General features: G+C 64.7%; 56 protein-coding genes, 1 pseudogene and 1 riboswitch (1 of these 58 only partly in view). Of the genes and pseudogenes, 19 read left to right on the top strand and 38 right to left on the bottom strand.

From position 1 onward, the window contains the following. Positions 1–44 precede the first annotated feature (44 nt). The 3 genes from COW1_RS12415 (at position 45) to rd (ending at position 2485) form a co-directional block, all read left to right on the top strand. Positions 45–1085 (top strand): GGDEF domain-containing protein, encoded by a 1041-nt coding sequence (locus COW1_RS12415; protein WP_201344371.1) that lies wholly within the window; start codon positions 45–47, stop codon positions 1083–1085. A 227-nt stretch (positions 1086–1312) separates the two neighbouring features. Beyond that, on the top strand, positions 1313–2227 hold the full coding sequence (gene hemF, locus COW1_RS12420) for an oxygen-dependent coproporphyrinogen oxidase (protein ID WP_201344372.1): 915 nt from the start codon (positions 1313–1315) through the stop codon (positions 2225–2227). A 90-nt stretch (positions 2228–2317) separates the two neighbouring features. Next, on the top strand, positions 2318–2485 hold the full coding sequence (gene rd / locus COW1_RS12425) for a rubredoxin (RefSeq protein WP_096363979.1): 168 nt from the start codon (positions 2318–2320) through the stop codon (positions 2483–2485). 503 nt (positions 2486–2988) lie between these two features. Here the strand turns inward: rd and COW1_RS12430 are convergent. Both COW1_RS12430 and COW1_RS12435 read right to left on the bottom strand, forming a co-directional pair. Further along, complete coding sequence (locus COW1_RS12430; RefSeq protein ID WP_201344373.1) at positions 2989–3624, bottom strand: phospholipid-binding protein MlaC; 636 nt, start codon at positions 3622–3624, stop codon at positions 2989–2991. 102 nt (positions 3625–3726) lie between these two features. Continuing rightward, the gene (locus tag COW1_RS12435; protein ID WP_096363975.1) at positions 3727–4281 is read right to left on the bottom strand and encodes a hypothetical protein; all 555 of its coding nucleotides are present in this window, start codon (positions 4279–4281) and stop codon (positions 3727–3729) included. 97 nt (positions 4282–4378) lie between these two features. Here COW1_RS12435 and hemB point away from each other — a divergent pair, with 97 nt between their 5' ends. Together hemB and aroE are read left to right on the top strand one after the other, a co-directional pair. Beyond that, on the top strand, positions 4379–5404 hold the full coding sequence (gene hemB / locus COW1_RS12440) for a porphobilinogen synthase (protein ID WP_201344374.1): 1026 nt from the start codon (positions 4379–4381) through the stop codon (positions 5402–5404). Between the two features lie 8 nt (positions 5405–5412). After that, positions 5413–6258 carry a shikimate dehydrogenase gene (aroE, locus tag COW1_RS12445; RefSeq protein ID WP_242466433.1) on the top strand — a complete coding sequence of 282 codons (846 nt, stop codon included), beginning with the start codon at positions 5413–5415 and terminating at the stop codon, positions 6256–6258. A gap of 121 nt (positions 6259–6379) precedes the next feature. Here the strand turns inward: aroE and COW1_RS12450 are convergent, their stop codons facing one another. From COW1_RS12450 to COW1_RS12470, 5 genes are all read right to left on the bottom strand, one after another. After that, positions 6380–7204, bottom strand: coding sequence for a DUF4465 domain-containing protein (locus COW1_RS12450; RefSeq protein ID WP_096363973.1), 825 nt, complete (start codon positions 7202–7204; stop codon positions 6380–6382). 24 nt (positions 7205–7228) lie between these two features. Further along, the gene (locus COW1_RS12455; RefSeq protein ID WP_096363971.1) at positions 7229–8041 is read right to left on the bottom strand and encodes a VPLPA-CTERM sorting domain-containing protein; all 813 of its coding nucleotides are present in this window, start codon (positions 8039–8041) and stop codon (positions 7229–7231) included. A 24-nt stretch (positions 8042–8065) separates the two neighbouring features. Further along, positions 8066–10042: a TonB-dependent receptor gene (locus COW1_RS12460; protein WP_201344375.1), complete on the bottom strand. Its 1977-nt coding sequence runs from the start codon at positions 10040–10042 to the stop codon at positions 8066–8068. Positions 10043–10294: 252 nt separating this feature from the next. Then, a riboswitch (cobalamin riboswitch) is annotated at positions 10295–10501 on the bottom strand. 121 nt (positions 10502–10622) lie between these two features. Beyond that, a complete protein-coding gene (locus COW1_RS12465; RefSeq protein WP_096363967.1) occupies positions 10623–10979 on the bottom strand; it encodes an RNA-binding protein in 357 nt (118 codons plus the stop codon). Between the two features lie 175 nt (positions 10980–11154). Next, positions 11155–11691: a gamma carbonic anhydrase family protein gene (locus COW1_RS12470; RefSeq protein WP_096363965.1), complete on the bottom strand. Its 537-nt coding sequence runs from the start codon at positions 11689–11691 to the stop codon at positions 11155–11157. 128 nt (positions 11692–11819) lie between these two features. Here COW1_RS12470 and COW1_RS12475 point away from each other — a divergent pair, with 128 nt between their 5' ends. Both COW1_RS12475 and COW1_RS12480 read left to right on the top strand, forming a co-directional pair. Next, the gene (locus tag COW1_RS12475) at positions 11820–13715 is read left to right on the top strand and encodes an ATP-binding cassette domain-containing protein (RefSeq protein WP_201344376.1); all 1896 of its coding nucleotides are present in this window, start codon (positions 11820–11822) and stop codon (positions 13713–13715) included. 79 nt (positions 13716–13794) lie between these two features. Next, positions 13795–13974, top strand: a complete 180-nt coding sequence (locus COW1_RS12480) for a hypothetical protein (protein WP_096363961.1) — start codon at positions 13795–13797, stop codon at positions 13972–13974. Between the two features lie 184 nt (positions 13975–14158). On the opposite strand, the gene COW1_RS12485 is transcribed toward COW1_RS12480, so the two are convergent. Together COW1_RS12485 and COW1_RS12490 are read right to left on the bottom strand one after the other, a co-directional pair. Next, complete coding sequence (locus tag COW1_RS12485) at positions 14159–14383, bottom strand: RND transporter (protein ID WP_096363959.1); 225 nt, start codon at positions 14381–14383, stop codon at positions 14159–14161. Positions 14384–14385: 2 nt separating this feature from the next. Beyond that, a complete protein-coding gene (locus tag COW1_RS12490) occupies positions 14386–15000 on the bottom strand; it encodes an NADPH-dependent FMN reductase (protein ID WP_096363957.1) in 615 nt (204 codons plus the stop codon). A gap of 182 nt (positions 15001–15182) precedes the next feature. On the opposite strand from COW1_RS12490, the gene COW1_RS12495 reads away from it, so the two are divergent. Next, positions 15183–15458, top strand: coding sequence for a hypothetical protein (locus COW1_RS12495; RefSeq protein ID WP_096363955.1), 276 nt, complete (start codon positions 15183–15185; stop codon positions 15456–15458). 146 nt (positions 15459–15604) lie between these two features. Here the strand turns inward: COW1_RS12495 and COW1_RS12500 are convergent, their stop codons facing one another. From COW1_RS12500 to COW1_RS12525, 6 genes are all read right to left on the bottom strand, one after another. After that, entirely contained in the window at positions 15605–17992 is a 2388-nt protein-coding gene (locus COW1_RS12500) for a sucrose synthase (RefSeq protein WP_096363953.1), read from the bottom strand. After that, positions 17992–20172 carry an HAD-IIB family hydrolase gene (locus COW1_RS12505; RefSeq protein WP_201344377.1) on the bottom strand — a complete coding sequence of 727 codons (2181 nt, stop codon included), beginning with the start codon at positions 20170–20172 and terminating at the stop codon, positions 17992–17994. Before COW1_RS12505 ends, COW1_RS12500 begins: the two co-directional genes overlap by 1 nt. A gap of 2 nt (positions 20173–20174) precedes the next feature. Beyond that, the gene (locus COW1_RS12510; protein ID WP_096363949.1) at positions 20175–21098 is read right to left on the bottom strand and encodes a carbohydrate kinase; all 924 of its coding nucleotides are present in this window, start codon (positions 21096–21098) and stop codon (positions 20175–20177) included. 170 nt (positions 21099–21268) lie between these two features. Beyond that, positions 21269–22645, bottom strand: a complete 1377-nt coding sequence (locus COW1_RS12515) for a KamA family radical SAM protein (RefSeq protein ID WP_096363947.1) — start codon at positions 22643–22645, stop codon at positions 21269–21271. Between the two features lie 181 nt (positions 22646–22826). Beyond that, a complete protein-coding gene (locus COW1_RS12520; protein WP_157745226.1) occupies positions 22827–23063 on the bottom strand; it encodes a hypothetical protein in 237 nt (78 codons plus the stop codon). A 37-nt stretch (positions 23064–23100) separates the two neighbouring features. Next, entirely contained in the window at positions 23101–23640 is a 540-nt protein-coding gene (locus COW1_RS12525; protein ID WP_096363943.1) for a MarR family winged helix-turn-helix transcriptional regulator, read from the bottom strand. A gap of 185 nt (positions 23641–23825) precedes the next feature. Here COW1_RS12525 and COW1_RS12530 point away from each other — a divergent pair, with 185 nt between their 5' ends. Beyond that, positions 23826–24323, top strand: coding sequence for a Crp/Fnr family transcriptional regulator (locus COW1_RS12530; RefSeq protein WP_201344378.1), 498 nt, complete (start codon positions 23826–23828; stop codon positions 24321–24323). Positions 24324–24555: 232 nt separating this feature from the next. On the opposite strand, the gene COW1_RS12535 is transcribed toward COW1_RS12530, so the two are convergent. After that, the gene (locus tag COW1_RS12535) at positions 24556–24849 is read right to left on the bottom strand and encodes a hypothetical protein (RefSeq protein WP_096363939.1); all 294 of its coding nucleotides are present in this window, start codon (positions 24847–24849) and stop codon (positions 24556–24558) included. A gap of 190 nt (positions 24850–25039) precedes the next feature. On the opposite strand from COW1_RS12535, the gene COW1_RS12540 reads away from it, so the two are divergent. The 3 genes from COW1_RS12540 (at position 25040) to COW1_RS12550 (ending at position 27012) form a co-directional block, all read left to right on the top strand. Then, positions 25040–25450, top strand: coding sequence for an MbcA/ParS/Xre antitoxin family protein (locus COW1_RS12540; RefSeq protein ID WP_096363937.1), 411 nt, complete (start codon positions 25040–25042; stop codon positions 25448–25450). Further along, on the top strand, positions 25447–26133 hold the full coding sequence (locus COW1_RS12545; protein ID WP_096363935.1) for an RES family NAD+ phosphorylase: 687 nt from the start codon (positions 25447–25449) through the stop codon (positions 26131–26133). Before COW1_RS12540 ends, COW1_RS12545 begins: the two co-directional genes overlap by 4 nt. Positions 26134–26241: 108 nt before the next feature. After that, entirely contained in the window at positions 26242–27012 is a 771-nt protein-coding gene (locus tag COW1_RS12550) for an HNH endonuclease (RefSeq protein WP_096363933.1), read from the top strand. Positions 27013–27022: 10 nt separating this feature from the next. Here COW1_RS12550 and COW1_RS12555 read toward each other — a convergent pair. Further along, positions 27023–27262: pseudogene (locus COW1_RS12555) on the bottom strand (glutamine--fructose-6-phosphate aminotransferase); the annotation flags it as partial. A gap of 103 nt (positions 27263–27365) precedes the next feature. Between COW1_RS12555 and COW1_RS12560 the strand changes: the two are divergent. Then, the gene (locus COW1_RS12560) at positions 27366–28019 is read left to right on the top strand and encodes a hypothetical protein (RefSeq protein WP_096363931.1); all 654 of its coding nucleotides are present in this window, start codon (positions 27366–27368) and stop codon (positions 28017–28019) included. After that, the gene (locus COW1_RS12565) at positions 28012–28860 is read left to right on the top strand and encodes a nucleotidyl transferase AbiEii/AbiGii toxin family protein (RefSeq protein ID WP_201344379.1); all 849 of its coding nucleotides are present in this window, start codon (positions 28012–28014) and stop codon (positions 28858–28860) included. The genes COW1_RS12560 and COW1_RS12565 overlap by 8 nt, the downstream gene beginning before the upstream one ends. Here COW1_RS12565 and glmS read toward each other — a convergent pair whose 3' ends face one another. From glmS to COW1_RS12650, 17 genes are all read right to left on the bottom strand, one after another. Then, positions 28861–30693, bottom strand: coding sequence for a glutamine--fructose-6-phosphate transaminase (isomerizing) (gene glmS / locus COW1_RS12570; RefSeq protein WP_096363913.1), 1833 nt, complete (start codon positions 30691–30693; stop codon positions 28861–28863). It abuts the gene before it with no gap. A gap of 244 nt (positions 30694–30937) precedes the next feature. Beyond that, complete coding sequence (glmU, locus tag COW1_RS12575) at positions 30938–32308, bottom strand: bifunctional UDP-N-acetylglucosamine diphosphorylase/glucosamine-1-phosphate N-acetyltransferase GlmU (RefSeq protein WP_096363911.1); 1371 nt, start codon at positions 32306–32308, stop codon at positions 30938–30940. A 188-nt stretch (positions 32309–32496) separates the two neighbouring features. Beyond that, positions 32497–32982, bottom strand: a complete 486-nt coding sequence (locus COW1_RS12580) for a peptidylprolyl isomerase (RefSeq protein ID WP_096363909.1) — start codon at positions 32980–32982, stop codon at positions 32497–32499. Between the two features lie 191 nt (positions 32983–33173). After that, positions 33174–33593 carry a F0F1 ATP synthase subunit epsilon gene (locus COW1_RS12585; RefSeq protein WP_096363907.1) on the bottom strand — a complete coding sequence of 140 codons (420 nt, stop codon included), beginning with the start codon at positions 33591–33593 and terminating at the stop codon, positions 33174–33176. Between the two features lie 87 nt (positions 33594–33680). Next, on the bottom strand, positions 33681–35057 hold the full coding sequence (gene atpD / locus COW1_RS12590; protein WP_201344380.1) for a F0F1 ATP synthase subunit beta: 1377 nt from the start codon (positions 35055–35057) through the stop codon (positions 33681–33683). 105 nt (positions 35058–35162) lie between these two features. Continuing rightward, the gene (gene atpG, locus COW1_RS12595; RefSeq protein WP_201344381.1) at positions 35163–36023 is read right to left on the bottom strand and encodes a F0F1 ATP synthase subunit gamma; all 861 of its coding nucleotides are present in this window, start codon (positions 36021–36023) and stop codon (positions 35163–35165) included. Between the two features lie 56 nt (positions 36024–36079). Further along, positions 36080–37621, bottom strand: a complete 1542-nt coding sequence (atpA, locus tag COW1_RS12600; protein WP_201344382.1) for a F0F1 ATP synthase subunit alpha — start codon at positions 37619–37621, stop codon at positions 36080–36082. Between the two features lie 13 nt (positions 37622–37634). Further along, on the bottom strand, positions 37635–38171 hold the full coding sequence (locus tag COW1_RS12605; protein WP_096363901.1) for a F0F1 ATP synthase subunit delta: 537 nt from the start codon (positions 38169–38171) through the stop codon (positions 37635–37637). Between the two features lie 11 nt (positions 38172–38182). Beyond that, entirely contained in the window at positions 38183–38653 is a 471-nt protein-coding gene (locus COW1_RS12610; protein ID WP_096363899.1) for a F0F1 ATP synthase subunit B, read from the bottom strand. A 61-nt stretch (positions 38654–38714) separates the two neighbouring features. After that, positions 38715–38951 carry a F0F1 ATP synthase subunit C gene (atpE, locus tag COW1_RS12615; RefSeq protein WP_096363897.1) on the bottom strand — a complete coding sequence of 79 codons (237 nt, stop codon included), beginning with the start codon at positions 38949–38951 and terminating at the stop codon, positions 38715–38717. 50 nt (positions 38952–39001) lie between these two features. Continuing rightward, the gene (atpB, locus tag COW1_RS12620) at positions 39002–39871 is read right to left on the bottom strand and encodes a F0F1 ATP synthase subunit A (protein WP_096363895.1); all 870 of its coding nucleotides are present in this window, start codon (positions 39869–39871) and stop codon (positions 39002–39004) included. Beyond that, a complete protein-coding gene (locus COW1_RS12625; RefSeq protein WP_096363893.1) occupies positions 39861–40226 on the bottom strand; it encodes an ATP synthase subunit I in 366 nt (121 codons plus the stop codon). The genes atpB and COW1_RS12625 overlap by 11 nt, the downstream gene beginning before the upstream one ends. A gap of 296 nt (positions 40227–40522) precedes the next feature. After that, complete coding sequence (locus COW1_RS12630; protein ID WP_201344383.1) at positions 40523–41452, bottom strand: ParB/RepB/Spo0J family partition protein; 930 nt, start codon at positions 41450–41452, stop codon at positions 40523–40525. A gap of 17 nt (positions 41453–41469) precedes the next feature. Further along, entirely contained in the window at positions 41470–42282 is an 813-nt protein-coding gene (locus COW1_RS12635) for a ParA family protein (protein WP_096363889.1), read from the bottom strand. 160 nt (positions 42283–42442) lie between these two features. After that, the gene (rsmG, locus tag COW1_RS12640) at positions 42443–43120 is read right to left on the bottom strand and encodes a 16S rRNA (guanine(527)-N(7))-methyltransferase RsmG (protein ID WP_231971542.1); all 678 of its coding nucleotides are present in this window, start codon (positions 43118–43120) and stop codon (positions 42443–42445) included. A gap of 13 nt (positions 43121–43133) precedes the next feature. Continuing rightward, positions 43134–45029: a tRNA uridine-5-carboxymethylaminomethyl(34) synthesis enzyme MnmG gene (gene mnmG, locus COW1_RS12645; protein WP_201344384.1), complete on the bottom strand. Its 1896-nt coding sequence runs from the start codon at positions 45027–45029 to the stop codon at positions 43134–43136. Between the two features lie 85 nt (positions 45030–45114). After that, positions 45115–46149, bottom strand: a complete 1035-nt coding sequence (locus tag COW1_RS12650; protein ID WP_201344385.1) for a GlxA family transcriptional regulator — start codon at positions 46147–46149, stop codon at positions 45115–45117. 139 nt (positions 46150–46288) lie between these two features. On the opposite strand from COW1_RS12650, the gene COW1_RS12655 reads away from it, so the two are divergent. The 5 genes from COW1_RS12655 (at position 46289) to COW1_RS12675 (ending at position 52008) form a co-directional block, all read left to right on the top strand. Beyond that, positions 46289–47227 (top strand): homocysteine S-methyltransferase family protein, encoded by a 939-nt coding sequence (locus COW1_RS12655; protein ID WP_201344386.1) that lies wholly within the window; start codon positions 46289–46291, stop codon positions 47225–47227. Between the two features lie 74 nt (positions 47228–47301). After that, a complete protein-coding gene (locus COW1_RS12660; protein WP_096363881.1) occupies positions 47302–48213 on the top strand; it encodes a MoxR family ATPase in 912 nt (303 codons plus the stop codon). A 223-nt stretch (positions 48214–48436) separates the two neighbouring features. Continuing rightward, on the top strand, positions 48437–49405 hold the full coding sequence (locus COW1_RS12665; protein WP_201344387.1) for a DUF58 domain-containing protein: 969 nt from the start codon (positions 48437–48439) through the stop codon (positions 49403–49405). Further along, complete coding sequence (locus COW1_RS12670; protein ID WP_201344388.1) at positions 49405–51399, top strand: DUF3488 and transglutaminase-like domain-containing protein; 1995 nt, start codon at positions 49405–49407, stop codon at positions 51397–51399. The genes COW1_RS12665 and COW1_RS12670 overlap by 1 nt, the downstream gene beginning before the upstream one ends. A gap of 129 nt (positions 51400–51528) precedes the next feature. Next, positions 51529–52008, top strand: coding sequence for a peptidylprolyl isomerase (locus COW1_RS12675; protein ID WP_096363875.1), 480 nt, complete (start codon positions 51529–51531; stop codon positions 52006–52008). Between the two features lie 31 nt (positions 52009–52039). On the opposite strand, the gene COW1_RS12680 is transcribed toward COW1_RS12675, so the two are convergent. The 4 genes from COW1_RS12680 to yidC form a co-directional block, all read right to left on the bottom strand. Then, positions 52040–53632: a thioredoxin family protein gene (locus tag COW1_RS12680; RefSeq protein WP_096363873.1), complete on the bottom strand. Its 1593-nt coding sequence runs from the start codon at positions 53630–53632 to the stop codon at positions 52040–52042. 46 nt (positions 53633–53678) lie between these two features. After that, positions 53679–54200, bottom strand: a complete 522-nt coding sequence (locus COW1_RS12685; RefSeq protein ID WP_096363871.1) for a cytochrome b — start codon at positions 54198–54200, stop codon at positions 53679–53681. A 126-nt stretch (positions 54201–54326) separates the two neighbouring features. Then, the gene (mnmE, locus tag COW1_RS12690) at positions 54327–55664 is read right to left on the bottom strand and encodes a tRNA uridine-5-carboxymethylaminomethyl(34) synthesis GTPase MnmE (RefSeq protein ID WP_201344389.1); all 1338 of its coding nucleotides are present in this window, start codon (positions 55662–55664) and stop codon (positions 54327–54329) included. A gap of 177 nt (positions 55665–55841) precedes the next feature. Then, a protein-coding gene (gene yidC, locus COW1_RS12695; RefSeq protein WP_201344390.1) for a membrane protein insertase YidC crosses the window boundary here: on the bottom strand, positions 55842–56200 show its 3' portion. Its footprint extends 1279 nt past the window's final position; 359 of the gene's 1638 nt are visible here — the last part of the coding sequence; its start codon lies beyond the right edge, outside the window; it ends in the stop codon at positions 55842–55844.

A 56200-nucleotide genomic window follows, 5' to 3' on the forward strand; every position in this document is an offset into this window, starting at 1 on the left:
ATAACAAAGGAAGTCCCTATCCACCGCAGGGAGACATCGCACCAATGCAATACAATGAAAGCTTCGATCAGGCCGCGGAGTATGTCCGCCTGGCCCTGCCGCTGATGGCCAAGCACGCCATCCCCGCCACGCCCCAGCACTACACGGTCTGGTATGAATACGTAGCCGGCCGCAACCCGGTGTTGCAGGAAAGCATTGAACAGGCCATCCATGATCCACGCCAGCCGGTGTCGGTGGACTTCAGCACCGCACTGTTCGAGGAGCATTTCCGCCAGGCCGAGATGCAGCTGGCCGAATCGCTGCGCAACGAGGTACGCGCGCGCCTGGCCCAGATCCTGGAGCAGGTCAGTCTGTCGGGCGACCAGACCCTGCACTACGGCGAGTTGCTGGGCCGTTACGAGAACAGCCTGGCACAGGACATGAGCACCGAGGAATTCCGCGGCCTGCTCAACGAATTCATCCGCGAGACCCAGACCATGCAGGAGACCAACCGGGCGCTGCAGGACCAGCTGGACCAGACCCGGGGCGAGCTTGACCGCATGCGTGAACAACTTGAGGAGGCGCGCATGGCCGCCTCCACCGATGCCCTGACCGGCCTGCACAACCGCATGACCCTGGATGAGAAGCTGCGCGACTATACCCGCCGGGCCCGGGAAGACGGCGAGAGCCTGTGCCTGATCATGGCCGACATCGATCACTTCAAGCGTTTCAATGATACCCACGGCCACATCGTGGGCGACCGGCTGCTGCAGCTGGTCGCGGGCATCCTCAGGGAAAACGTCAAGGGCCAGGATATCGTGGCCCGTTTCGGCGGCGAGGAATTCGCCATCCTGCTGCCCAATACGCCTCTGCACGGGGCACTGGCCGTGGCCGAGCACCTGCGCGCCACCGTCCAGCAGCAGCGGCTGCGGCGCAAGGATACCCAGGACCCGATCGGCAGCGTGACTATGTCACTGGGCCTGGCCCGCTACCAGTTCGGGGAGCCGGTGCACGCCTTCGTCGAGCGCGCCGACATGGCGCTCTACCAGGCCAAGCACTCCGGCCGCAACCGGGTCGCGGTGGAAAGCCAGGCCCCGGCGGCCTGAGGAATCCCCGACACCCCGCAGCACACGCGCAAACCGACCCGTTTGCACAACGGGTAGGATGGGTGGAGGCGCTTGCGCCGTAACCCATCTTACGACCCGCCGCGATGGGTTGCGCTTCGCTGCACCCATCCTACAAGGATCGCAGCCTGGCGGCGCCCGTCCCGTGGTGTGGATCGTCGCAACCGGCACTAGTATCATGCCGTCTCTGCCCGAGACCGGAATCACCCATGCAGCCCGACCTGAACGCCGTCCAGGCCTACCTGACCGACCTGCAGACCCGTATCTGCGACGCCCTCGGCGAACTCGACGGCCGGCCCTTCATCGAGGACAGCTGGACCCGCGAGGCCGGCGGCGGCGGCTGCAGCCGGGTGCTGGAGGACGGCGCGGTGTTCGAGAAGGCGGGGGTGAACTACTCCCATGTCCACGGCACCGAACTGCCGGGCTCGGCCACCGCCCACCGCCCGGAACTGGCCGGGCGCAGCTTCCACGCCACCGGGGTGTCGCTGGTCATCCATCCGCGCAATCCCTATGTACCGACCTCGCATGCCAATGTGCGCTTCTTCATTGCCGAGAAACCCGGCGAGGCCCCGGTGTGGTGGTTCGGCGGCGGCTTCGACCTCACCCCCTACTACGGCTTCGAGGCGGATGCGGCCCACTGGCATCGCACCGCAGCGGCGGCCTGTGCGCCCTTCGGCGAGGACGTCTATCCGCGCTACAAACAGTGGTGCGACGAATATTTCCATCTCAGGCACCGGGACGAACCGCGCGGCGTGGGCGGGCTGTTCTTCGATGACCTGAATACCGGCGGTTTCGACCACTGCTTCGGCTTCATGCGCTCGGTCGGAGACCACTTTCTGTCTGCCTACCGGCCGATCGTGGAACGGCGCATGGGAACCGAGTGGGGCGAGCGCGAGCGTGAGTTCCAACTCTACCGCCGCGGCCGCTACGTGGAGTTCAACTTGATCTATGACCGCGGCACCCTGTTCGGGCTGCAGTCGGGCGGGCGCACCGAGTCCATCCTGATGTCGCTGCCGCCGCGGGTCAGCTGGCGCTATGACTGGCACCCCGAACCCGGCAGCGAGGAAGCGCGGCTGTACCGGGATTTCCTGCGCCCGCGCGACTGGCTGGCCGAACAGGACTGAACCGCGCTGGCCGTAGGGTTGTATCCCGGCAGCGCACCCTCAAGAATACGTTTCAATTTTCCCCATCATCCCGGACTTACAGGTAAGGCAATGAAGAAATGGCAGTGCATTGTATGTGGTTTCATCTATGACGAGGCCGAGGGCCTGCCCGATGAGGGCATCGCACCCGGCACCCGCTGGGAGGATATCCCGGAGGACTGGGTCTGCCCCGACTGCGGCGTGGGCAAATCCGACTTCGAAATGATCGAGATGGATTGACCGGCGTCGGCAGGACAAAAAAAACCCCGCAGAAAAGGTGCGGGGTATAAAAACGCTTTTCAGCGTCGGAGGAGTCGATCCGGGACTATGCTGCTGATGGTCAACTGTGGCATGGGCCCGTGGAATCGGAACCGGCCTGTTCACTTTCGGGCGGCGCGACGCTTCAGGCTTTCCGTCGTGCGGACCTGCTCACCACGTCGGCGGCCGCCCAGCGGGTTCGGTGTGTTCGGGTTCAGACCCTGACCGGACCCATGCCACAGTTGACTGTGTCCCTCAGGCAGCTTAGCGGCCGGTCCGAAGTGAACTTTAAATCCGGCGTCAGCTGCCTGCACGACAACTGTTGCATTCCCCGTGCCAGGTTATGCTGGATTCCTGTTAGCCTATGAATATCGGATGGTTATGAATGCCGCACCGAACGAGTGGCGGTTCGAGCCGGGTATCCGGGAAGAAGATTTGACGCCATGGCGACGGATTCACGCCGCCTGGGCGGCGGGATCCGGAGCTCAGAAGCCCTGCCCCTGCGTCTGCTGCGCCTGCAGCGACTCGATCAGCTGCTCGATGCCGCCGCGGCGGATCTCGGCCGCGAAGCTGGTGCGGTAACTGGCCAGCATGCTCACCCCGTCGATGGCGATGTCGTAGGCCTTCCAGGCCCCGTCACGATTGTGCAGGCTGAAATGGATGGGAATGGCAGGCCCGGCCGGCTGTTCGATCACCGTGCGCACCGTGACCCGGTCCTCGGCATCCTGACGCACCGGCAGAAAGCGCATGGCCTGGCCGTTGTACTCGGTCAGTGCCGTGGCATAGGTGCGCACCAGCAGGCCGCGGAAGGCCGCGCTGAAGCGGGCCAGCTGGTCTTCATCGACGCGCCGCGAGTACTTGCCCAGCACCCAGCGCGCCATGCGATCCATGTCCATGTGGTCGATCAGTACCTCATCGACCAGGGCATGCAGGCGCTCGGTCTGGGTCTGCATCGCCGGCTCGGCCTCGAGCCGCGCCAGCACCTGCTCCGAGGCCTGGCGCACCACTTCCTCGGGGGGCGTCGGAGTCGAGGCCAGCCCGGCGCCGGCCCACAGCAGCCCACCGAGCAGCAGGGCGCAGAGGCGGCGTGATGGAGGGGTTGGGTATGAGGTGGGTCGCATGGGCAGGTCTCCCGCGTGTTTTTGTTGTTCGTGGCTGACGCAATCACCGTGGCTATCGGCGTGTCCGCCCGCCGGCTTGAGGCCGGTCGGCGCGGCGCGGGATCAGCCCAGGGTGTCAGCGGGATCGGCGCGGCCGCCCCGGGCCTGGCGGCCCTGCAACCGCCGGATCACCGCGGCCTCGGTCAGCAGCTCGTCCAGGCCGCAGGCCGGCGCCGGCCTGCTCCCCAGCGGCAATGCCTCGAGCAGGGCATGGCGCTTCAGCACCCGAAAGTAGTCCTGCGCCGGCAGCAGCGGCGCGGCCAGCGCGAAGCCGCGCTTGAGACAGGCATGTGCGCCGTCCAGCCGGCGGCTGATCAGCAGCTGTCCCGTGACCAGTTCCAGCAGTGCCTGTTCCTGCGGCGCGCTGCATTCCGCCCCCAGCGAGGCATGATGCATGGCCAGATCCTGGCCGCACCACCCGCCTGCGATCAGTTCGATGAGCCGCGCGGTGAACGCCGGCTGTCCCGCCCTGAGCGCGGTCTGCCGCCGCCGCCTGGCCTGCTCCAGCAACGCGCGGGCCGGCGCCTGCACCAGCGGTTCGGCATACCAGTCCGCCAGCCGCAGCATCGAACTCGGCGGGCACTCCTGCAGCAGGGCTTCGAGATCAGGGGTCTGCATGACTTCAGACTAGCAGGATCTGCGGCGCCGGTGCATGGCCGGGGGCGAGCAGGTACACTTGCCGATTATCGACCTTGTGATCTGCCTGGGAGTTCCGATGTCCGAATTTCACACCGCCCGCGGCCCTTTCAGCCACACCCGAATGCGCCGCATGCGCCGCGACGATTTCTCGCGCCGCCTGATGCGCGAGCATCGATTGAGCGTGGATGACCTGATCTGGCCGGTGTTCGTTATCGAGGGCGAGAACCAGCGCGAGGCCGTGTCGTCCATGCCGGGGGTGGAACGCCTGAGTATCGACCAGCTGCTGGTCGAGGCCGAAACCGCTCACCGGCTCGGCATCCCCGCCATCGCCCTGTTCCCGGTCACGCCGGCCGAACGCAAGAGCGAGGATGCCGCCGAGGCATTCAATCCCGAGGGCCTGGCCCAGCGGGCGGTGCGGGCGCTCAAGGCCGCCCTGCCGACGCTGGGCGTCATCACCGACGTGGCACTGGACCCCTTCACCACCCACGGCCAGGACGGACTGCTCGACGCCTCCGGCTATGTGCTGAACGACGAGACAGTGGAGGTGCTGGTCCGCCAGGCCCTGTCGCACGCCGAGGCCGGCGCCGACGTGGTTGCGCCCTCGGACATGATGGACGGGCGCATCGGCCGGATCCGCGCGGCGCTGGAGGCCGACGGCCATATCCATACCCGCATCCTGGCCTACTCCGCCAAGTATGCCTCCAGCTTCTACGGCCCCTTCCGCGACGCGGTCGGTTCGGCGGCCAACCTGGGCGCCGGCAACAAGTACACCTACCAGATGGATCCGGCCAACGGCGACGAGGCCATGCATGAGGTGGCACTGGATCTGGCCGAGGGCGCGGACATGGTCATGGTCAAGCCGGGCATGCCCTATCTCGACATCGTGTACCGGGTAAAACACGACTTCGGCGTGCCCACCTATGTCTATCAGGTCAGTGGCGAGTACGCCATGCTGGAGGCGGCCGCGGGCCACGGCTGGCTGGACGGTCGCGCGGTGATTCTGGAGTCTCTGCTGGGCATGAAGCGCGCCGGCGCCGATGGCATCCTCACCTATTTCGCCTGCCGGGTTGCGCACTGGTTGCGCGAAGCCGAACAGGGCTGAACTCCGTCATGAGCATGGCAGATACCGCAGCGCCGCCCGATCGCTACGCCGTGATGGGCAACCCCATCGACCACAGCAAATCGCCGCAGATCCATACACTGTTCGCACGCCAGACCCACCAGCATCTGGTCTACGAGGCCATCCGGGTCGAGCCGGGACATCTGGCCACCGCCATCGCCCTGTTCCGCCAGGCTGGCGGCCAGGGGCTGAACATCACCGTGCCCTTCAAGCAGGATGCCTGGCGCCTGGCGGAGGTGCTCAATCCGCGGGCCGAGCGGGCAGGGGCGGTCAACACCCTGCTGTGGGGCAACGACGGCCGGCTGATCGGCGACAACACCGACGGCATCGGCCTGGTACGCGACCTGACCCAGAACCTGCAGCAGGTGCTCACCGATCGCCGGATCCTGCTGCTGGGTGCGGGCGGGGCCGCGCGCGGGGTGATCGGGCCGCTGCTGGAGACGCACCCGGCCGGAGTGCGGGTGGCCAACCGCACGGCAGACAAGGCCCGGGAACTGGCGCGGCTGTTCGAGGACGCCGGCAACATCGAGGGCAGCGGGTTCGAGGACCTGGCGGATAGCCGCTTCGATCTGATCATCAATGCCACCGCGGCCGGGTTGGACAGCGAGGTGCCGGCGATTCCGACTTCCATCATCGGGGAGCACTGCTGCTGTTATGACCTGATGTACGCCAGCCAGCCGACGGCCTTCGTGCAATGGGCGCGCAACCACGGGGCCGCGCTGGCCATGGACGGTCTGGGCATGCTGGTGGAACAGGCGGCGGAGTCGTTCTATCTGTGGCGGGGACTGCGGCCGGACACACCGCCGGTAATCGCGGCGCTGCGCAGCGGGCTCTGACGCGGCAGCAAACATGGCGCCGGCCCCCGGCACGGCTTCGATTTGAACAGGGCTCCCAACCGGCCGCGCCTCCCTGCGCGACACAGCATTCCTGCCGGCCCGGAGTTCTGTGGGGACCGGGTCAGGCCGGTGGTGCTGCCCGGCGCACCCGACGCCCCAGCAGCAACAGGCCGCTGGCGAACAGCCACAGCGCCGGCGGCAACGGCACGGCGCTGACCTGCAGATCGTCCATCGCGAAATAGGCCGGCGTGTTCATGCCGTAGTCGCCCACATCCGAGGAACTCAGCGTGAACTCCAGACTGCTCACCGTGCCCAGTGCCCCCAAGTCCTGCCAGGTCCAGGCATCCAGGATGTAGTCCTGGCTGTTGTCGCTGAAGCGATAATCGGCCAGATACATGTCCAGGGTGCCGGTCACCGCATCAGTGCTGTCCTTGCCGGTGATCGTCATCCTGAACCAGTCTTCGTCGTCGCCGCTGGCTCCCCCGAACTGCTTGGCGAACTGATCGCCATTGAGCATCGACAGGGCGGCGTATGTGGTGTTGGTGAAGTAGGCGCCGGTCAGTTGTGACGGCTGGGCGAAACTGACCACGCTGGCCGCGCCCGTACTGGTGAAGGCGACACCGTAATTCGACGAATTGTACCCACCGCCCGTATAGGCGCTGTACTGATTCAGGTAGCCGGGCGTGCTCGTGTCGGTGGTGTTGGAGTAGGCCCAACCCTGCCAGGAGGTGCTACCCCCCCAGTCGGTGGCCTCGTTGTAATAGGTGGCCGGGCCGCTGGTGAAGCTGGTGGTATTGGGCGTGTACAGGGCGCCGGTCACGCCGGCGTGATAGGACTCGGGCGCCAGTGCCAGGTCATCGAAGCCGCTGACGGTGGCGGCGCCGGCAGCGCCGCTGGCCAGGAGCATGATTCCGGCCGTGAGTGCTGTTTTCTGTTCCAATTGCATGTTATCGACTCCTCTTGTGTTATCTTATTCTGTCCGGGCACGTGTGCGCCGGCGTCCGATGACGCCCAGCCCGGCCATTCCGCTCAGGAACAGCCATGCCGCGGCTGGCAGCGGGACCGGCGAGGTCGCGACGCCGGCATTGATCGTGCCGATGGCATCGAGGTCGAAGCCGGCGCTCTGGACGGTGGGATAGGGGTCGTACACCGGGCGCGGGCCGCCTGCAGCGGCCGGCGTGTCGTCCATGAAGCTACCGTCTCCGACGATGTCGACCAGCCGCACATACTGGATGTTGTTCAGATCCAGCATGCTGGCCGCCACCAGATCGCCCAGATCGAACGGCGTGCCGTAGCCCTGGCGGTACTTGCCGGCATAACCGTGGATATTGGTGGGATCGACCGCGCCGAAGCCGCCGACCGGCGACGCGGTCAGGGAGTAGCCGCTGAACCGGCTGAAGTTGATTCCGTCGGAGGACACCTCCACCGTGGCCAATTCCAGGAAGGTGTCACTGAAGCTGTTCTCGAACACGGCAAAGTCGGCGCCGGGGCCGTCGACGATGGGGGCGTCGAAGGTCAGGGTGATCGATCCGCCTCGTCCCAGCGAGACGATGTCGTAGGAATCTCCCACCGCCTTGCCCAGGGCCTTCTGCGGCGTCTGCCATTGCGCATCGACATTGCTGCCCGGCAGGTAGTCCTGCCACCCGCTGGCCCAGCCGGCAAAGATCGGATCGTTCATATGTATGGCGGTGCTGCCGCTCTGACCGGCGGCGGGCGCGAAGGGACCCGCAACCGCCACACCGGGCAGGCAGGCGGATAACATAACGGGAAGCAGTTTTTTCATTTCCTTCTCCTTTTTGCTTGTCGTTCAGTTGAGGGTGACTGCCAGCCCGGCATGGAAATTCCGCTCGGGCATGGGGTAGTAGTTCTCGCTGTAACCGACTGTGCTGTAGACCTCGTCGAACAGGTTGTTCGCGCCGGCAAACAGCCGAACCGCCCGATGCTCCCAACTCAGCTTCAGATCGGCGACCTGGTAGGCATCGAGCTTTGCATACAGGTCATTGTTCAGGTCGTTGCCATCGAAACGCGAGCCGGTGTAGCTGGAACTCAGCACCACTGAGACCTCCGGCACCGGCACCCATTCCAGCCCGACATTGGCCTGCAGCTGCGGGACATGCGGGATGGCGTTGCCGCTGTCCTCGAAACGCGCATCGGTATAGGACAGATTGCCCCAGAGATAGAGATCGGGAAGCGTGCGCAATTTCAGTTCCAGTTCGGCGCCGGTGCGCAGCGTGGTGTCCTGGTAGTTGCGATTGACCCGCGCGCCGGTGGACGGCTCCTCGCCGTAATAGATCTCGTCGTCGATGGCAATGTGAAACACCGACACCGCCGCCTCCAGCCAGCGCCGGCGATAGCGCAGGCCGGCCTCCGCCTGCCAGCCGGACTGGGGCGCGAGCTCGGGGGCGGACAGGGCCAGTTCGTCGATGTTGGGATTGCGGAAGCTGCGGGCATAGTTGAGATAGGCGGCAAGGCTGTTGGTGGGCAGCCAGCTCAGGCCGATCTCGCCGGCGTTATTGTGCCAGGTGGTGGTTTCATCCAGCGTGTTCTGCCACTGCGCACCCGCCGGAATGAAAAAGGGAAAGGTGCCGGTATAGAGCTGTACCAGCCTTTCATCCAGCCGCTCGACCCGGAAGCGATCGAGGCGATAGCCGGCACTGAGCAGCCAGGCATCGGCCGGCGCGGCGTCGATAATGATGTGGGCGGCCGCCTCCTCAATGTCTCCGGCGGTGCGCTTACTCTGGTCCGGTACATCGGTGCCGTTCTCGCGCCGGACATAGTCGCTGAAAAAGCCGGTCGCGCCCCAGGCGATGTCCAGCGGCAGCCCGGCCGCTGTGACGGCGACGGTATGCTCGAGGCCGACATGCTGTGAGCGTTCGGAAATCTCGCCCTGCTGATCCTCGATGCTGAGTAGCGGGGTGTAGCCCAGCACATAGGGGTTGTCCCGGTCGCGCACATTGGCGTGCAGGGTGAGGCGCCCGTAGCGGTTCAGGTCGGCGCCCAGCCGTGCCTGATAGCGATGATCGGTGGTTTCGCTGAAGTCGTTCGGCGAGTTGGAGCCTTCGCGGCCCTCCCGTGTCTGGAACGCCGTCTGGCTCACCGGCCCGGGAAAACCGAACCGGTCGTCGTGGTAGCTCGCGCGCAGATCAAGCTCCAGCGCCGGCAGTGGATACAGATTCAGCCGCAGCGCGGCATCGCGTTCGCGGCTGGCGCTGTTGACCCGGTGGCCGTCGCTGTCGGCATGCGCCAGGCTCAGGCGTGCGCGGGCATGGCGTCCGCCCACACTGATATCCGCCGTGGTCGCGTCACTGTCAAATGAACCCCGGGTATATTCAGCATGACCCTGCACTCCGGCCTGCGGCTGGCCGGTGATGATATTGACCACACCGCCGACCGCACCGTCGCCATAGCGCACCCCGTTGGCGCCGCGCAGGATTTCGATACGCTCGATCTGCGACAGCGGAATGCTCGACAGATCCGCACCCGACAGATCGGGCGCATTCAGACGGAAGCCGTCAACCTGGAAAATGACATTGCTGACACTGGTCTCGCCCATGCCGCGGATGTCGATATTGGAATACTTGTTGCCGCCGAAAAAGCTGCGCAGATTGACATTGGCCTCGCGCGACAGCAGTTCGGCCAGATCGGTGGTGGTGGCATTGTCAAGGTCGCGCGCCGTGATGACCGAAACGCTGCGCGGCGTGGCCAGTACAGGTGTATCCGGGGAGGCCGCAGTGACCACGATATCGTCCAGTTCGAACGGCTCGTCCGCGCTGACGGACAGCACCGTCAGGCCGAGACAGAACGCACCGAGTCGGGCCAGGACCGATGCATCATGGACGCTGCATAGTAGTGGAATTATCGACCGCCCGGCATGCCGGGGTCGTCCGGGATTACACATTTGGCCCTCCGCCAGTACACGCATACACGCGCCGCGGAGGACAAATCGGGAGAAAGGCGAAACGCCAGTGCGATTGGCGGGTAGCCTGCCCCTGGCGATACCCTCCGTAGCGCCGAGTGCCGCCGCCTCCGTCATGCGGATGCAGCGTAGTAGGCAGGCCGGTCTCCGGACTTATGGGTAGAGCCGTACGGCTCGACGCTTCGCCTTCCCATGCTTGCGCACAGTGGCCTGGATGAAGCGCCTTGACCCAATTACCGTTGCGGGGGCAGTGCCGGTTTCTCACCGGCTTCCCGTTTCACTGGCAACACTGAACAGCTTGCCAGCACCTGTCTACGGTGTGCACACCTTAGTCATGAATCTGCATGAAGTCAAATCGGGATGGCGTAAAGGACGGGGCAACGCGCATGCACACGCCGCGGTTGCGGCGGCACCGATGGCTGTCCACCCCGGCGCGGCCGGGGGGCTGTCAGGCGGCCTGTCGTTCGCCTGCGGTGCAGCGACGTTCGTTGCAGCGACGCTCGGCATGCGGCCAGGTCTTGCTGCGCCAGTTCAGCGCGCGGCGTTCGTTGTTGGCAATGCGCTTGCAGAACTCGCGCAACTCCAGCGGCTGACCGTTGAGCTTGATCTTGTTGCTGCGCCCCAGCAACCGGTTGGCCGCGGCCGGGGTGCGCACCTGCAGCACAGCATAGCGCTGCACTCCGCCGTGACGGCCGGGCTTGCGGATAATGCGCAGGCGGTGAGCATCCTCATGCCCCAGGCGCAGAGCATCGGCGAGCCGCGCCGTGGTGGCCGACTGGGGCAGATTACCGATGAATAGCATCATGGCTTTCTCCTGAAACCAGGGCCTGTGTTGTTCTTCGACATCCCTGGTAGAGAAAGATTCCTGTCGGGGCTCTGCGGCAGGGCCCATGCTGCCGCCCGCGGGCCTGATGTTGGCCAGGCATCACATTGATCGCCTTCCCGGTTTGATTGTAGGGCCTTTTTCCCGTCCCCGCCAGTCAGTCGCTGCCCGCCAGGTGGCGATCCTTGAGCCGGGCATAATGCCGCGCAGAGTATTCCAGAAACAGGGTTTCCTGTTCGGTCAGCTCCCGCACCGCTTTGGCCGGTCGGCCTACCCACAGCCAGCCCCCGTCCAGCACCTTGCCGGGTGGAACCAGGCTGCCTGCCCCCAGCATGGCCCCGGTCTGGACACGCGCCCCGTCCATGATCATGGAACCCATTCCAATCAGACAGTTATCTTCGATTGTACAGCCGTGCAGCACCACCATGTGGCCCACTGTGACGGCGTGACCGATCTCCAGTGGATGCCCGCCGGGCGCGAACTCGCTGTCGTGGGTGACATGAAGAACAGAGCCATCTTGAATATTGGTGCTGGCCCCTATTTTAATGTGATGAATATCGCCGCGGGCCACCACGTTGGGCCAGAGCGAACTGTCCGCCCCGATCTCCACCTGACCGATGACCAGCGCGGTGGGATCGACGTAGGCGGAGCCATCGATGACAGGGGTGTGGGTCTCGAATGTGCGGATGGGCATGGGTGGGGCAATCCTTCGTAGGCTGTGCTGGCAGACAGTCTATGCAAGCAGGGGGAGTAATGCGACACCCGGCCATCCCGGGGTACTTCGATGCCGGTGCGGTTGCATTGGAGTAGAATGCCGCCTCCATGCTGGAACTGAAGAATCTCGCCCTGCAGCGCGGCGACCGGATGCTGCTGCAGGATGTCTCGCTGCGCGTTCATCCCGGCCAGAAGGTCGGGATCACCGGCGCCAATGGCTGCGGCAAGACCAGTCTGTTCAATCTCATCCAGGGCGTGCTGCCGCCCGACGGCGGCGAACTCACACTGCCGCCCGACTGGGTGATCGCCGGTGTGGCGCAGGAAATGCCGTCCACCGATGCCAGCGCCATCGAGCATGTCCTGCAGGGCGACGCCCGCTGGTGGGAACTTCACCAGGCCATCGCCGCTGCCGAACGCGACCCTATTCCGGACCGGCTGCCCGCCCTGCATGCCGAGTTCGAGGCCATCGACGGCTACCGCGCCCGCCATCGCGCCGCCCGCCTGTTGCACGGCCTCGGCTTTGCCGATGCCAGTCATGATCGGCCGGTCACCGAGTTTTCCGGCGGCTGGCGCATGCGCCTGAATCTGGCCCGCGCGTTGATGAGCCCCTCCGATCTGCTGCTGCTGGACGAGCCGACCAACCACCTGGATCTGGATGCGGTCATGTGGCTGGAGGACTGGCTGCGCGCCTATCCCGGTACCCTGCTGCTGATCTCGCACGACCGCGACTTTCTCGATGCCATCGTCGATACCGTGGCTCACTTCGAACGGGGTTCGATCACCCTCTACAGCGGCAACTACAGCAGCTTCGAGCGCCAGCATGCCGAACAACTGGCGCAGCAGCAGAGCGCCTTTGAACGCCAGCAGCGCGAGGTCGCCCACATCGAGCGTTTCGTCGCGCGCTTCCGTGCCAAGGCCAGCAAGGCACGCCAGGCCCAGAGCCGCCTGAAAACGCTGGAGCGCATGCAGCTGATCGCCCCGGCGCATGTGGACTCGCCCTTCCGTTTCCGTTTTCCGGCGCCACGCAAGCTGCCCAACCCGCTGCTGCAGCTGAAGGACTGCAGCATCGGCTATGACCGCCGGCCACTGCTGGAACAGGTGAAACTGTCGCTCACCCCGGAGGCACGCATCGGCCTGCTCGGCCCGAACGGTGCCGGCAAATCCACCCTGATCAAGTGCCTGGTCGGTGAACTGCCGGTGCTTGCCGGGGAGGCGCTGCCGGCCAGGGACCTGGCGGTCGGTTATTTCGCTCAGCACCAGCTGGAGCAGCTGCGGCCTGACCGTTCCCCGCTGCAGCACCTGCAGGCACTCGATCCCCGGACGCGGGAGCAGGAGCTGCGCGACTTCCTCGGCGGCTTCGGCTTTCACGGCGACCAGGCGCTGGCTGAGGTCGCCCCCTTCTCCGGCGGGGAGAAGGCACGCCTGGCACTGGCCTTGATCGTTTATCAGCGACCCAACCTTCTGTTACTGGATGAACCCACCAATCACCTGGATCTGGAAATGCGCCTGGCACTGGAACTGGCGCTGCAGGAATACACCGGCGGCCTGGTGGTGGTCTCGCACGACCGTCACCTGCTGCGCAGCATCGCCGACGAGTTGTGGCTGATCGACAGCGGCCGGCTATCCCGCTTCGACGGCGATCTGGAAGACTACCGGCGCTGGCTGCTGCAGCGCGAGGCGGGTACTGCAGAGGAAAAACCGGCGCAGGCGGGCAGCACCAGGCCCGCGGATCGCAAGCAGCAGCGCCGCGACCAGGCCGAGCAGCGGCGCCAGCTCGCCCCGCTGCGCAAGGAGCTCAAATCCCTGGAAACCCGGCTGGAACGACTGACCGACCGGCAACAGGAACTGGAACACCGCCTGGCAGACAGCACGCTGTACCAGGAGAACGCCAAACCCGAACTGCAACAGGTCCTGCAGGACAAGGCCGAGATCGACCGGGAACTGGAGACGGTGGAGACGCGCTGGCTGGAACTGTCCGAGCAGCTCGAGGCAGAACAATTGTAGGGTGCGGCTGGGCTTTTGCGTTTCACTCGACCCGCGCAACCTCGCTTGCACCTCGTTTGATCCGACCTACACTCGGGTCATGAACGACGAAACGACAGAGCGGAAGGAAAAGCGCCGCAGCCTCAGCATGCACGATGGCATCGCGCCCTGGTGCGACTGCTGCAGCTGCGAGGCCGAGCCCTACTGGCAGGCGGTGGCCGAGGAACTGGGCATCGACCTGGGCAGTGACTACGCGGATACGGACAATCACGACACGTAGGTCGGGTAAGCGCAGCGTAACCCGACGGGGGCGCGGCCCGAGTCGGATTACGCCCTGCGGGCTAATCCGACCTACTACGCTGCGAAGATGCGGTAGACACCCACACGTAGGCCGGGATAAGCACAGCGTTCCCGGCGATGCCGCCGGTGACCGTGTCCATCGCCGGAAACGGGGCACACGGCCCTTATTCCGGCCTACGCACCACCAGCGCGGCCTTGCCCAGCAGCAGCGCCGGAAAGGCGCCGTGCATCACCAGATCGAAGATATCGATCGGCCGGCTCAACTGCCCCTGAAACAGCATTCGCAGTTTCTCGACCAGGTGCGGCTCGGGCACGAAGGGCGCCAGACCGAGGGTGAGAGTGCCGATGATCAGGACAGCCCAGGGCAGGCGCTGCAGCCACTGCATCATGTTCACATCCCGTTCTTGAATTTGTCCGTGTCGGTTGCGCCGCTGGCGCGCACCTGACGCAGCGCCAGCGCGTATTCGCGCAGGATGCCCAGGCTCCACTCGAAGCGTTCGCGGAAGTATTGATCGGCATCCGGGTTGTTGTCGTCCGGGTTGTCGTTGAGCACGCTCTCCACATTGCGCACGATCACCTGCTCAGGAATGTAGCAGATGCGGTTGTTCTTGTAGCTGCTCATGCGCAGTTCGGCCACCGGATAGGCGCCGCCGTCGGCACTGGACACGGTGACGATCAGCGCCGGCTTGTGCCCGACCTCGAAGCGGCTGCACATGAGAAAGAAATTCTTCAGCCCGGCCGGGACCTGGCCATGCCACTCGGGCGAGACCACCACGAAACCATCGCTCGCGGACAGTTCGGCGCGGATGGGATTGAGGTGCGCCTCCCAGGCCGGATCCTTGTCCCAGATGCCCTGGTCCCACAGGGGCAGCGGATTGCCCGAGAGGCTGATCAAGGCGGTCTCCTCGCACAGCTGTTTTTCCTGAAGTGTGCGTTCAACATATCCGGCCACCTTCAGGCTCTGGGCCTCTTCCCGGTGGCTGCCACTGATGATGGTGAGCTTCATGTCTTCCCCTGTCCTCTGTTGTCCGCGCCAGTGTATCAAGGCTGGATACCATTCTGTAAATCCCTGAATGGAAATGGGTATTTGTCCGCGCCCGTGATCCGGCTCAAGGCCCCGGCCACAGCGGACGACACAGTTTCACGGGCCGGTTCGTGTCCGACCACCAGACAGAGAAGGATACACAGATGCAGTTTACCGAGGTGAACGCGGAGGATTTCACCCGCATCACCCTGGAGCGCCTGCCGCACCAGGAGATCGAGACCGCGCTGATTGCCATCGGCGGCAACGGGGTCGAGGGTACGCAGTTCAAGACCCGGGTGCTGAAGGCGGCCGGCTGGAAATACGAACGCCTGACCACCTATGCCGCCCATCCCGAGACCGCGGCCGAGGCCTTCAACCGGGTGCGCGGCATCCTGCAGCAGACCCAGGAGCCGGAGCAGATTCTGCAACAGCTGGCCTAGTCCATGGAACGGGATGAGGGACGCTGAGCCTCTCTATATTGCTGATACTTTCGTCATTGCGAGGCGCGTAGCGCCGTGGCAATCTCCAACCCAAAAATACTGCCTTACGAGATTGCCACGCTGCGCTCGCAATGACGTAATCGTCCTCACCCCTGCAGCACCCGCTGCGCCAGCGGCCGGTACTGCAGGGCGTAGAACATCTCCAGATAGCGGCGGGTCTCGTCACGCTCCAGATTGGTGACGAACTTCCAGAAGCCGTAGATGCGCGACAGGGTCATCATGCGCTCGGCATACAACCGCCAGGTGTAGCAGGCCTCCACCCGGTTGATTCCGCCCTCGGAGATGCCCTCCCAGTAACCGGCATCCTTCCCGCAACGGCGGAAGAACTGCAGCAACCGCTCGGCGGCGGCGTCGCCGTGGTTGGGATCGATATGAAAGCCGGACTCGCCGTCGATGATGATCTCCAGCGGACCACCGTAGCGGGTGGCGAAGGTGGGCAGGCCCGAGCTCATGGCCTCGATCACAGTCAGACCGAAGGCCTCGAACAGCGCCGGCTGCACGAATACGCCACGCCGGTCGGCGATCACCCGGTACAACTCGCCGGCCATGGGCTTGTTCAGGTGTGACCCGAGCCAGCGCACCTGGCCGTCCAGCCCGTATTCGTCCATCAGCTGGTGCATACGCGCGATCTGGGCCTGCTCCTCGCGGTCATTGGATCTGGCCGCATCGACGTGACCGGCCACCACCAGCAGGTTGGCGGTCTCGCGCAGCGGCGCGCATTCGGCGTACCACTGCACCAGGCCGGTAATGTTCTTGATGTGATCCAGCCGCGCCATGCTGAAGATCAGAGGCTTGTCGGGATCGCTGAACTCGCCGCGGGCGTTTTCTCCAGGCCCGCCGCAGATCAACTCTTCCAACGACGCCTGCAGATCATGCTTTCGCCGCTCACTTTTGTGATAGGGAAAGTAGGTGTCGACATCGGCCCCGGGCGACACGATATTGAACTTGGGATCGAACACGTTGATGCCGTTCACCACCCGGTACAGATCGGGCATGGTGAAGTTGCCGTAGCTCTCGTATTGGCCCACGCTCTTGCCGTCGCCGGCGATCTCCTGGTAGGTGGAGGTGATGATGAAGTCGGCCGAGTTCATGGCGATCAGATCGGCGGTGAACTGAGCGGCGAAGTGATATTCGGATTCGTTGTCATGCCAGTACAGATCGGAGTACAGGTACTTGGCCTTCTCCAGCGCGTGGGCGATGTTGCACTGAGTCACGTGCAGGCGTTGGGAGAGCAGGGTGGCGACCAGGTTGCCGTCGGAGTAGTTGCCGATGATCAGATCGGGACGCGAACCCAGTTCGGCCAGCAGTTCGCGTTCGGCGTCCTGGGCGAAGGTCTCCAGATAGGGCCAGACCTCGAAGCGCGAGATCCAGTGGGCAATGACCTCGCCCTGGGGATTGCGGAAGGGCACACGCAGGATATAGGCGTTCTGAGTGCCGACAATATGTTCCTTGCGTTCGTCGCAGGTCGTACCCTGGGCCTCGGGGATCAGCCGGCTGATGACCAGGATCTGCGGCTCGATGTCCAGACCCTGTTCCTGCAGGCGCTGGCGCATCTCGTGCTCCAGCGCCCGCACCTGATCCAGGATGTAGACCACCTGGCCGCCGGTATCCGGCTTGCCCAGCACGTTGGCCTGACCGAAGAAACCGTGCGGGGACAGGATCACCAGGCTGAAGATCATCGGGATCAGGCCCAGGAAGCGCTCCAGGTTCTGCGGCTCCGGCGCCTCCAGGATGTCGGAAAGCAGGTGCAGGGTGTAGCGCATGCGCGTGACGGTGCGGCCCCAGCCGATCTCCAGACCCAGTGCCTGCAGCTGATGGCCGACCTGGTCCCAGCCGGCTTCGGGCGGCTGCCCGGACAGGTACTCCTCGGCCCGGCGCAGGGCCTGCTGCAGTTCCTCCACATCGGTGATGCGTTCGTTGACCATCAACTGAACGCCGTGGCACTGATGCATGCGCAGGAATTCCAGCAGCCGCTTGTCGCCGCGGCCCAGTTCCTGGAACAGCTGGCTGGACAGGCGCCGGTTGAGGAATTCCACCCCGCGACCGATGGAACGCGATTCCTTGAGCTTGGGAAATTCGCGGTTGAAGGGGCCGAGGTCGACCTCCAGCACGAAGTCCGACAGGGCTGCGCCGTCGCGCACCTGACGTTCCTTGAAGGCCAGAAACTCCTGGCCGCTGATCGTTTCGTAATCGCCGGCCTCAAGATGGAAGCGCAGATAGCTCCAGCGGGCAATGCTCGGGCGCACTGACAGATACACCCAGGGGTGCTCCACCACCGCTTCCTGCGCAACCCCGATCAGCTCGGCGATGGCGTTGTCGCAACTGGCGCTGTTCTCGGCCCGGTCACAGAAAACCTGATACTCGTCCCACAGGTCCGACTGCAGCAGGAAGGCGCGCTCCAGCGAGGCATAGTGACGCAGCAGCATGAACAGCTTGTCCCGGTGATGCCGCAGGTGCTCCTCGAGCGCTTGCATCAGGCCTCCTCGTATTCATCGTTGGGGATGTGGATCACGCCCAGAAAGTCGTAGTAGTTGATGCCTTCGAGGATACCCCAGGCGTGCTCTCCCTCGGCGAAGTAAACTCGCGGCCATCCGCGCAGCCGTTCGATCTCGTCACTGTGATTACCCACCACCACGCCCAGGGTGTTGCCGCTGAGCACATCGGCGTCGTTGCCACAGCTGCCGGCGATCAGGATCTTCTCCGGCGGGATGTTCCAGCGCACGCTGACATGGCGCAGGGCAGTGCCCTTGGAGGCACGTATGGGCAGCAGGTCGACGAACATGTTGCGCGAGAAGAGCACATTGGCGTGCAGATCCAGCTTGCGCAGATGGCGCACCACTTCGCGCCGGCTGGGGCCTTTCTTGCTGTCGATGAAATAGCTGATCTTGTAGGGGTGCTGTTCAGTCTTAGGCTGCAGTTTCATGCCCTTGAACTGCTTCATCGCATCCCTGAGCTTGTCCGGCTCCCAGCGGAAGTCGATGTGCCGTAGCCAGGCCTGATCGTGCACCATGCGGTGGCCGTAGTGGATCTCGGAGCCGACCGAGGTGATGAGCACATCCGGCATGGGCAGGGCCGAGGCCTTGATCAGCTTCATGGCGCTGTCCAGGGTACGGCCGGTGGCCACCCCGAAGCCGATGTGTTCGCCCGATTTCTCCAGGCGTGACACCAGTTCCTGCTGCGCCTCTTCGTCGCCCATCAGGACATTGTCCAGGGCGCAGACGATCAGCCGGTCGATGGTCGGCATGCGGCTGCTCGGCCCCCACGCATGCTGCGGCCGGTACTTGCCCTTCGAGGTGCGCCTGACGGCCTTGAGATACTTCTCCACATGGCTGTCCCAGGAGTAGTGCTTGTGCACGCCCTTGAGCCCGTTCTGCGACCACTGCCCCCACTGCTCGGGGTCGATCAGCATCTGCTCCAGCCGGCGCGCCATGCGCTTGGGTTTGAGCGGGTCGATCAGATAGCCGTTCCTGCAGTGGCGGATGATGTCGCGCGGTCCGCCGTCGTGGGTGGCCAGGATGGGCACACCGCTGGCGGCGGCCTCGATCAGGGTCAGGCCGAAGGGCTCGGTCAGCGCCGGGTTGACGAACACGCCCTTCAGCCGCGCGGCGAGGCGGTACAGGTCCGGCACGTCGGTATCATCGTGATGCTTGGGATAGGCGATGTGGCCGTACAGATCATGGCGATCGATGCACATGAGCAGGTTGGTCAGCACTGTCTTCGGGCCACGCTCCATGTGGCTGATGTCATCGCGGTTGCCGGCCACGATCACCAGATTGGCCAGGTCACGCAGGGTGGGGTGCATGGCGTAGGCCTCGACCAGGGTGAGGATGTTCTTGCGCTCGTCCGGGCGCGACAGCGCCAGGATCATGGGTTTTTTCGGATGGCGCAGGAAGCGCTGCAGTTCCTCCCAGATCGGCGGCCAGCGCTCGCGCTGCTTCGGCGGCCGGAATCGGGTCAGGTCGGTGCCCGGCGGGATCACCTCCATGCGCTTGGGCTGGTAGTTGTCGTAGCGCGCGTACTGCTGCTCGACCTCCTGGCGGGTGCTGGCCACCACCAGCTGGGCGTTCTCCAGCGCCATCTCCTCGGCCTCGATGCGCTGGGACAGGTTGTAGTGCTGTTCGATCTGCTCCTCGCGCACGCCCTGTTCCAGCAGCCGCTCGCGCTTGGGCCAGCCCAGCGAATGTCCGGTGTGCACCATGGGCACGCCGAGGAGCGCGGTCAGGCGCGAGGCGACGAAGCCGGCATCGGCGTAGTGACTGTGGACGAAATCCGGCAGCCGCCCGATCCTGCGCACATGCTGCAGCGCGGCGTCGGTGAAGCCGTCCAGATAGGGCCAGAGTACCTCCTTGCGCAGGTAGCGACGCGGGCCGCAAGGCAGGCGCACGATATAGGCCTTGTCGCCCAGCGGCTCCAGCGGCTGGGCATAGTCGTCGTCGACCTTGGGATCGATGACCTGGCGGGTGAGCAGATCCACGCGCCACACATCGGGGTGGCGGGCCAGGGCGCGGGCCAGTTCCACCACGTACAGGGTCTGGCCGCCGGTGTCGGAATCACGCCCCAGCTCCAGGTGCTCGCCCCGGATCAGGCCGTGGATGCTGATGAGGATGATGTAGCGACCCTTTTCGCTGCTGCTCCCTGTCGCCTTGCCCTGCATGCTCAGAGCCCCCATCGCTCGCGGTAATGTTGATACAGTGCCGGATCGGCCGCGGTCGCGCCACGCTGCTCAGTGACGCGCGCGGCGAAGGTCAGGGCCCGTTCCAGGATCTGCTCCAGCGTCCAGCCCCGCAACAGGCCGAGAATGGTCACCGCGCTGAAGGCATCACCCGCCCCGACCGTGTCGACCAGCCGCTCCAATTCCGGTGGCCGCCCCTCGAACTGCGCATCGCGGCTGAGCAGCAGCGCGCCGGCCGCTCCGCGGGTGAGAATCAGCAGTTCCAGGCCGTTCTGTTCCAGCAGGGCGCGTGCGGCCCCGGTCTCGTTGGTCGTGGCGGCGGGCGGCTCCAGCAGCCGGAGCTCTTCGTCATTGAGTTTGAACCAGCGCGCCTGCCGCAGCAGCGCCCGCACGCCGGCCTCGTCCCACCAGGGCGCGCGCAGATTGATGTCGACGAAGGCGGGATGACCCTGTGCCTGCAGCGACTCCATCGCCCGGCACGAGACCGGGTGGCGGCGCGCCAGGCTGCCGATGTAGAGCAGTGCGACATTGATCTCCAGCAGCAGTTCGCAGGCGGTGTCGGCGTCGATGTGGTCGTAGGCCTGGTCGGGAAGGATATCGAAACTGTGGCGGCTGCCGTCCTGGACGATCTCGACCCGGCCGGTGGGATGATCGGGATCGCGCTGCACGCCGCGGGTATCCATGCCCCAGGACTGCATCTGCGCCAGCAGCGCGTCGCCGTGCGCATCCTCGCCGACACGGCTGATCAGCAGCGGCTGCTGACCGAAGCCCTGCAGGTGCCAGGCGACATTGAAGGGCGCGCCGCCGAGCACCTCCGGACCACCGGCGAAGCAGTCGTAGAGCACTTCGCCGAAGATCACCGGGCGGTCGGGGGCGGTTCCGGACTGGGCATCAGGTGTCGTGGCCATGGTGGACGGCGGTCAATGAACACTCAAATCAGCCGTCATTGCGAGGCACGACGTGCCGCGGCAATCTCCGACCGGCTTCTGCCGCATTATGAGATTGTCACGCCCTGCCCGCAATGACAGGCACCAGGTAACAGGATGCCGTCAAAACCGCTCCGCGGCAACGCCGGGCGTCAGGCGATCCGACGCACCGTCACCGGCTTGTCCTGCATGGCGTTGAACTCGTCCTCGAAGAAGAACTTGTTCTCGCCGAAGGCGGGCTCGAGCTGATCCAGCCAGGTGGCCTCGGGATCGTATTTCGCGAAGAAGGGCTGCTGCACCCAGTCGGGGTTGCGGCCCTGGATGAACCGCAGCACGAACACCTTCTCGCCCTGGATCTCGGCAACGCCCTGGATCTCCACCTTGCCGGGGGCCGCGCTCATGCTCGGACCGCGCGCGGTGCGCCCCAGGCCGGAGACCCGCTGCATCGCCTCGCGGTAGACCTCCCAGGCACGCACCAGCGGCACCTCGAAATACTGCCGGGCACCGGTGTCGCGCTCGACGAACATATAGTACGGGATCAGACCAAGGTGCACCTGGGTGCGCCACATCCGGGCCCAGACTCCGGCGTCATCGTTGATGTGACGCAGCAATGGCGCCTGGGTGCGGATCTGGGCGCCGGTGGCACGGATGCGGCGGATGGCCTCGCGCACGACCGGTGTGTCCATTTCGCGCCAGTGATTGAAGTGCGCCATCAGGGCCACATGCTTGCCCCCGGCGACCAGCTTCTCCAGCAGACGCAGCAGATCATCCGCATCCTCGTCGGTGACAAAGCGCTGCGGCCAGAAGGTCAGCGACTTGGTGCCGATGCGCACCGTCTGCACATGTTCCAGCTCCGGACGCAGCAACGGTTCCAGGTAGGCCTTGAGATGCGCGGTCTTCATCACCATCGGGTCGCCGCCGGTCACCAGCAGATCACTGATTGCCGGATGCTGCGCCAGGTACTGATGCAGGTTGGAGGCCTCGTTGGCCGCGAAGCGCAATGACTTGTCGCCCACGAACTGCGCCCAGCGGAAACAGAAGGTGCAGTAACTGTGGCAGACCTGACCCTGGCTGGGGAAGAACAGCACCGTCTCGCGGTACTTGTGCTGTACGCCGGGCAGGGGTTCGCCATTGAGCTGCGGCACGTTCATTTCCTGCTGCCCGGCCGGGTGCGGGTTCAGTCCGGCCTGGATCTCGCGCGCCACTGCCCTGACCTCGGCGCGCTCGCCTCCCTTGCGCAGGACGGCGGCCATGCGGTTGAAATCGGCCTCATCCAGCATGCCCGGCTGCGGGAAGGTGAGCTGGAACACCGGATCCTCCGGTACCCGCTCCCAGTCGATCAGTTCGTCGATGACGTACCGGTTGACCCGGAAGGGCAGCACATTGGCAACCACGCGCATGGCGAAACGCTGCTCCTCGGGCAGGCGCTGCAGTGGACTGATGCGATCGAACTGGCGCTCGGTATAGACCTCGAAACGCGTGTTCCGGGTCAGCGTCGCGCTCGGCGCGGTTTTGCGATTCAGGTTCATGACTTGGGACATAGGAGTCTCTCCTCATATCTCAAGGCCGTTACCCCATCCGTTGCCTGATGGATGATTGAATGATGAGGCGCTGTCCGGCAGCGGATTGTGCCGGCCGACCCTGGTTGTCTTGGCTGGGCCGCCTGGCGGCGGACCCGGGGGATTTCGTTGCAGATGTGCCGAAAAGCGGCTAGCCGGCCTCTTTCAGGTGGGCCTGGATCAGCTTCTTGTTGGTCGCCGAGTGCAGATTCGCGATCTCCGGTTTCTGGCCGCCGAGATATTCGGTCAGGGTGACGGTCGGTACCTTGTCCTTGTCCACCAGCGGATACATGGTGCAGCCCTCGCAGGCACGCAGCTTGGGCTGGGCGCCGGCGGGCACCTTGCCGGTCGGCCGCTTGCGCAGCTTCTGGCAGTTGTCCGTACGCATGTAGGCCTGCTGCGGGAGGCAATAAAACATCCGGTCCTTATTCAAAACGTTTCTCCTGTCTGTCATCGGTGTCAGACATGTGCCTGAGCGCCGCCTCACTGTCCTTGATTACCATTGCCGCGACCATGGCCTGCAGGCCCTGGTCGAGTTGTGCCAGTCGCTGTTCCGGCAGACGCAGCAGGGCGTCGCTGATGGTGCCCTGGGCCGGCTGCGGCGCCTGCTTGACGATGGCGGCGCCGGCAGCGGTCAGGTAGACCTTGACCACACGCTGGTCGGGGCCGCCGCGGCGGCGCTCGATCAGGCCTTTTTTCTCCAGCTTATCCAGCATGTTGCTGGTCGTGGACTGATGCAGCGACAGGCTCCTCGAGAGCTCCGAGACCCGCATGCCGGGCCGCTTGTGCATCTCCCACAGCGCCCAGAGTTGGGCCGCGGAGACCCCGCACTGACGCTCCACCCAGCGCGAATGCTCCTGCATGGCGCGATAGACAATGCGCAGCTGCTGGATGATGCTGCGGATTTCTCTGTCTTGGCCCGCCTCCGGCGTAGAGCCGGGGGCAGCGTTGGGATCAGCCGTCATTGCACCAGAAAATATTTGCGCGAAAAACTTTTGCACAATATCATTTTTTTTCGCATCTGTCCATTCAGAATAAAATTCAATAGGTTATACTTACCCATGCCAAGGCTGAACGGACGCCCTCCCGGCGGCCGGCACTCACGGACACTGGCAATGTCCAACGGGACAGGAAACCTGGCTGACCACCCATGCGACGCGCCACCTCACAGACACGCCCCACCTCCGAGCGCATCCGGCTGCTGCAGTCCATGGCCGCCTTCGGCGGGCTCAACGACGCCACGCTGGAATACCTGCTTGGCCTCACCCATGTGGTACAGCGGCAGAAGGGGGAGTATTTCTATCATGAGGGCGAGCCGGCGCAGTCCATGTTCGTGCTGGAGTCCGGCAAGGTCGCCATGTACAAGCGCTGGGAGGGGCGCGATTACCGCATCCACAGCCTGGAGCGGGGCGAGAGCTTCGTTCAGGTGGCGCTGATCGACCTGGGGCCGCGCAACACCTCGACCCTGGCCCTGACCGGCAGTTCGGCCATCGAACTGACCAGCCGACACCTGCATGATCTGTATAGAAAATTTCCTGATCAGTACCTGGTACTGTACATAAACATGGCCCGCGACGTCTGCCGCCGGCTGCGGGCCGCCGATCAGCGCGCCTTCGAGATGCGTGTGAAGGACAGCGATGATTCCTGATCCCGGTCGGGCCTGGGTGCAAACCCGGGCTGAATCAGGGCTCAACTCCGAATGGTACTCAGTTAAGCCGAATAACACCTGTCATTGCGCGGAACCGAAGTGACATGGCAATCTCCAACCGACTGATTCTGCAGTATGAGATTGCCACGCTGGACTCGCCATGACGTAAAATAACTGCCATTCGGCTCAACACCGTTTCCGCCAGCCCAGCGTTCAGACGATATCGCCCGGGTTACACCGCCGGCGTCGGCAGCATGCTCTCCACCTCGAACAGCGCCTGCGGAAATCGGCAGGCCGCCCCGTATTCCCTGCTGTAGAAGGCGACGCCCTCCGCGCGGGTATCGCACAGCCAGGCCTGCTGCCATACCGGGCCCGACCCTGCCAGCGCCCCGGGATGGAACAGGGCAAGGTTGATACCGCGCTGCGGGTCCCGGGCCGAGACGTCTTCGAAGCCGTCTATTCCCGCGGCGCAGACTGGTCCGGTCGCGGCGGCATCGGGCTGTCGGGCTGTATTGAGAGAGCTCATTGCGGATCACCCATAATAATGTAAATACATCTTAATAGTGCTGCCTTGATGTAAACCCAACAAAATATGGGCAATTACAAGAGGTCACCAAGGCTTGCTTTTAGTATGAAATAATACTAAATATAATATTAAGTATTAAATAATACCCGCCGAACCATTGATCAGAGCGGACAGGCAACAGGAGGCAACCATGCCCACCGCCGCTGAACAGCAACTCGCCCGCGACCCCGCCCGGACCGCAGGTGCCGCGCTGCGGACCTATTTCAATATTGTCCGGGACTGGAACCTGAACACCGAACAGGCCATGACGCTGCTCGGCTTCGATGAGCGCACCCGCAGCACCTTCTTCAAATGGAAACGCGAGCCGGAAAGCGCCCGGTTGAGCCGGGAAAAGCTGGAACGGCTGTCATACATCTTCGGGATCTACAAGGACCTGCAGATCCTGCTACCGAAGGCGGAATCCGCCGATCAGTGGATTCACCGACCGAACGACGCCACCCTGTTCGGCGACCGCTCCGCACTGGATCGCATGCTCTCCGGCAACGTCGCCGACCTGTATGTGGTCCGCCAGTACCTGGATGCTCAGCGCGGCTGGTCATGACCCCGGAACTGCGCCGGGTGTGCTGGTGCCCGTCCTGGCGCCTGGTCTCCAGCCGCTTTCCTCCCGTTGACCTGTTCGACCGGGTGACGCGTGACGAGGACCTGGAGATTATCCTGGAGATCGAGGGCCTGACCAACGACCGCCTGCGCGACGAGATCGGCGACATCCACCTGGTACCGGAAGCCGACCGCATCCACGGCCCCGGCACCACCCCCATCATGGCCGCCTTCACCCATATCAACCCGACAGGCAGCCGCTTCAGCGACGGCACCTATGGCGTGTACTACGCCGCCGACAGCCTTGAGACCGCGGTCGCGGAGACCGCCTTCCACCGCGCCCGCTTCCTCGCCGCCACTCGGGAGCCCCCGCTCGAGATCGACATGCGCAGTTATGCCTCAGACATCGATGCCGAACTGCACGATATCGCCGACTGCCAGGACAGGCTACCGGAACTGTACGATCCCGACCCGACCCGGTACGCCGCCGCCCAGCGCTTCGCCCGCAGCCTGCGTGACGCCGGCTCGAACGGCATCGTCTACAGCAGCGTGCGTGGCCCGGGCGGTGAGTGTGTCGCCGTGTTCAGGCCGAAGGTCCTGCAGCCGGCAGTGCAGGGGCCGCATCTGTGTTATGTCTGGGATGGGGAGCGCATCAGCAATGTCTACAGGAAAAGCGACTTCCCCTGAGGCTGAATATGACTTCACAATATGTGGCCGACGATTCGGATTGCGATGTACGGCGCAGCATACACACACATCATAACTATATAACCCAGACATATCTCAGGGCCGCCCATGAACGGTAATAAAGGATGGACACGTTGGCAATTACTGGTTGCATTCGGTCTTTATTGTCAAATGCCTTTTGGCAAGCTCCACTCGAGAAATCCTGAGATCATCAAATTCGCTGAAAGTATCGGAAGAACGCCTTCGGCATTGGCAATGAAATTGACGAACATTGCAAGCCTCGATCCTGCAATAACTTCCACAGGGCGCAAGGGACTCTCCGGCGCATCCGCTTCCGACAAGAGAATGTGGGATGAAATGCAAAGTGACTGGGAAAGCTTTGCAATAGAATCAGAATCGGCGCTGATTGTCGCCATGAATAATGATCAGCCTATCGCGAGGGAAAACGATTTAACAGGAATGGAAGACTATTCCGGGACCGAAAAGGAAATAAAATCAAAGGCAAGGATTAAGCAGAATTTCTTCAGGCGCGCTGTATTAAGTGCATATAATTACAGATGCTGTATTACAGGACTCGCCATTCCTGAACTTTTAGTTGCCAGCCACATAATCCCATGGCGAACAGATGAGAGAAACAGATTAAACCCCAGTAACGGATTAGCATTATCGATGCTGCATGACAAAGCATTCGACATTGGATTAATCACGATAAATGACGATATGACCCTGCGGGTATCGGATGTGGAACATTCTGGAGAGGACTCGTTTTACAAAATCGCGATCAAATACTATGAAAACAAGCCTATAGACTTGCCAGAAAAGTTTCCTCCTCTAAAGGAATTTCTTTATCACCACAGACAGCATGTCTTTAGAGGCTGAAGCGCATAATTCACTCGACCGTAACCGACTTCGCCAGATTCCTCGGCTGATCCACATCCGTCACCTTCAGCACCGCCACGTGATACGACAGCAGCTGCAGCGGGATGGTGAAGATGCTGGGCGCGATGCAATCGTCGGTGGGCGCGACGGGGAGCACGGCCATGTTCTCGCTCTCGACCACGCCGGCATGTTCATCGGCAAAGACGATCAGCTTGCCGCCGCGGACGCTGGCAGGTTTGGTTCGAGTTCTCCAGCGGCTGTTGGAGCGTGGAGGCGGGAAACCTGCTGGATCAGTTGCAATTCAAATAAAATTCTCTAAACTTCCTAAATATGGAAGTTTGTAGAATTTTTATGTGCAGACACTGACTGAACAACTCATTGATTCAGAACTGAAAAATCGTATTCTTAACGAGAAGCAGCTGGATCGGATTATTACGGGCAGCAGGCAAAGGCGCTATCACCTGGTCAATCGCGCCATGAAGGCCGGGGAGTTGTTGCGTCTGCGGCGGGGCAGCTATGTCCTCGATAGCCGCTTCCGCGATTATCCTGTCCACCCATTTGCGCTGGCCCAGGCCTATGTGCCGGGCAGCTATGTCTCGTTCGAGACCGCCCTGGCGCATCACGGATGGATTCCCGAGGCGGTCCGGGTCACGGCCAGCGTGACACCGGGGCGGAAATCGCTTTCCTACTCTCACTCCGAATTCGGCGAATTCACCTTCCATCCGCTGGCGATCCAGACCGGCCGGTTTCTTGAGTTGGTCGACCGGGAACAGCGGCTGCACCAGACCATGCTGGTCGCGCGCCCCATGCGCGCGATGATGGACCTGGTGTGTCTGCGCAAGGTGGAGTGGCAGGGTCTGGACTGGCTGACCCGGGGCCTGCGCATCGAGTATGAGCTTCTGCGCGGGATCACCAGCGCTGAAATCCGTACGCTGGAGGCGGTCTATAAGCAGAAACGGGTCAGGGCATTCCTCAAATCACTGGCCAGGGAATTAGGCAATGATTGATCTTATCCAGCAACGGCTCGACAGCTACCAGATCTCTAATCCGATTGAGGAGGAACAGGCGCTCAAGGAGATTCTCCAGGAAGTCGCACTGTACTCGCTATGGCGTGCCGATTTCTTTGAAGTTGCCGCCTTTCAGGGTGGCACCAGTCTGCGCATCCTGCATAAGCTGCCCAGATTCTCAGAAGACCTCGATTTCATTCTCAAGCAACCCGATGCCGATTTTGCATGGGAACCTTTTCTGGGGAAGCTCCTGAAAGGTTTGGAGGAGTTTGGACTCAGATCCGAAGTGCTGGATAAACAGCAGATGGAGAGGCCCGTCAGAACAGCACTGCTGAAGGATGATTCAGTTGCCCAACAGCTGAACCTGTCCTTCTATCAAGGTCAGCGCGATCAGAAGTTGAAAATCAAGCTGGAGATTGATGCTCATCCCCCGGCCGGATCAGAGTTTGATTATAGTTATCTGGATTTTCCGCTCGATTTCGAGGTCTGCCATCAGGATTTGAGCAGTAATTTTTCGCTTAAACTTCATGCCTTGTTATGTCGTCCTTACATTAAAGGCCGGGACTGGTACGATTTTAACTGGTATGTGAAACAGGGCATTACCCCAAACCTGCCGCATCTTGAAGCTGCTCTTGATCAGTTCGGCCCCTGGAAAGGCGAACACATTACTGTGGATATGGATTGGCTCGCCGGCACGTTATCCGACAGGATTGCCCGGATCGACTGGAATGAGGCACGCCGGGATGTCGAGCGCTTCCTCGGCCCTGCAGAGAAGGAAAGCCTGAAGCTCTGGACTGAGCGATTCTTTGCCGGAAAGGTCGACCGCCTCAAAGCCCTGTGATTATTCAACCGTAACCGACTTCGCCAGATTCCTCGGCTGATCCACATCCGTCCCCTTCAGCACCGCCACGTGATACGACAGCAGCTGCAGCGGGATGGTGAATATGATGGGAGCAATGCAGTCATCGGTTGGCGCGACGGGCAATACGGTCATGTTCTCGCTTTCGACCACGCCGGCGTGTTCATCGGCGAAGACGATCAACTCGCCGCCCCTGGCGCTGACTTCCTGCAGGTTGGACTTGAGCTTTTCCAATAGCTCGTTGTTGGGTGCGACGGCGATGACGGGCATCTCGGCATCGACCAGGGCCAGGGGGCCGTGCTTGAGTTCGCCGGCGGGGTAGGCCTCGGCGTGGATGTAGGAGATCTCTTTCAACTTCAGCGCCCCTTCCATCGCCACCGGGTACTGGGCACCGCGGCCGAGGAACAGGGTGTGGTGCTTGTCGGCGAAGCCCTCCGCGATTTCCCGGATGCGGTCGTCGAGTTGCAGCACATGATCGATCTTGCCGGGCAGGTGCTCCAGCTGCTGGATCATCTTGGCCTCGACGAACGGGTCCAGGCCATTGCGTCGGCCCAGTGCGATGACCAGCATCAAGAGTGAGACCAGCTGGGTGGTGAAGGCCTTGGTGGAGGCCACGCCGATCTCGGGACCGGCGCGCGTCATCAGGGTGAGATCGGATTCACGCACCAGCGAGCTTTCGGGCACATTGCAGATGGCCAGCGAATGACCGAACCCGAGACGCTTGGCCTCCTGCAGACCGGCCAGGGTGTCGGCGGTCTCGCCCGACTGCGACAGGGTCACGATGAGCGAGTTGTTGCGCACCACCGGCTTGCGATAGCGGAACTCGCTGGCCACCTCCACGCTGCAGGGGATGCCGGCGATGGACTCCAGCCAGTAGCGCCCGACCATGCCGGCATGGTAGCTGGTGCCACAGGCGATGATGTGCACGCCCTGAACCTGGTCGAATATTTCAGAGGCCTCATGGCCGAAAGCGGCCTCCAGCAGCTTGTCACCGCTGATGCGGCCTTCGAGGCAGTCGGCCACGGCACGTGGCTGCTCGAAGATTTCCTTCAGCATGTAATGGCGGTACTGGCCGCGCTCGACGGCGTCAGCGGTCAGTTCCGACTGGCGCACGGGGCGCGTGACCTCATGGCCTTCGTGGTCGTAGATGGTGATGGCGTCGCGCTTGATCTCCGCGATATCACCGTCTTCCAGAAAGATGAACTGCTGGGTTACCGGCACCAGGGCAGCGACGTCGGAGGCGATGAAGTTCTCGCCCACGCCCAGGCCGATGACCAGTGGGCTGCCGCGGCGGGCAACGATGATGCGCTCCGGATCGCTGTTGGTGACCACGCCCAGGGCATAGGCACCGTCGAGATCGCCCACGGCGGCCTGTACCGCGGCGAGCAGATCGTGCGACTGCGAGTAGTGATGATGCAGCTGATGGGCGATGACCTCGGTGTCGGTCTCAGAGGTGAAGCGGTAGCCGAGTTCCTTCTGCTGTGCGCGCAGGGCATCGTGGTTCTCGATGATGCCGTTATGCACCACGGCGATGGTCTCGTTGCACACATGCGGATGGGCATTGCCTTCACTGGGCCGGCCGTGGGTGGCCCAGCGGGTGTGGGCGATGCCGGTGTGGCCGGGCAGCGGATCACTGCTCAGGGCATCACCCAGGACGGCCACCTTGCCCATGGCGCGCTTGCGGCTGAACTTGTGCTCGGGCGTGACCACCAGCATGCCGGCCGAGTCATAGCCGCGGTATTCCAGTCGCTTCAGGCCCTCGAGCAGGATGGGCGCGACATCACGCTGGGCTACGGCTCCGACGATTCCGCACATTTTTGATTACCCTCAGATCAAAGGATTCAACGCAGAGGCGCTAAGGCGCGAAGAAGCGAGAACATTTAACACCATGCAACCTACAGCTGCATCCCTAGCATCATCGTCATCCCGGCGCAGGCCGGGATCTACAGACCGCAGCGGTTTCTGGATCCCGGCCTGCGCCGGGATGACGGTATACTTTAGCATTCGCAATTATATTATTTGCGTTCTTTGCGCCTTAGCGCCTCTGCGTTGAGATTGTTCAGCCCTTTTTCTTCACCGGCCGCTTCCAGCCCTCGCGGGTCTGCTGCCTGCTACGGCTCAGGGTCAGTTCGCCGGCGGGTGCATCGCGGGTGAGCGTGGTGCCGGCGCCGATGGTCGCGCCTCTGCCCACGGTCACCGGGGCCACCAGCTGAGTATCGGAGCCGATGAAGGCCTCGTCCTCGATCACGGTGCGGTGCTTGTTGGCGCCGTCGTAGTTGCAGGTGATGGTACCGGCGCCGACATTGACCTTCGCGCCGATGTCGGTGTCGCCGATGTAGCTCAGATGGTTCACCTTGGAGCCCTGGCCGATGACGGATTTCTTCACCTCGACGAAGTTGCCGACATGCACGCCGTCGGCCAGGCGGGTCTCGGGGCGGATGCGGGCGAACGGGCCGATGCGCGCGCCGGCACCGATGACGGCATTCTCGATCACGCTGTTGGCCAGCACCTCGGTGCCGGCGCCGATGGTGACGTTCTTCAGCACGCAGTTGGGGCCGATGCTGACTTCGTCCTCGAGCTGCACATCGCCCTCGATCACTACATTGATGTCGATGGTGACATCGCGGCCGTGCCGCAAGCGGCCGCGCAGGTCGAAGCGTTGTGGATCCAGCAAGGTGACGCCGCCCAGCAGCAGGGCCTCGGCATGCCGGCGCTGCCAGGCACGCTCCAGTTCGGCCAGCTGCTTGCGGTTGTTCACGCCCAGGATCTCTTCCGGAGACTGCGGCTGCACCACGTTGATCGCCATGCCATCCTGTGCCGCCATGCCGATGACATCGGTCAGGTAATACTCGCCCTGGGCATTGTCGTTGCCCAGCCGACCGATCCAGTCCTTGAGCGGGCTGGCCGGCGCCGCCATGAAGCCAGTGTTGATTTCGCAGATCTGCAGTTCGGCCTCGCTGGCATCCTTCTGTTCGACAATGCCGATGACGCGGTGATGGTTGTCACGGACGATGCGGCCATAGCCGGTGGGGTCGGCCAGGGTGGCGGTGAGCAGGCCCAGACTGTCATCGCCTGCCGCCTCGCCCAGTGCGGTCAGCGTCTCACGGCCGATCAGAGGCACATCACCATATAGAATAAGAATCCGGGCGTCGTCGGGAACATTCGGGCTGGCCTGGGCGACGGCGTGGCCGGTGCCCAGCTGATCGGACTGCTCCACCCAGCTGATGTCATCGTGCCCGGCGAAGGCGGCGCGCACCTGCCCGCCGCCGTGGCCATAGACCACATGGATGCCGGCTGCGCCCAGGGCGGCGGCGGTCTCGATCACGTGGCCGAGCATGGGCCGGCCGGCGATCGGGTGCAGCACCTTGGGCAGGGCGGAGCGCATGCGCGTGCCCTGGCCGGCGGCGAGAATGATGACGTGCAGTTCCATGAAGGTGATTCCGGACTCCGCTGGCGGTCAATTCAGCCCCTCTCCCTCCGGGAGAGGGGTTGGGGTGAGGGGATCATGGCGGCTGACCTGACCCCTCACCCTGGCCCTCTCCCCAAAGGGGGAGGGGGATTATGTAAGTTACGCTTATCCGATACTTTTTGTCATAGCGGTCATCGGCCGTACCCGCTTTAGTGCAACTGCTCCCCGGCACCTTCGCCGGCCGCCGCGATATCTTCGGCGGTGGCGTCGCGAACGTCCTTGACCTCGACGGTGAAGGTCAGTGTCTTGCCGGCGAAGGGATGATTGCCGTCCACGGTCAGTTTGCCGTTCCCGATATTGGTGACATGGAACACCCGGCTCTCACCCTGATCGCTGCGCATCTCGACCTCGGCGCCGAGCTGGCGATACTGCTCCGGGACATTGTCGAGGTCGTCGGTGAAGGTCAGGCTGGGATCGTACTCGCCGAATGCCTCCTCAGGCGCCAGACTGACCTCGACGATCTCGCCCACCTGCCTGCCTTCCAGCGCGGCCTCGATCTTCTCGAACAGGTCGGAGCGCCCGCCGTGGATGTAGCTGATGGGCATGTCGCTGTGCTCCAGCAATTCGCCCGCCTCATCCTTGATGCTGTAGGTGATGGCGACGAGCTTGTTGGGGGCGATGCGTTGCTCGGACATTCGACCGTTCCTGGTTGCGGGTATGACTTCCCATTCTATCGTATCCGGGTGGCGCAAACGAACAGGGGGCAGCCGTTGGCTGCCCCCTGTCTGCTTTGCCGTCATTGCGAGCGAAGCGTGGCAATCTCGTGACAAGGCAGCAGCCGGTTGGAGATTGCCGCGGCGCTTCGCGCCTCGCAATGACAGTGGAATTACTTGGATTTCTTCAGCTTCTGGATGGTGCGCAGCTGGGCCACCGCCTCGGCCAGTTCGGCCTGGGCCTTGGCGTAGTCGATATCGGCCTTGTTCTCGGCCAGGGTCTTTTCCGCCTCCTGCTTGGCCTGCAGCGCGGCGGCCTCATCCAGGTCCTTCGCGCGCAGGGCGGAATCAGACAGGATGGTGACCACGTGCGGCTGCACCTCCAGCATGCCGCCGTTGACGAAGAAGGTGTGCTCCTCGCCATGCTCGTCCTGGACCCGCACCTCGCCGGGCTTGAGTCGGCTGAGCAGCGGGGTGTGGCGGGGCGCGATGCCAACCTCGCCCATCTCCGCCGGGGCGAAGACCATCGTGGCGGTGCCGGAGAAGATCGCCGCCTCGGCACTCACGATGTCCACATGAAGGGTCATAGCCATGATTCTAGTCCCACTTGGCGTGCCCGCCAGCGGACCGCGGCCGCCCGGGGTGAGGGCGGGCTGCGGCGGCCGGCGCGCGGCACGCGATTAAAGCGATTTGGCCTTCTCGACCGCCTCGTCGATGGTGCCGACCATGTAGAAGGCCTGCTCGGGCAGGTGGTCGTACTCGCCGTTGACGATCGCCTTGAAGCCGTTGATGGTGTCCTTCAGGCTGACGTACTTGCCGGGCGCGCCGGTGAAGGTCTCGGCCACGAAGAAGGGCTGCGACAGGAAGCGCTGGATCTTGCGCGCGCGGGCCACGACCAGCTTGTCCTCCTCGGACAGCTCATCCATGCCCAGGATGGCGATGATGTCACGCAGTTCCTTGTAGCGCTGCAGGGTGCCCTGCACGGCGCGCGCGGTGTCGTAGTGATCCTGGCCGATGACCAGCGGGTCCAGCAGGCGCGAGGTGGAGTCCAGCGGATCCACGGCCGGGTAGATGCCGAGCTCGGCGACCTGACGCGACAGCACCAGTGTTGCGTCCAGGTGGGCGAAGGTGGTGGCAGGGGACGGGTCGGTGAGGTCGTCCGCGGGCACGTACACGGCCTGGAAGGAGGTGATGGAGCCGGTGCGGGTGGAGGTGATGCGTTCCTGCAGCACGCCCATTTCCTCGGCCAGGGTCGGCTGGTAACCCACCGCGGAGGGCATGCGGCCCAGCAGTGCCGAGACCTCGGTGCCGGCCAGGGTGTAGCGGTAGATGTTGTCGATGAACATCAGCACGTCACGGCCCTCGTCGCGGAAGAACTCGGCCATGGTCAGGCCGGTCAGGGCCACGCGCAGGCGGTTGCCGGGCGGCTCGTTCATCTGGCCGTACACCAGGGCCACCTTGTCGAGCACGTTGGCTTCCTTCATCTCGTGATAGAAGTCGTTGCCTTCACGGGTACGCTCGCCGACGCCGGCGAACACCGAGTAGCCGGAGTGCTCGATGGCGATGTTGCGGATCAGTTCCATCAGGGTCACGGTCTTGCCCACGCCGGCGCCGCCGAACAGGCCGACCTTGCCGCCCTTGGCGATGGGCATGATCAGATCGATCACCTTGACGCCGGTCTCGAGGATCTCGACGCTGGCCGCCTGATCGGCATAGGCCGGGGCGGTGCGGTGGATCGGGAGCTTCTCGTCGGTCTCGACCGGGCCGGCCTCGTCGACCGGATTGCCCAGCACGTCCATGACGCGGCCCAGGGTGCCCTTGCCGACCGGCACCGAGATGGGCGCACCGGTGTTGTCCACGTCCAGTCCGCGACGCAGGCCGTCGGTACTGCCCATGCCGATGGTGCGCACCACGCCGTCACCGAGCTGCTGCTGCACTTCCAGGGTGATGTCGAGGTCCTTCACCTTGAGCGCGTCGTAGACCTTGGGCACCGAATCGCGCGGGAATTCCACGTCGACAACGGCGCCGATGATTTCAACGATGTTGCCCGAACTCATGTTGATGTCCTCTCGTAAGTCTGAATCTTTGTCGTTCGAATCGCTTGATTCGGCTGAAAACATGTCCAGCTGCATGGCGCGATCCGGTCTCGGAATCCGTGTGCCTTATACCGCCGCGGCGCCGCTGACGATCTCGGACAACTCCTGGGTGATGGCGGCCTGGCGGGCCTTGTTGTAGACCAGCTGCAACTCGTCGATCAGGTTCCCGGCGTTGTCGGAGGCGGCCTTCATGGCGACCATGCGCGCGGCCATCTCGCAGGCGACGTTCTCCACCGCGCCCTGGTAGACCAGCGACTCGATGTAGCGCATCAACAGGTTGTCCATGACCGGTTTGGAGTCCGGTTCGTAGATGTAGTCCCAGTGATGGACCAGCTCCTTTTCCTCGCTCGGCGCGACCGGCAGCAGCTGCTCGACCGTCGGCGTCTGGGTCATGGTGTTGACGAATTCGTTGGAGGCGATGTACAGGCGGTCGATCCGGCCTTCGTCATAGGCATCCAGCATCACCTTCACGCTGCCGATCATATCGCTCATGGAGGGTGCATCCCCCATGTGGGTGGCCTGGGCAACGATGTTACCGCCGATGCGCTTGAAGAACTGCAGCGCCTTGTTGCCCAGCACGGCCAGATCGATCTCGTAGCCGGCCTGATCCCATTCCTTCATGCGGCCGATGACCTGTTTGAACAGGTTGATGTTCAGGCCGCCGCACAGACCGCGGTCGGTGGAGATGATGATCAGTCCCACCCGCCTGACTTCGCGCTCGATCAGGTAAGGGTGCTTGTACTCGGGATGCGCATGCCCGACGTGCGCGACCACACTGCGGATCTTCTCGGCATAGGGGCGCGAGGCGACCATGCGCTCCTGCGCCTTGCGCATCTTGCTCGCCGCCACCATTTCCATGGCCTTGGTGATCTTGCGCGTGTTCTGGATGCTCTTGATCTGGGTGCGTATCTCTTTCGCGCCAGCCATATCTATAATTCCAGCTCGTTATGCAGGAGCGGATACATCCGCTCCTGCCGGTGCATTTACCAGGCGCCGTTGGCCTTGAAGTCCTCGACGCACTTCTTCAGGCCGGCCGCGATCTCGTCGTTGTAGTCGGCCGACTCGTTGATCTGGTTCATCAGATCGGTGAAGTGCGACTTCATATGCGCATGCAGCGCGGCTTCGAAATCGACCACCTTGTTGTTGTCCAGGTCATCGAGATAGCCCTCGTTGGCGGCATACAGCGACACGGCCATCTCGGCGATGGACAGCGGCGTGTACTGCTTCTGCTTCATCAACTCGGTAACCCGCTGACCGCGCTCAAGCTGCTTGCGAGTGGCCTCGTCCAGATCGGAGGCGAACTGGGCAAACGCCGCCAGCTCGCGGTACTGGGCCAGGGCCAGGCGCACACCGCCGCCGAGCTTTCGGATGATCTTGGTCTGGGCCGCGCCGCCGACGCGCGATACCGACAGACCCGCGTTGATGGCGGGGCGGATACCGGCGTTGAACAGGTCGGACTCCAGGAAGATCTGGCCGTCGGTGATGGAGATGACGTTGGTCGGCACGAAGGCGGACACGTCGCCGGCCTGGGTCTCGATGATCGGCAGGGCGGTCAGCGAGCCGGTCCTGCCCTTCACCTCGCCGCCCGTCTCGCGTTCGACGTATTCCTCGTTGACGCGCGCGGCGCGCTCCAGCAGACGGGAGTGCAGGTAGAAGACGTCGCCCGGATAGGCTTCGCGGCCCGGCGGACGCTTGAGCAGCAGTGAGACCTGACGGTAGGCCCAGGCCTGCTTGGTCAGATCGTCGTAGACGATCAGGGCGTCCTCGCCACGGTCGCGGAAGTACTCGCCCATGGCGCAGCCGGCGTAGGGGGCGATGTACTGCATGGCGGCGGATTCGGAGGCGGTGGCGGCGACCACGATGGTGTGCTCCATGGCGCCGTGTTCCTCCAGCTTGCGCACCACGGAGGCGACCGAGGAGTTCTTCTGCCCCACCGCGACGTAGATGCACTTAACGCCGGTGCCCTTCTGGTTGATGATGGCATCGACGGCCACCGCGGTCTTACCGGTCTGGCGGTCGCCGATGATCAGCTCGCGCTGGCCGCGGCCGATCGGCACCATGGCATCGATGGACTTGAGACCGGTCTGCACCGGCTGGTCCACCGACTTGCGCCAGATGACGCCGGGGGCGATCTTCTCGATCGGGGAGGTGATGCTGGTCTCGGCCGGACCCTTGCCATCGACCGGGGTGCCCAGGGCGTCGACCACGCGGCCGAGCATGCCTTCGCCGACCGGGACTTCCAGGATCTTGCCGGTGCACTTGACGGTGTCACCCTCGGTGATGTTCTTGTAGTCACCCAGGATGACCGCGCCGACGGAGTCGCGCTCCAGGTTCAGCGCCATGCCGTAGACGTCACCGGGGAACTCCAGCATCTCGCCGGCCATGACGTCGGCCAGGCCGTGGACGCGGGCGATGCCGTCGGTGAGCGACACCACGGTGCCTTCGGTCCGGGCCTCGGCCGCGCCCTCGAACTTCTCGATGCGGCTCTTGATCAGCTCGCTGATTTCAGTCGGATTCAGTTGCATTGATGTATTCCTCTCAGTGGCTCAGGGCGGTGGCCAGACGGGCCAGTTTGCCCCGGACCGAACCATCGATAACGGTATCGCCCGCGCGGATGATCGCACCGCCGACCAGGTTCTGGTCGGTTCTGCACTCCAGTTCCACCTCGCGCCCGAAGCGCTGCTTGAGCGCCTCCAGGACAGTGGCCTTGTGCGCCTCGGTGGCGGGGTAGGCGGTGATCAGCTCGGCCTTGATCGCGCCCTCGGCCGCGCTCTTGTGCTCCTGATACAGCCGGAACATCTCGGGCAGGGCGGCCAGGCGCCGGTTCTCGGCCAGCACCCTGACCAGGTTCCTGCCTTCCGCGTTCAGCCGCTCGCCGCAGATCTCCAGAAAGAAACCGGCGAGCTGATCCTCGGTCAGGCGCGGGTTGTCGAGCAGGCGCTGCATGTCCGGATCCGACGCCACGACGGCCATCAGGCCGAGCATGTCGGACCAGGCATCCAGGTTTTGCTGCTCCCGCGCCAGACGGAACACCGCCTGGGCATAGGGTCGCGCGATAGTGGTGAGTTCGGCCATGGCGTTTCTACCTAGATCTGGGCGGCGAGCTTGCTCAGCAGCTCATCGTGCGTTTTCTCGTCGACCTCGCGTTCCAGCACCTTTTCGGCACCGGATACGGCGATGGCAGCGACCTGGCTGCGCAGCTGCTCCTTGACCCGGTTGAGCTCCTGGTCGAGCTCGTTGCGGGCCGCGGCGATCATGCGCTCGCCCTCGGTACGGGCGTCGGCCTTGGCCTCCTCGACGATTTCGGACGCACGCTTCTCGGCTCGGGAGATGATTTCCTGGGCCTGCTGCTTGGCTTCAACCAGCGCCTCCTTGGCGCGTTCCTCGGCCAGCTCCTGCTCGCGCTGCCCCCGCTCGGCGGCGGCCAGACCATCGGCGATGGTCTTCTTGCGCTCGTCCAGTGCCTTCATCATCGGTGGCCACACGTACTTCATGCAGAACCACACGAAGACGACGAATGCGATCATCTGGCCGATGAGGGTTGCATTGAAATTCATTTCGTCACCTCGTGGTTACGGGCTTGTCACGGATTCGAAGCGGTCTTGACCGGCTTCGTGATCAGCCACCCGCAACGGCGAACAGCACGTACAGCGCCAGACCGACGGCGATCATCGGCACGGCGTCGACCAGACCCATGACGATGAAGAACTGGGTGCGCAGCATCGGGATCAACTCGGGCTGGCGGGCGGCACCTTCCAGGAAACGGCCGCCGAGGATGCCGATACCGACCGCCGCACCCAGTGCGCCCAGGCCCATCATCAGTGCGCCAGCGATGTAGAGCAGTGCAGATTCCATGATTATCTCCTGAAGTTTAGATATAGATTAAAGTCAAAACGTAATCGGTATTAATGATGTTCCTGATGCGCCATATCCAGATACACCACAGTCAGGGTCATGAAGATGAACGCCTGCAGGGTGATGATCAGGATGTGGAAGATGGCCCAGCCGAGCTGCAGCAGCCCGCCGAAACCGGCCATCACGATCCCGGCACTGTACATCAGCGCGATAAGAATGAAGATGGTCTCGCCGGCGTACATGTTGCCGAACAGTCGCAGAGCGAGAGAGACGGGCTTGGCGATCAGAGACACGCCTTCCAGGACCAGGTTGATGGGGAACATCCACTTGGGGAAGGGCTGGAAGGCCAGTTCGCCGAAGAAGCCGCCGAAGCCCTTCATCTTGATGGAGTAGTAGAGCATCAGCACGAACACGCCCAGCGCCAGGCCGAAGGTGATGTTGGGGTCGGTGGTGGGCACGACCTTGAAGTAGACATGATGCGGGTCCACGCCCAGCACGTGCTGGCCGAACAGCTGCGCCAGCCAGGGCAGCAGGTCCACGGCGATCAGATCCATGAAATTCATCAGGAAGATCCAGCCGAAGACGGTGAAGGCCAGGGGGGCGACCAGCGGGTTGCGGCCGCTGAAGGAGCCGCGCACGGTGTCGTTGATGAAATCGACGATCCATTCGCAGAAGTTCTGCAGCCCGCCGGGCACGCCGGCGTGGGCGTTCTTCGCCGCCTTGCGAAAGACATAGAACAGGATGAAGCCGAGCAGGACCGACCACAGCATGGAATCGACATGGATGGCCCAGAAGCCCATCTCCTTGGCTTCCTCGGCGGTGTGGGCGAAGCCCCAGTGGCCGTCCGGGTGCTGGCCGTAGGTGAGGTTGGTCAGGTGGTGCTTGATGTATTCACCGGAAGTCAGGGTGTCACTCGCCATGCGTTGTCAGTCCTGTCTTGAAGCTTGAAATCATGAGCACCAGCTGGCCGGCGATGAAGGCGCCGAGCAGCGGCAGCGGCGGCAACTCGAGTGCGCCCAGACCTGCCACGAACAGCATGATGACGATGACGAGGCGCTCAACGGCGGAGAAGAAGAACGCCCGCAGATCCCGATGGGCATCCGTCGCGGGGCGTTGAACCAGCCGATGCGAGCGCCAGGCCAGCAGTGCCGTATTCGACAGCGCGATCCCGGCGCCGAACAGCCAGGCGATCGCGGTCTCCGGCGGGCGCGCCAGATACAGGGCGCCAGCGGCCAGAGACAATATAATTAGCTGAAGAATCAATATGTTACGCATGCCGTCGTGCGCGAGGCCCTGTTGCCCAAGCTGCCCAGCCGACCGGCTGTACACGGCAGGCGTAACCTATCGTAACTTCGTATGGAGATTGCTCGGCACCTCGTCCGAACGGGCGCGCAGTATAGATATTCTGACCGATGGGGTCAATGGCCGGATAAAAATACGTTATGCGCCCATCGCATTTGATTTTTTTGGCTGTCATTGCGAACAACGCGAAGCAATCTCGTACAGCAGGCTCATCCGGTTGGAGATTGCTTCGCGTTGCTCGCAATGACGGGGCGTCCGATGACGCTCCGTCACTTGATGTGATCGAGGATCCCGTCGAGTTCGTCCAGGCTGTTGAAACTGATCACCAGCTTGCCCTTGCCGCCGCGCCCGGCCTGGAGTTTCACTGCCGCGCCCAGGCGCTCGGCCAGGTCCTGTTCCAGGCGCCGCGTATTGGGATCGGCCGCCGGTGCCGCCGGGCGGCCGCCGCGTGCCGGCTCGGTCTGCTGGCGCTTGACCAGGCGCTCGGTCTCGCGCACCGACAGGCCGCGGCTGGTTACAGCCCGGGCCAGTTCGCTCTGGATCGTGCCGCTGACGCCGAGCAGGGCGCGGGCATGGCCCATCTCCAGCTTGCCCGCCTCGACCAGCTGGCGCACGTCCTCGTTCAGCTCGAGCAGGCGCAGGAGGTTTGTCACCGAGGTGCGTGACCGGCCCACGGCCTCTGCGGCCTGCTGGTGCGTCAGTTCGAATTCCTGCAGCAGACGCTGCAGGGCGCGCGCCTCCTCCATCGGGTTGAGGTTCTCGCGCTGGATATTCTCGATCAGCGCCATGGCGATGGCGGCACGGTCGGGCACCTCGCGCACCACCGCCGGGATCTCCTGCAGGCCGGCCAGCTGGGCCGCGCGCCAGCGGCGCTCGCCGGCGATGATCTCGTAGCGGGTCTGATTCCCGCTGTGCTCGATCGGGCGTACCACGATGGGTTGGACCACGCCCTGGGCACGGATGGAGTCGGCCAGATCCTGCAGGCTCTCGGTATGCATGTCCTGGCGGGGCTGGTACTTGCCGCGCTGAATCAGATCCACCGGCAATTCGCGCAGGCCCTCGCGCTCAGGCGCCTGGGGCGTCCCGGCCGCTTCGTCCGGGGCCGCCGTGGGCGGCTTGCGCTTCGTCGCGGCCCCCTTGGCGCTGCTGCCCAGCAGCGCATCCAGTCCGCGTCCCAGTCCCCGTTTCTTCGTTGCCATGCCTGTTGCGATTCCTGTCAGTGCGTGGAGGCCGCCGCGGTCTGCGCGGCACCCCCGGTACGGCGTTCCTGATCCCGGCGCACCATCTCACCGGCCAGGGCGAGGTAGGCCAGCGCCCCGCGCGAGGCCTTGTCGTAGCGCAGCACCGGCATGCCATGGCTCGGCGCCTCGGCCAGGCGCACGTTGCGCGGGACGATGGTGCGGTAGACCTTGTCGCCGAAGTGCTCGATCAGCTGTTCGGCCACCTGATTGGCCAGGTTGTTGCGGGCATCGAACATGGTGCGCAGCAGCCCCTCGATCTCCAGATCCGGGTTCACCGCACCGCGCACCTGCTCGATGGTGTCCATCAGGGCCGACAGCCCCTCCAGGGCGTAGTACTCGCACTGGATGGGAATGAAGACAGCGTCCGCCGCCACCAGGGCATTAATGGTGAGCATGTTCAGCGACGGCGGACAGTCGATGAGAATGAAATCGTAGCGCTCGCGCAGCGGGCGCAGCGCCTCGCGCAGCCGCGACTGGCGGTCCTCGGCGTTGAGCAGTTCCACCTCGGCCGCGGTCAGGTCGCTGTTGCCCGGCATGACGTCGAAGCCGGCGGCCTCCGAACTCATTACTGCCTGGGCCGCATCCAGCTCGCCCAACAGCACATCGCAGCTGCTGTACTCGACCTCGTGCTTGTCCACACCGCTGCCCATGGTGGCATTGCCCTGTGGATCGAGGTCGATGAGCAGCACCCGGCGGCGGGTCAGCGCCAGCGCGGCGGCCAGATTGACGCAGGTGGTGGTCTTGCCCACGCCGCCTTTCTGGTTGGTGATGGCCAGGGTTCGTGTCATGCAAAGGCTCTAGGTTACCTAATCAATTGTTATGTGTCTGTGGCTTGCTATGGATAAGACCGTAGGTCGGGTTAGCGACAGCGTAACCCGACACCCGCGCCGGCATTGTTGGGTTACGGCGCTGCGCGCCTAACCCAACCTACTCTCACACGAAATACGCTCAGCCGGTCTGAATCTCGACGATGTGGCGTTCGGCATCCAGGCCCGGCACCTGCAGCCGGTGCACCGCCTTGACGATGCCCGGATCCGGCAGCGACTCGATCTCGGTCACCGGGTAGACCCCCTTCATGGCCAGCAGTACCCCATCCGGCTTGCAGTGCGGGGCGCCCTGGTCGTACATGTCCTGCACCGAGGAGAAGGCCCGGCTGATCACGGTATCGAATTTTTCCGCGTGCGGATAGTCCTCGATCCGCACATGCTCGACCTGGACGTTGCCCAGTTCCAGTTCGGCCACCACCTGGCGCACGAAGCGCAGCTTCTTGTTGCTGGAATCCAGCACCACCACATCCCACTCCGGCCGCGCCAGGGCCAGCACCAGGCCGGGCAGGCCGGCGCCGGTGCCGATGTCCAGGATACGCGGACCGCGCACATAGGGCAGGGCGGCCAGACTGTCGAGGATGTGGCGGGTCACCATGTCCTGCGGCTTGCGCACCGAGGTCAGGTTGTAGACCCGGTTCCATTTGGTCAGCAGGTTGACGAAATCGCGCAGGTCCTGCTGCACGGCCTCGTCCAGCGCCAGGCCCAGGGCCAGGATGCCGTCGGCCAGCTGCTGGTCGATGGCGGGCGGCGGCCGGTTGCCGTGCGACTTGTTGTGCTTGATGCGTCTCGCGAATGCCACGTGGGTTCCTCTGTCAGGCGCTGCGGCGTGCCGGCTGCCGGGCGGCCTTTTTCAGGTGCACCAGCAGCAGGGAAATGGCCGCCGGCGTCACCCCCGGGATGCGCGCGGCCTGGCCGACGGTCTGGGGCCGGTGGCTGCGCAGCTTCTCACGCACCTCGGCCGACAGACCGGCGACGGCATCATAATCCAGGGTCTCCGCCAGGGGCTGGTCCTCATGGCGACGCTGGCGTTCGATCTCGGCCTGCTGGCGTTCGATATAGCCGGCGTACTTGGCCTGGATCTCGACCTGCTCGGCAACACCGGCCTGCGGGTGGGCGGGGCCGACACCCTCCAGGGCGGTGACCTTATTATAGGTAAGGTCCGGGCGGCGCAGCAGTTCGAGGGCGCGGTATTCGCGGCTCAGGGGTGTGGCATGGTCGGTCTCGAGTTGGCGGGCCGCCGCGCTCCCGGGCCGCACCCAGGTATCCTGCAGCCGCCGGGTCTCGGCCTCGATCGCCTCGCGCCTGGCGCTGAAGGCCTGCCAGCGGGCCTCGTCGACCAGACCCAGCTCGCGCCCGACCGGGGTCAGACGCAGGTCGGCATTGTCCTCGCGCAGCAACAGCCGGTACTCGGCCCGGCTGGTGAACATGCGGTAGGGCTCGCTGGTGCCGCGGGTGATCAGATCGTCAATCAGCACGCCCAGGTAGGCCTGGTCGCGCCGCGGCCACCAGGGCGCGCGGTCCTGCACCCGCAGGGCCGCGTTCAGGCCGGCCAGCAGGCCCTGGGCGGCAGCCTCCTCGTAGCCGGTGGTACCGTTGATCTGGCCGGCGAAGTACAGCCCCTCGATCACCTTCGTCTCCAGGCTGTAGCGCAGGTCACGCGGGTCGAAGTAATCGTACTCGATGGCATAGCCGGGGCGGGTGATGTGGGCCCGCTCACAGCCGGGGATGGAACGCACCAGCGCCTGCTGCACGTCGAAGGGCAGGCTGGTGGAAATGCCGTTGGGGTAGACCTCATGGGTGTCCAGCCCCTCGGGTTCGATGAAGATCTGATGCGAATCCTTATCGGCGAAGCGCACCACCTTGTCCTCGATGGAGGGGCAGTAGCGCGGCCCCACGCCCTCGATCACGCCGCTGTACAGGGGCGAGCGGGGAAGGCCCGCGCGGATGATGTCATGGGTGTGCGCGGTGGTGCGGGTGATGAAGCAGTCCACCTGGCGCGGATGCATGTCGGAGTTGCCGAGATAGGAGAACACCGGCCGCGGCGCGTCGCCGGGCTGGGCCTGCATGACGCTGAAATCCAGGCTGCGGCCGTCCAGGCGCGGCGGGGTGCCGGTCTTGAGCCGCTCAACCCGCAGCGGCAGTTCGCGCAGCCGCGCAGCCAGGGCGTTGGCGGGCGGGTCCCCGGCGCGGCCGCCGGCGTAATTCTGCTCGCCGATGTGGATGCGCCCGCCCAGGAAGGTGCCCACGGTCAGCACCACGCAGGGGGCGGCGAATCTGAGTCCCATGCCGGTCACCACCCCGGTGACCCGCCCGCCCGCGACCATCAGGTCTTCCACCGACTGCTGGAAGAGATGGAGATTGGGCGTGTTCTCCAGCACCGAACGCACCGCCTGTTTATACAGGCTGCGGTCGGCCTGGGCGCGGGTGGCACGCACCGCCGGGCCCTTGCTGGCATTGAGGGTGCGGAACTGGATGCCGGCGCGATCGGCGGCCCGGGCCATCAGCCCGCCCAGGGCGTCGATCTCGCGTACCAGGTGGCCCTTGCCGATACCGCCGATGGCCGGGTTACAGCTCATCTGGCCCAGGGTCTCGATGTTGTGGGTCAGCAGCAGGGTGCGCACGCCGGCGCGCGCCGCGGCCAGGGCGGCCTCGGTACCGGCATGGCCACCGCCGACGACGATGACATCGAACTGATCCTGAACCTGCATGGCTGGCAACAAGGAAATCTTAAGAGACAGAGCCGGTCATTCTATGCAGCCCCGGCGGTTTTCGCCAGTTTTCCCACCCGGCGGCTCAAGCCGTGCCGGCGGCTGCGAGCGTCTGGCGCAGCGCCCCGAAGCGGCGCCGGTACTGGCCCGGGGTCAGGCCCACCTGGCGCCGGAACAGGCGGCTGAAATAGCCGGCGTCCTCGTAGCCCGCCTCGTTGGCGACGGCCTCGATGGGGTTATCCGTGGTCTCCAGCATCTGCTTGGCCTCTTCCAGGCGCAGGGCCTGGACGTACTCCAGCGGCGCCATGCCGGTGGCCTGGCGGAAGCGGCGCTTGAAGGTGCGCTCGGCCAGTCCGGACAGCCCGACCATGGCGCTGACCGGGTTCGGCTCAACGTAGTGCTCGGCGATCCAGACCTGGCAGCGTGCGATCACCGCATCCTCGACCTGACGGGTGCTGGCCAGGCGGGCGAAGGGCTGCTGGCCGACCTGGTGCCAGTCGATGAGATTGACCCGCGCCACCTGCATGGCCGCCTCCAAACCCACACTCCGTGCAATCAGGTACAGCGCCAGATCCATCCAGGAAGTTCCGCCGCCGGCCATGACCAGGCGCTGGCCGGCCCCGCTGGCCACCAGGGCGCGGCGCGGCTGGACCCGCACCCGGGGGAAACGCTCCGCCAGCGCCTCGCACCAGGCCCAGTGGGTGGTCGCCTCGCAGCCGTCCAGCAGCCCCGCCTCGGCCAGCAGCATCGCCCCCGAGCAGGCCGTGGCCAGCAGGGCGCCATCCGCGTAACGGGCGCCGAGCCAGGCGATCTCCGGGGCATAGCGCCCGGCCAGGGGGGCATCCGGCGGCAGGCTGACCTCCGGCACACACACAATGTCGGCCGGCGGACAGTCGTCAAGGCGGCACTCGGGAAACAGGCGGGCGCCGTTGCAGATCTCCAGCGCCCCGGTCTCGCGCGCCACCAGCCAGGGACGCATCAGTTCGGGACCGGGCCGGCCCTCGGTCACCACAGGCCAGTCACGGCCGGCGCTGCGGAACAGGTCGAGCATCCCGTAAACCACCGAGGCGGTGGTTTCCGGATACACCAGAATGGCAATGCTGACGGGGGATTCGCTCATGGCCGTTTTGTCCGGTTCCTTGCCCGACCGGCTTTAGTGGCCGGGGCTCGACAGGCCTATGTTAGTGGCCCGGCATAGAAGGAGTGTACACCACCCGGCGGGCCGGCAATGGCGCCGGGCCTGAAGAGGAGAGAGGACCATGAGCCTGTATCGTGAACAACTGCCCCAACTCGGCGACCGCCTGTTCCTGACCGACGGCGGTCTGGAAACCACCCTGGTCTTTCATCAGGGCCGTGACCTGCCGTGTTTCGCCGCCTTCACCCTGCTCGACACCGCCGACGGGGTTGACCTGCTGCGCGAGTACTACCTGCGCTATCTGGATATCGCCCGCGCACGCGGCCTCGGCTTCATACTGGAATCGCCGACCTGGCGCGCCAATTCCGACTGGGGGGCGCAGCTGGGCTATGACGCCGCCGCCCTCGATGCAGTCAACCGCCGGGCCGTGGCCTTGCTGGCCGAACTGCGCACCCGGCATGAATCGCCCGTGGCCCCGCTGGTGATCAGTGGCAACCTGGGCCCGCGCCGCGACGGCTATCGCGCCGACATCCGCATGCGTGCTGAGACCGCGCGTGATTATCACCGGGCGCAGATCGAGAGCTTCGCCGCCACCGAGGCCGACATGGTTTCCGTGCTAACACTGAACTATGCCGAAGAAGCCATCGGCATCGTCCAGGCCGCGCGCGACTGCGCCATGCCGATAGCGGTATCCTTCACTGTGGAAACCGACGGCCGGCTGCCCTCGGGCGAGCCGCTGGGTGAGGCGATCGAACGCACCGATGCCGCCACCGACCGTCACGCCGCCTATTACATGCTCAACTGCGCCCATCCCGATCACTTTGCTCACCTGCTGCACACCGATGCCGGCTGGCGCGCGCGCCTGCGCGGACTGCGCGCCAACGCCTCGCGCCTGAGCCATGCCGAGCTCGATGCCTGCACCGAACTGGATGCCGGCGATCCCATCGAGCTCGGCGACCAGTACCGCGGCCTGCGCCGCCAGCTGCCCTGGCTCAACGTGCTCGGTGGCTGCTGCGGCACCGACCACCGTCACGTGGAGGCCATCTGCAGCGCCTGCGCCTGAAGCCCCGTGCCGCTGGGGACCGGGAATCCGACCGGCCGTTTGACCGGCCGGCCGGAGTTGGCGATCATCGCCTCATGCATCCCTTCATCGCGCCGGTCTTCTCGGCCCTCAACGGCATCATCCTCGGCAAGGAACAGTCGCTGCGCCTGGCGCTGGCCTGTCTGCTGGCGCGCGGCCACCTGCTGGTCGAGGATCTGCCGGGTGTGGGCAAGACCACACTGGCCCACGCCCTGGCGGCGGTGCTGGGCCTGGACTATCAGCGCATCCAGTTCACCAGCGACCTGCTGCCGGCGGACATCCTCGGGATTTCCGTCTTCGATCGTGAGAGCGGGCAGTTCCGCTTCCATCCCGGCCCGGTGTTCGCCCAGCTGGTGCTGGCCGACGAGATCAATCGCGCCACGCCCAAGACCCAGAGCGCACTGCTGGAGGCGATGGAGGAGGGCCAAGTGACCCTGGAGGGCGCGACCCGCGCCCTGCCCGAGCCCTTCTTCGTCATCGCCACCCAGAACCCGACCTATCAGATCGGCACCTTCCCGCTGCCCGAGTCCCAGCTGGACCGCTTCCTGATGCGGCTGCATCTGGGCTACCCGGATGCGGCCGCCGAGCGTGAACTGCTGGCCGGGGTCTCCCGCCGGGAACTGATACGCGATCAGGCCCCGCTGCTCAGCCCGGAACAACTGGCCGAACTGCAGGCCGCGGTCGCCCGCATCCATGCCAGTCCGGCCCTGCTGGACTACATCCAGGCCCTGCTCGCCACCAGCCGCGACAGCGGCCACTACCGCAGCGGACTGTCGCCGCGCGCCGGCCTGGCCCTGCTGCAGGGGGCCCGCGCCTGGGCCCTGATCGACGGGCGCGACCATGTCCTGCCCGACGACATCCAGGCCGTGCTGGCGGCCGTGGTCGGGCATCGCCTGCAACCGCGGGATGCCGACGGGCTGGCGCCGGAGACCCTGCTGGAGCCGTTGCTGGCGGTGGAAATTCCCTGAATATCAATATTTATATTTATATAAATTATTGGAGTCTATTCTAAAATAGAACTTAATACCCTGAAAACATTCAAAATCAAATGGCTTTCTTTACCTGGCCGTCATTGCGGGGAACGAAGTGACGTGGCAATCTCCAACTGGCTGATTCCCGGGTAAGAGGCTGCCGCGGCGCCGCGCGCCTCGCCATGACGCCTGTCCACGCGCATCCCTGACCTGCCGACCCATGCCCCCGACCCAGCGCCAGTCCGTCCTTCCCACCGCCGAACGTCTGTTGCGCCGGCAGCCGCCCGTACTGGCGGGCAGCGAGACGCTGGCCCTGGATCGGCGCAACATCTTCATCCTGCCCACCGCCACCGGTCTGGGCTTCGTCCTGCTGCTGCTGCTGCTGCTGCTCGGCGCCATCAACTACAACAACAACCTGGTCTTTGCCCTGACCTTCCTGCTGGCCGGGGTCGGGGTGATGGCCATGCTGCAGACCTGGCGCAACCTGGCCGGGGTCCGGCTGGAACTGGCCACGGCCGCACCGGTCCAGTGCGGCCGGCCGGCACGCTTCACCCTCACCGCCCGGGCCGATGGGATGCGCACCGGCCTGGCCCTGGATAGCGACGGGACCGCGCCGGTCTGGTTCGACATCCCCGCCGAGGCCCCGGCCCGCGTACATCTGGACCTGCCGACCCGCCGCCGCGGCTGGCTCCGCCCCGGTCGCATCCGGCTCTTCACACGCTACCCGCTGGGCCTGTTCCACTGCTGGACCCATGTCAGTCTCAGTGCCCGCACCTGGGTCTGGCCGGCCCCGGCCGACACCGGCGGCGCTCCGCCCCAGGCCGGCCGCCGGCCCAGCGAGGACGGCACCCAGGGCCGGGGTCAGGACGATTTCCGCGGCTTCCGGACCTACCATCCCGGGGACTCGCTGCGGCTGGTGGACTGGAAGGCCTACGCCCGCGAACAGGGCCTGCAGATCAAGGAGTTCGGGGGCGACCGTAGTGTCGACTACTGGCTCGACTTCAACGCCCTGGCCGAGCACGATACCGAAGCCCGGCTGCGTCGGCTCGTCCGCTGGGTGCTGGAGCTGGACCGGGACCAGCAGCGCTATGGCCTGCGCCTGCCCGGCATGGAGATCACGCTCGGGCGCGGACCGGACCAGCGTGAACGCTGCCTGCAGGCGCTGGCCCTGTTCAGGGTGAGCGACTGATGGCCGCCGCGCGGCCCGCTGACTGGCAGCCCCCGCGCGGTCTGCTGCTGGCCCTGGCCGCCAGCCTGATCCTGGCCGGGCTGCCGCAGCTGCTGCGCCAGCCCGGCGTGCTGACCCTGCTGTGGCTGATCCTGCTGGGCTGGCGGCTGGCGCTGGCCTGGCAGGGCCGGCCGTCGCCCTCGACCTGGCTGCGCCTGCTGCTCACCGCCGCCGGCGTCGGCCTGATCCTGATCGAATACGGTGCCTTCTTCGGCCGCGAGCCCGGCAGTGCCCTGCTGGTGTTCCTGTCCATCATGAAGTTCGTCGAACTGCGTCGACCGCGCGATGCCCAGCTGCTGATCTTTCTGGGCTATTTCATGCTCGGGGTGGCCTTTCTCTTCAGTCAGTCGCTATGGCTGGGCGCCTGGCTGGTGCTCGCGGTCTGGGCCCTGACCTCCGTCTGGGTCGCGCTCAGCGATCCCCGTCAGCCGCTGCCCGCCCGCCGTCACGCCCGTCTGGCCGGGCGGCTGCTGCTGGGCGCCGTGCCGCTGCTGCTGCTGCTGTTTCTCCTGTTTCCGCGCATTCCCGGCCCGTTGTGGAGCCTGCCCGGGGATGCCCACAGCGGTGTGACCGGCCTGAGCGATGCCATGGAACCGGGTCGCATCAGCGAACTGGCCGGTTCCGAGGCGGTGGCCTTCCGGGTACAGTTCGACGGTCCGCCGCCGCCGCCCGCTCAGCGTTACTGGCGCGGTCCGGTGCTGGCGCTCACGGATGGACGCCGCTGGGAGACGCAGCCGGTCCGGGCCGGGCAGCGTCTGCCCAGCAACGCCCAGGCCGGCCGGCTACTGGAACCCCGGGGCGAGCCGGTGCGCCAGACCCTGACCCTGGAGCCGCACAATCAGGTCCATCTGCTCGCCCTGGACCGCCCGGGCAGCGTGCCGGAAGGCGCCTGGCTGACTCCCGACCTGCAACTCATCAGCGAGACCCGGGTGCGACTGCGCCAGCGCTACGAGGTGGTGTCCTACCCGCAGGTCCGGGTCGCCGCCAGCGCACCCGGCCGGCGCGACATTACCCGCGGCTACCCGGCCGATCTGGATCCCCGGGTGCTGGCCCTGGCCCGCGGCTGGCGGGCGGCGGCCGATTCGCCGCAGGCCATCATCGACCAGGCCCTGCGCCACTTCAACCAGGAGAATTTCATCTACACCCTGACCCCGCCGCGGCTGGGCGCCAACCCGGTCGGCGAGTTCCTGTTCGAGACCCGGCGCGGTTTCTGCGAGCATTATGCCGCCGCCTTCACGCTGCTGATGCGCGCGGCCGGGCTGCCGGCCCGGGTGGTGACCGGCTACCTGGGCGGGGAATACAACGCCGCGGGAGACTACCTGCTCGTGCGCCAGTCGGATGCCCATGCCTGGACCGAGGTGTGGCTGCCGGGGCAAGGCTGGACCCGGGTCGACCCCACCACCGCCATCGCGCCCGAGCGCATCGAAAGCCGGATCGAGGTCGGCGCCAGTCGCGACTCCGGTGCGGTGCGCTTCTGGGCGGACGACACTCCGGGCTGGGCGCTCAGACTGCATGAACTCCGTCAGACCTGGGATGCGGTCAACCACCGCTGGAACCAGTGGGTGCTGGACTACGGACCGGAGCGCCAGCGGGATTTCCTCTCGCGTTTGGGCCTGCCCGACGTGAGCTGGCGCGGGCTCGGCCTCACCCTGCTGCTGCTGCTGATCCCGCTGCTGGCGCTGCTCGCCTGGTGGATGCTGCGTCCGCGCGAGACGGCCCGCGATCCCGCCGTGCGCCTGTATCGCGCCTTCTGCCGGCGGCTGGCGCGCCACGGTATCCGCCCCGAGCCCGGCGAGACCCCGCGTCAGCTGCTCACTCGTATCCGCCGGACCCGGCCCGCCCTGGCCCCGGCCGCCGGGCGCGTGATCCAGCGCTACCAGGTGCTGCGTTATCGCCGCCAGCCGCCGCGCGATGCGCTCGAGGCCCTGCGCCGGGCGGTGCGCGCCTTTCGCTAGGGCGGCTGCCAGGCCCTTGCTCCGCGCCTGCGCTGCTGCCGGAAACCCGGCGCAGCCTATCGAAAGCGATGCGGATGGGCTAACATGGGGGGATTGAAACGAACTGCCCGCAGGGTAAAGGAAAGCAGCATGCCAGTCGCACAGAACAAGGTCGTCTCCATCCACTACACACTGAAGGACCCCGAGGGCCAGATCCTGGACCAGTCCAGTGACCAGCCCCTGGCCTACCTGCACGGCGCGAGCAACATCATCCCGGGTCTGGAAACCGCCCTCGAGGGCAAGGATGTGGGTGAGAAGATGACCGTGACCGTCGAACCCGAGCAGGGCTACGGCATGAGCGATGAGGCCCTGATCCAGGAAGTGCCGCGCGACGCCTTCCAGGGGGTCGAGGACATCCAGCCCGGCATGCGCTTCCAGGCCGATTCTCCCAACGGCCCGATGGTCGTCACCGTGGTCAAGGCCGACGACAGCACGGTTACCGTCGACGGCAATCACCCGCTGGCCGGCATGACCCTGACCTTCGATGTCGAGATCGCCGACGTGCGCGATGCCAGCGAGGAAGAACTCTCCCACGGCCACGTGCACGGCCCGGGCGGGCACGAGCATTAATACCGTCTGCTGACCGCCCCGCCCGGGGCGGTCACGGCCTTTCCTGTCTCCCCATCCGGCGCTGCGCCAGTACGCCCAGCGCCATGTCATCCGGATCACCGCCGCTGACCAGCTGCAGTTGCTTCAGCGCCGCTCTCAGCCACAACTCCCGCCGTTCGGGCGACAACACCGCATCAGGGACGACCGCAGGATCCGCCGGTGCAACCAGCATCCAGGCCAGCGCGGCATGGGTGCGGGACTCGGTCCAGGGTTGCAGACCCGGGTCCAGGCGTTCGGCAAAGCCGCCGAGCGAAGCGTCGTAATATGCCGCGATGTGCGCCAGCAGCTGCGCCCCCCGTGCCTTTGCCTGCGCATCGCCGGTTGCGGCGTAATACAACCACCAGGCCGCTGCGGGCCAGACCTGGGCCGGCAGGTAATGGGCCAGCTGCGGCGCGCCGCCATCGGGGCGATAATGGTAATAGCCGCCGTCGGGGTGACGCAGGCGGGCATCCAGCCCGGCGAGCGCCCGGCCGGCCCAGCGCAGATAGCCGGGTTCGTCCAGGGCCCGGGCGGCGCGGATCAGCGCAATGATGGCCTGGCCGCTGACATCGGCGTACTGAACCCGCTCGACCGGGGGCGGTATCAGTTCGGCCCGCACGCGCGCCGGCGCGGCATAATATTCCGGATCCGAGGCCTGACTGCCCGGAAAGCTTCCGTGTGATTCATTCCAGAGGACGGTGCGCAGATAGTTCAGCGATTCTCGCACCACGCGCGCATCGCGTTCGCGGCCCAGTTCATGATAGGACTCGGCGAACAGCCAGATGAGCTTGGCATTGAGGCCCAGCACCTTGGAGGTTTCTGTCCGATCCGCCGGCTCGGGCTGCTCGGAATCGTGAAAGAAGAAGAAGCCGCCGTCGACCGGGTCAAACAGTTCCTCGCGCAGCACATCCAGCATGCCCGGGATGCGTTCGGCCCAGGCGGGCTCGTGCAGCAACAGCAGATAGGTCAGTGGCTGCGGCCGTTTGCTCAGGGCGCCGATGATCGAGGCCCCGCTCAGGCGCTGCTGCGTCGGGTCATAGGTCTCATCCAGAAAGGCCAGAAACGCCTCCGGATCACCCTCGAGCAGGCTTTCCAGGCCGGCCGGGACGGCAGCGGCAGTGATGAGCTGTTGTGCCGTTTCCTGCAACAGCTGCTGCAGGTCCACGGCGCTCACATGTCCGGTGAAGCGGGCCAGCGGCTGGCCCGCCGCGTCCATCAGCACCGTGTAGGGAACGCCGCGGCCGCCCAGGCGGGTGAACAGGTCACGGCGCTGATCCAGATTCACCAGCACCGGCACATAGCGCGCCTCGATGGCAGCCACGGTAGCGGGATGCTCCAGCGTCTGCTCCTGATACTGCCGGCACCAGGTGCACCACTGGCCGTGGAAGTAGACAAACAGCCCCTTGTTCGTCCGCTGCGCCCGGGCACGGGCCTGCGTCCCCCAGGGTTGCCAGTCGATGGCCGAACCGCGCGGATAGTCGTGCACCGCGGCTACGGAGGACAGGGCGGAGGCACCCGTATCGTCCTGATCCGGCAGCGCGAGCAACGTCCCGCTGGCCATAGTGGCCAGCAGCAGGGTCAGGCATATGCCGCGATGAAGTCGCATGTCCCGAGTCTAGACGCCTGCCGTGCCTTTGTCGGAACCGGAACAATCACAGCATGCGTTGCAATACATCGTCCTTCCGGGCGAAATGGTGCAGCAGCGCCATGCCGATATGCCCAACGATCAGCACCAGCAGCGTCCAGGCGATCGGTGAATGCAGGCTGCCGAGGCTGGCCATCCAGGGGATTTCATCGCCCTTGGCCGCCAGCTGGATACCAAAGACCTTCCAGCCATAGCCGTTGCCCAGCATGGTCAGGATGCCGGTAACAGGCATCAGCAGCATAGCGGCATACAATAGGCCATGGCCCGCCTTGACCAGAAACGCCACGGCCGGATCCTGTGCGGGGCGATTGTGCTTCTGGTTCATCGCCCAGCCGATCCGCAGCAGCACCAGCAGCAGCAGCAGTGATCCAATGGATACATGCCAGGGTACAAGAGTCTGCCCGACCCAGTGCTCGCCATCATCGATACGATCGAAGACTTTCAACAGCTGCCATCCAATCAGAAAGGCCATGCCCCAGTGAAAAAGCCGGGTGACAGTGCCATATCGCGTCTCTGAATCCTTGTTCATCTGCTTCTCCTGCTCTCCAAAAAGGGTCCTCAAAAGGGGTCGGTGACAAATGAGAATCATTTGTCACCGACCCCTTTTGAGGATCACCGGCCTCTTTGGTTCCCTTTCGGTCACGCGGAAAACCGTTTACTTGCCGATACAGAAGCTGGTGAAGATCCGTCCCAGCAGGTCGTCGCTGGTGAACTCGCCGGTAATCTCCCCCAGAGCGGTCTGGGCCAGGCGCAGTTCCTCGGCCATCAGTTCGCCCGCCCGCTGCACCTCCAGTGCCTCGCGGCCCTGCTCCAAGTGCCGGCGGGCACGGTCGATGGCCTCCAGGTGGCGGCGTCGGGCGATGAAGCCGCCGGCCTCCTCATTGACGTAGCCCATGCAGGCCTTGAGATGTTCGCGCAGCGGCTCCAGACCGGCGCCGGTGCTGGCGGAGAGTCGGACTTCATGCCTTTGTGCATCCAACCCGGGCGCATCGTCGGTGAGATCGATCTTGTTCCAGACCAGCGTGTGCGGCAGGGCGTGTGGCAGGCGGTCGAGAATCGCCTGGTCTTCTTCCGTAAATCCTTCGCGCGAGTCGATCACCAGCAGCAGGCGGTCGGCCTGTTCGATCTCGCGCCAGGCGCGGCGCACGCCTTCCTGTTCCACCATGTCGACGGTCTCGCGCAGGCCGGCGGTGTCAATCACGTGCAGCGGCATGCCGTCGATCTGGATGTGCTCGCGCAGGACGTCGCGGGTGGTGCCGGCGATGGGGGTGACGATGGCCGACTCGCGCCCGGCCAGGGCATTGAGCAGACTGGACTTGCCGGCGTTGGGTCGTCCGGCGATGACCAGGCGCATGCCCTCGCGCAGCAGCCGGCCCTGGCGGGCCCCGGCCTGCAGTTCATCGAACTGTTGCGTGAGCCGCTGCAAGCGGGTGGCGATCCCGGCATCGGCCAGGAAATCGATCTCCTCCTCGGGGAAGTCGATGGCGGCCTCGACATACATGCGCAGCTGGATCAGGCCTTCCACCAGTGCGTGGATCCGGTTGGAAAACTCGCCCTCCAGCGAACGCACGGCGGCGCGCGCGGCCGTGGTCGTGGCGGAATCGATCAGGTCGGCGATGGCCTCGGCCTGGGCCAGGTCCAGCTTGTCGTTGAGAAAGGCGCGCTCGGAGAACTCGCCGGGCCGGGCCAGGCGCGCACCCAGTTCCAGCGCGCGTGCAAGCAGCAGGTCCATCACCACCGGGCCGCCGTGGCCGTGCAGTTCCAGCACATGCTCGCCGGTGAAGGAGTGCGGGGCGGGAAAGTACAGCGCGATACCCTGGTCGATGGCGCTGCCATCACCCGCGCGGAAGCTGTGCAGGCCGGCACGGCGGGGTTCGGGCAATATTCCTAGCCAGTCAGTGGCGATCCTGGGGACATCCGGTCCGGACATGCGCACGATGCCGACGCCGCCGCGCCCGGCGGGGGTGGCGATGGCGGCGATGGTGTCGGTCATGGTTGTGGTAGTTACAGTGTTTTAAAGAGCGCCACGGAATACACGGAAAGCACGGAATTATTTATGCTCTCATTGCCATGGCGCTGCGCGCCGGCAATGATAGAACAAGGTTTACCATAATTCTGTCCGTGTTTTCCGTGTATTCCGTGGCGCTCTTGGCTCTTCGCTCTTTGTTTTTCACTTCCCGCCCTGCTCGATGCGGCGGGTGATGACCCACTGCTGGGCGATGGAGAGCACGTTGTTGGTCACCCAGTACAGCACCAGCCCGGAGGGGAAGAAGGCGAAGAAGACAGTGAACACCACCGGCAGGATCATCATCACCTTGGCCTGGATCGGATCCAGCGGCGCCGGGTTGAGCTTCTGCTGGATGAACATGGTCGCACCCATGATCAATGGCAGGATGTAGTACGGATCCTTCGATGACAGGTCGTTCAGCCACAGGGCGAAGTCGGCCTGGCGCAGTTCCACGCTTTCCAGCAGCACCCAGTACAGGGCGATGAAGACCGGGATCTGGATCAGGATGGGCAGGCAGCCGC

The organism is Thiohalobacter sp. COW1 (genome assembly GCF_016629505.1).
Lineage (GTDB): Bacteria > Pseudomonadota > Gammaproteobacteria > Thiohalobacterales > Thiohalobacteraceae > Thiohalobacter > Thiohalobacter thiocyanaticus_A.

Coding starts and splice junctions, on each gene's coding strand:
- COW1_RS12545 (WP_096363935.1), top strand. CDS start 25,447: ATGACCCCGGAACTGCGCCGGGTGTGCTGGTGCCCGTCCTGGCGCCTG.
- COW1_RS12500 (WP_096363953.1), bottom strand. CDS start 17,992: ATGCAAGCGCTCGAGGAGCACCTGCGGCATCACCGGGACAAGCTGTTC.
- hemF (WP_201344372.1), top strand. CDS start 1,313: ATGCAGCCCGACCTGAACGCCGTCCAGGCCTACCTGACCGACCTGCAG.
- COW1_RS12415 (WP_201344371.1), top strand. CDS start 45: ATGCAATACAATGAAAGCTTCGATCAGGCCGCGGAGTATGTCCGCCTG.
- COW1_RS12520 (WP_157745226.1), bottom strand. CDS start 23,063: ATGCGTACGGACAACTGCCAGAAGCTGCGCAAGCGGCCGACCGGCAAG.
- aroE (WP_242466433.1), top strand. CDS start 5,413: ATGAGCATGGCAGATACCGCAGCGCCGCCCGATCGCTACGCCGTGATG.
- rd (WP_096363979.1), top strand. CDS start 2,318: ATGAAGAAATGGCAGTGCATTGTATGTGGTTTCATCTATGACGAGGCC.
- COW1_RS12685 (WP_096363871.1), bottom strand. CDS start 54,200: ATGAACAAGGATTCAGAGACGCGATATGGCACTGTCACCCGGCTTTTT.
- COW1_RS12635 (WP_096363889.1), bottom strand. CDS start 42,282: ATGACACGAACCCTGGCCATCACCAACCAGAAAGGCGGCGTGGGCAAG.
- COW1_RS12565 (WP_201344379.1), top strand. CDS start 28,012: ATGATTGATCTTATCCAGCAACGGCTCGACAGCTACCAGATCTCTAAT.
- atpE (WP_096363897.1), bottom strand. CDS start 38,951: ATGGAATCTGCACTGCTCTACATCGCTGGCGCACTGATGATGGGCCTG.
- COW1_RS12625 (WP_096363893.1), bottom strand. CDS start 40,226: ATGCGTAACATATTGATTCTTCAGCTAATTATATTGTCTCTGGCCGCT.
- COW1_RS12490 (WP_096363957.1), bottom strand. CDS start 15,000: ATGAAGCTCACCATCATCAGTGGCAGCCACCGGGAAGAGGCCCAGAGC.
- COW1_RS12630 (WP_201344383.1), bottom strand. CDS start 41,452: ATGGCAACGAAGAAACGGGGACTGGGACGCGGACTGGATGCGCTGCTG.
- COW1_RS12455 (WP_096363971.1), bottom strand. CDS start 8,041: ATGAAAAAACTGCTTCCCGTTATGTTATCCGCCTGCCTGCCCGGTGTG.
- COW1_RS12675 (WP_096363875.1), top strand. CDS start 51,529: ATGCCAGTCGCACAGAACAAGGTCGTCTCCATCCACTACACACTGAAG.
- COW1_RS12510 (WP_096363949.1), bottom strand. CDS start 21,098: ATGGCCACGACACCTGATGCCCAGTCCGGAACCGCCCCCGACCGCCCG.
- COW1_RS12660 (WP_096363881.1), top strand. CDS start 47,302: ATGCATCCCTTCATCGCGCCGGTCTTCTCGGCCCTCAACGGCATCATC.
- COW1_RS12605 (WP_096363901.1), bottom strand. CDS start 38,171: ATGGCCGAACTCACCACTATCGCGCGACCCTATGCCCAGGCGGTGTTC.
- COW1_RS12430 (WP_201344373.1), bottom strand. CDS start 3,624: ATGCGACCCACCTCATACCCAACCCCTCCATCACGCCGCCTCTGCGCC.
- mnmE (WP_201344389.1), bottom strand. CDS start 55,664: ATGACCGACACCATCGCCGCCATCGCCACCCCCGCCGGGCGCGGCGGC.
- COW1_RS12515 (WP_096363947.1), bottom strand. CDS start 22,645: ATGAACCTGAATCGCAAAACCGCGCCGAGCGCGACGCTGACCCGGAAC.
- COW1_RS12650 (WP_201344385.1), bottom strand. CDS start 46,149: ATGAGCGAATCCCCCGTCAGCATTGCCATTCTGGTGTATCCGGAAACC.
- COW1_RS12540 (WP_096363937.1), top strand. CDS start 25,040: ATGCCCACCGCCGCTGAACAGCAACTCGCCCGCGACCCCGCCCGGACC.
- COW1_RS12475 (WP_201344376.1), top strand. CDS start 11,820: ATGCTGGAACTGAAGAATCTCGCCCTGCAGCGCGGCGACCGGATGCTG.
- glmU (WP_096363911.1), bottom strand. CDS start 32,308: ATGGAACTGCACGTCATCATTCTCGCCGCCGGCCAGGGCACGCGCATG.
- COW1_RS12535 (WP_096363939.1), bottom strand. CDS start 24,849: ATGAGCTCTCTCAATACAGCCCGACAGCCCGATGCCGCCGCGACCGGA.
- COW1_RS12585 (WP_096363907.1), bottom strand. CDS start 33,593: ATGGCTATGACCCTTCATGTGGACATCGTGAGTGCCGAGGCGGCGATC.
- COW1_RS12580 (WP_096363909.1), bottom strand. CDS start 32,982: ATGTCCGAGCAACGCATCGCCCCCAACAAGCTCGTCGCCATCACCTAC.
- COW1_RS12470 (WP_096363965.1), bottom strand. CDS start 11,691: ATGCCCATCCGCACATTCGAGACCCACACCCCTGTCATCGATGGCTCC.
- COW1_RS12465 (WP_096363967.1), bottom strand. CDS start 10,979: ATGATGCTATTCATCGGTAATCTGCCCCAGTCGGCCACCACGGCGCGG.
- COW1_RS12435 (WP_096363975.1), bottom strand. CDS start 4,281: ATGCAGACCCCTGATCTCGAAGCCCTGCTGCAGGAGTGCCCGCCGAGT.
- atpD (WP_201344380.1), bottom strand. CDS start 35,057: ATGAGTTCGGGCAACATCGTTGAAATCATCGGCGCCGTTGTCGACGTG.
- COW1_RS12665 (WP_201344387.1), top strand. CDS start 48,437: ATGCCCCCGACCCAGCGCCAGTCCGTCCTTCCCACCGCCGAACGTCTG.
- COW1_RS12495 (WP_096363955.1), top strand. CDS start 15,183: ATGCAGTTTACCGAGGTGAACGCGGAGGATTTCACCCGCATCACCCTG.
- atpB (WP_096363895.1), bottom strand. CDS start 39,871: ATGGCGAGTGACACCCTGACTTCCGGTGAATACATCAAGCACCACCTG.
- mnmG (WP_201344384.1), bottom strand. CDS start 45,029: ATGCAGGTTCAGGATCAGTTCGATGTCATCGTCGTCGGCGGTGGCCAT.
- COW1_RS12680 (WP_096363873.1), bottom strand. CDS start 53,632: ATGCGACTTCATCGCGGCATATGCCTGACCCTGCTGCTGGCCACTATG.
- COW1_RS12670 (WP_201344388.1), top strand. CDS start 49,405: ATGGCCGCCGCGCGGCCCGCTGACTGGCAGCCCCCGCGCGGTCTGCTG.
- COW1_RS12530 (WP_201344378.1), top strand. CDS start 23,826: ATGCGACGCGCCACCTCACAGACACGCCCCACCTCCGAGCGCATCCGG.
- COW1_RS12480 (WP_096363961.1), top strand. CDS start 13,795: ATGAACGACGAAACGACAGAGCGGAAGGAAAAGCGCCGCAGCCTCAGC.
- COW1_RS12525 (WP_096363943.1), bottom strand. CDS start 23,640: ATGACGGCTGATCCCAACGCTGCCCCCGGCTCTACGCCGGAGGCGGGC.
- glmS (WP_096363913.1), bottom strand. CDS start 30,693: ATGTGCGGAATCGTCGGAGCCGTAGCCCAGCGTGATGTCGCGCCCATC.
- atpG (WP_201344381.1), bottom strand. CDS start 36,023: ATGGCTGGCGCGAAAGAGATACGCACCCAGATCAAGAGCATCCAGAAC.
- COW1_RS12655 (WP_201344386.1), top strand. CDS start 46,289: ATGAGCCTGTATCGTGAACAACTGCCCCAACTCGGCGACCGCCTGTTC.
- COW1_RS12485 (WP_096363959.1), bottom strand. CDS start 14,383: ATGATGCAGTGGCTGCAGCGCCTGCCCTGGGCTGTCCTGATCATCGGC.
- COW1_RS12610 (WP_096363899.1), bottom strand. CDS start 38,653: ATGAATTTCAATGCAACCCTCATCGGCCAGATGATCGCATTCGTCGTC.
- COW1_RS12550 (WP_096363933.1), top strand. CDS start 26,242: ATGAACGGTAATAAAGGATGGACACGTTGGCAATTACTGGTTGCATTC.
- COW1_RS12505 (WP_201344377.1), bottom strand. CDS start 20,172: ATGCAGGGCAAGGCGACAGGGAGCAGCAGCGAAAAGGGTCGCTACATC.
- atpA (WP_201344382.1), bottom strand. CDS start 37,621: ATGCAACTGAATCCGACTGAAATCAGCGAGCTGATCAAGAGCCGCATC.
- hemB (WP_201344374.1), top strand. CDS start 4,379: ATGTCCGAATTTCACACCGCCCGCGGCCCTTTCAGCCACACCCGAATG.
- COW1_RS12450 (WP_096363973.1), bottom strand. CDS start 7,204: ATGCAATTGGAACAGAAAACAGCACTCACGGCCGGAATCATGCTCCTG.